The sequence below is a fragment of the Ensifer sp. YR511 genome (assembly GCF_900103045.1).
Classification (GTDB): Bacteria; Pseudomonadota; Alphaproteobacteria; order Rhizobiales; family Rhizobiaceae; genus Ensifer; species Ensifer adhaerens.
In genome coordinates this window covers 282,221-332,508 of the sequence record NZ_FNGR01000005.1, presented here as the reverse complement: position 1 = coordinate 332,508, position 50,288 = coordinate 282,221, and the positions used below count along the sequence as shown (strand labels likewise).

At 61.9% G+C, this 50,288-nt stretch carries 54 protein-coding genes and 2 tRNA genes (1 of these 56 cut by a window edge); 33 read left to right on the top strand and 23 right to left on the bottom strand.

The features are described from left to right. On the bottom strand, positions 1–344 hold a 344-nt coding region (locus BLU15_RS13050; RefSeq protein ID WP_176960286.1), incomplete at its 3' end, for an alcohol dehydrogenase catalytic domain-containing protein. Between the two features lie 69 nt (positions 345–413). After that, entirely contained in the window at positions 414–809 is a 396-nt protein-coding gene (locus tag BLU15_RS13045) for a helix-turn-helix domain-containing protein (RefSeq protein ID WP_034804375.1), read from the bottom strand. Positions 810–1,053: 244 nt separating this feature from the next. Between BLU15_RS13045 and BLU15_RS13040 the strand changes: the two genes are divergently transcribed. Next, positions 1,054–1,992, top strand: a complete 939-nt coding sequence (locus BLU15_RS13040) for a DMT family transporter (protein ID WP_244546741.1) — start codon at positions 1,054–1,056, stop codon at positions 1,990–1,992. Between the two features lie 6 nt (positions 1,993–1,998). Here the strand turns inward: BLU15_RS13040 and lipB are convergent, their stop codons facing one another. Next, complete coding sequence (lipB, locus tag BLU15_RS13035) at positions 1,999–2,718, bottom strand: lipoyl(octanoyl) transferase LipB (protein ID WP_090295775.1); 720 nt, start codon at positions 2,716–2,718, stop codon at positions 1,999–2,001. A gap of 193 nt (positions 2,719–2,911) precedes the next feature. On the opposite strand from lipB, the gene BLU15_RS13030 reads away from it, so the two are divergent. From BLU15_RS13030 to BLU15_RS13020, 3 genes are all read left to right on the top strand, one after another. Continuing rightward, positions 2,912–2,996: transfer RNA gene (locus BLU15_RS13030), tRNA-Leu, on the top strand. 385 nt (positions 2,997–3,381) lie between these two features. Continuing rightward, a tRNA-Leu gene (locus BLU15_RS13025) sits at positions 3,382–3,466 on the top strand. A gap of 265 nt (positions 3,467–3,731) precedes the next feature. Further along, the gene (locus tag BLU15_RS13020; RefSeq protein ID WP_090295812.1) at positions 3,732–4,916 is read left to right on the top strand and encodes a methyl acetate hydrolase AcmB; all 1,185 of its coding nucleotides are present in this window, start codon (positions 3,732–3,734) and stop codon (positions 4,914–4,916) included. A gap of 47 nt (positions 4,917–4,963) precedes the next feature. On the opposite strand, the gene BLU15_RS13015 is transcribed toward BLU15_RS13020, so the two are convergent. Together BLU15_RS13015 and BLU15_RS13010 are read right to left on the bottom strand one after the other, a co-directional pair. Beyond that, the gene (locus tag BLU15_RS13015) at positions 4,964–5,233 is read right to left on the bottom strand and encodes a hypothetical protein (RefSeq protein WP_060607338.1); all 270 of its coding nucleotides are present in this window, start codon (positions 5,231–5,233) and stop codon (positions 4,964–4,966) included. Positions 5,234–5,285: 52 nt separating this feature from the next. After that, positions 5,286–5,795: a peptide deformylase gene (locus BLU15_RS13010; RefSeq protein ID WP_090295772.1), complete on the bottom strand. Its 510-nt coding sequence runs from the start codon at positions 5,793–5,795 to the stop codon at positions 5,286–5,288. 322 nt (positions 5,796–6,117) lie between these two features. Here BLU15_RS13010 and mgtE point away from each other — a divergent pair, with 322 nt between their 5' ends. Then, on the top strand, positions 6,118–7,539 hold the full coding sequence (gene mgtE, locus BLU15_RS13005; protein ID WP_043624851.1) for a magnesium transporter: 1,422 nt from the start codon (positions 6,118–6,120) through the stop codon (positions 7,537–7,539). A 71-nt stretch (positions 7,540–7,610) separates the two neighbouring features. Further along, the gene (locus BLU15_RS13000) at positions 7,611–7,997 is read left to right on the top strand and encodes a MerR family transcriptional regulator (protein WP_089044566.1); all 387 of its coding nucleotides are present in this window, start codon (positions 7,611–7,613) and stop codon (positions 7,995–7,997) included. Between the two features lie 80 nt (positions 7,998–8,077). Here the strand turns inward: BLU15_RS13000 and BLU15_RS12995 are convergent, their stop codons facing one another. The 3 genes from BLU15_RS12995 to BLU15_RS12985 all read right to left on the bottom strand — a co-directional run bounded on the left by BLU15_RS12995 (position 8,078) and on the right by BLU15_RS12985 (position 10,385). Beyond that, positions 8,078–8,551 (bottom strand): methyltransferase family protein, encoded by a 474-nt coding sequence (locus BLU15_RS12995; protein WP_034796004.1) that lies wholly within the window; start codon positions 8,549–8,551, stop codon positions 8,078–8,080. Positions 8,552–8,554: 3 nt separating this feature from the next. Next, positions 8,555–9,562 carry a heparan-alpha-glucosaminide N-acetyltransferase gene (locus tag BLU15_RS12990; RefSeq protein WP_060517381.1) on the bottom strand — a complete coding sequence of 336 codons (1,008 nt, stop codon included), beginning with the start codon at positions 9,560–9,562 and terminating at the stop codon, positions 8,555–8,557. Positions 9,563–9,692: 130 nt separating this feature from the next. Continuing rightward, entirely contained in the window at positions 9,693–10,385 is a 693-nt protein-coding gene (locus BLU15_RS12985; RefSeq protein WP_034795992.1) for a DUF599 domain-containing protein, read from the bottom strand. A 746-nt stretch (positions 10,386–11,131) separates the two neighbouring features. Between BLU15_RS12985 and BLU15_RS12980 the strand changes: the two genes are divergently transcribed. Further along, positions 11,132–12,532 (top strand): L-serine ammonia-lyase, encoded by a 1,401-nt coding sequence (locus BLU15_RS12980; RefSeq protein ID WP_090295770.1) that lies wholly within the window; start codon positions 11,132–11,134, stop codon positions 12,530–12,532. Between the two features lie 120 nt (positions 12,533–12,652). Then, positions 12,653–13,090, top strand: a complete 438-nt coding sequence (locus BLU15_RS12975; protein ID WP_034795986.1) for a DUF1489 family protein — start codon at positions 12,653–12,655, stop codon at positions 13,088–13,090. Positions 13,091–13,271: 181 nt separating this feature from the next. Here BLU15_RS12975 and BLU15_RS12970 read toward each other — a convergent pair whose 3' ends face one another. The 6 genes from BLU15_RS12970 to BLU15_RS12945 all read right to left on the bottom strand — a co-directional run bounded on the left by BLU15_RS12970 (position 13,272) and on the right by BLU15_RS12945 (position 19,016). Continuing rightward, complete coding sequence (locus BLU15_RS12970; protein ID WP_034795983.1) at positions 13,272–13,541, bottom strand: hypothetical protein; 270 nt, start codon at positions 13,539–13,541, stop codon at positions 13,272–13,274. Positions 13,542–13,617: 76 nt separating this feature from the next. Beyond that, the gene (locus tag BLU15_RS12965) at positions 13,618–15,150 is read right to left on the bottom strand and encodes an SPOR domain-containing protein (RefSeq protein WP_090295768.1); all 1,533 of its coding nucleotides are present in this window, start codon (positions 15,148–15,150) and stop codon (positions 13,618–13,620) included. A 181-nt stretch (positions 15,151–15,331) separates the two neighbouring features. Then, the gene (locus tag BLU15_RS12960) at positions 15,332–16,066 is read right to left on the bottom strand and encodes a hypothetical protein (protein ID WP_090295766.1); all 735 of its coding nucleotides are present in this window, start codon (positions 16,064–16,066) and stop codon (positions 15,332–15,334) included. A 285-nt stretch (positions 16,067–16,351) separates the two neighbouring features. After that, positions 16,352–16,960, bottom strand: a complete 609-nt coding sequence (locus tag BLU15_RS12955; protein WP_034795974.1) for a transglutaminase-like cysteine peptidase — start codon at positions 16,958–16,960, stop codon at positions 16,352–16,354. Between the two features lie 696 nt (positions 16,961–17,656). Then, on the bottom strand, positions 17,657–18,265 hold the full coding sequence (locus tag BLU15_RS12950) for a PilZ domain-containing protein (protein ID WP_060607360.1): 609 nt from the start codon (positions 18,263–18,265) through the stop codon (positions 17,657–17,659). Between the two features lie 109 nt (positions 18,266–18,374). Next, the gene (locus tag BLU15_RS12945; RefSeq protein ID WP_244546740.1) at positions 18,375–19,016 is read right to left on the bottom strand and encodes a PAS domain-containing protein; all 642 of its coding nucleotides are present in this window, start codon (positions 19,014–19,016) and stop codon (positions 18,375–18,377) included. A gap of 355 nt (positions 19,017–19,371) precedes the next feature. On the opposite strand from BLU15_RS12945, the gene BLU15_RS12940 reads away from it, so the two are divergent. Together BLU15_RS12940 and BLU15_RS12935 are read left to right on the top strand one after the other, a co-directional pair. Then, complete coding sequence (locus tag BLU15_RS12940; protein ID WP_089044571.1) at positions 19,372–20,103, top strand: rhomboid family intramembrane serine protease; 732 nt, start codon at positions 19,372–19,374, stop codon at positions 20,101–20,103. A gap of 261 nt (positions 20,104–20,364) precedes the next feature. Beyond that, complete coding sequence (locus BLU15_RS12935) at positions 20,365–20,793, top strand: CBS domain-containing protein (RefSeq protein ID WP_034795965.1); 429 nt, start codon at positions 20,365–20,367, stop codon at positions 20,791–20,793. 134 nt (positions 20,794–20,927) lie between these two features. Here the strand turns inward: BLU15_RS12935 and BLU15_RS12930 are convergent, their stop codons facing one another. From BLU15_RS12930 to folE, 3 genes are all read right to left on the bottom strand, one after another. Next, on the bottom strand, positions 20,928–21,887 hold the full coding sequence (locus BLU15_RS12930; protein ID WP_034795962.1) for a patatin-like phospholipase family protein: 960 nt from the start codon (positions 21,885–21,887) through the stop codon (positions 20,928–20,930). 398 nt (positions 21,888–22,285) lie between these two features. Next, the gene (hisI, locus tag BLU15_RS12925; protein WP_034795960.1) at positions 22,286–22,738 is read right to left on the bottom strand and encodes a phosphoribosyl-AMP cyclohydrolase; all 453 of its coding nucleotides are present in this window, start codon (positions 22,736–22,738) and stop codon (positions 22,286–22,288) included. A gap of 24 nt (positions 22,739–22,762) precedes the next feature. After that, positions 22,763–23,380, bottom strand: a complete 618-nt coding sequence (gene folE / locus BLU15_RS12920) for a GTP cyclohydrolase I FolE (RefSeq protein WP_034795957.1) — start codon at positions 23,378–23,380, stop codon at positions 22,763–22,765. Positions 23,381–23,720: 340 nt separating this feature from the next. Here folE and BLU15_RS12915 point away from each other — a divergent pair, with 340 nt between their 5' ends. The 6 genes from BLU15_RS12915 to BLU15_RS12890 all read left to right on the top strand — a co-directional run bounded on the left by BLU15_RS12915 (position 23,721) and on the right by BLU15_RS12890 (position 28,645). Next, positions 23,721–24,167 (top strand): iron-sulfur cluster assembly scaffold protein, encoded by a 447-nt coding sequence (locus BLU15_RS12915; RefSeq protein WP_034795955.1) that lies wholly within the window; start codon positions 23,721–23,723, stop codon positions 24,165–24,167. A gap of 1 nt (position 24,168) precedes the next feature. After that, a complete protein-coding gene (gene yidD / locus BLU15_RS12910) occupies positions 24,169–24,543 on the top strand; it encodes a membrane protein insertion efficiency factor YidD (protein WP_089044573.1) in 375 nt (124 codons plus the stop codon). Further along, positions 24,540–24,968, top strand: coding sequence for a DUF2267 domain-containing protein (locus BLU15_RS12905; protein ID WP_060516848.1), 429 nt, complete (start codon positions 24,540–24,542; stop codon positions 24,966–24,968). Before yidD ends, BLU15_RS12905 begins: the two co-directional genes overlap by 4 nt. Before the next feature lie 11 nt (positions 24,969–24,979). Beyond that, complete coding sequence (locus BLU15_RS12900; protein ID WP_090295809.1) at positions 24,980–25,519, top strand: DUF1697 domain-containing protein; 540 nt, start codon at positions 24,980–24,982, stop codon at positions 25,517–25,519. Between the two features lie 224 nt (positions 25,520–25,743). After that, a complete protein-coding gene (thrS, locus tag BLU15_RS12895; RefSeq protein WP_060582497.1) occupies positions 25,744–27,726 on the top strand; it encodes a threonine--tRNA ligase in 1,983 nt (660 codons plus the stop codon). 79 nt (positions 27,727–27,805) lie between these two features. Continuing rightward, positions 27,806–28,645, top strand: a complete 840-nt coding sequence (locus tag BLU15_RS12890; protein ID WP_060516850.1) for a lysophospholipid acyltransferase family protein — start codon at positions 27,806–27,808, stop codon at positions 28,643–28,645. A 33-nt stretch (positions 28,646–28,678) separates the two neighbouring features. On the opposite strand, the gene BLU15_RS12885 is transcribed toward BLU15_RS12890, so the two are convergent. After that, positions 28,679–29,692 (bottom strand): hypothetical protein, encoded by a 1,014-nt coding sequence (locus BLU15_RS12885; protein WP_060516851.1) that lies wholly within the window; start codon positions 29,690–29,692, stop codon positions 28,679–28,681. A 100-nt stretch (positions 29,693–29,792) separates the two neighbouring features. Here BLU15_RS12885 and BLU15_RS12880 point away from each other — a divergent pair, with 100 nt between their 5' ends. Continuing rightward, positions 29,793–30,377: a nitroreductase family protein gene (locus BLU15_RS12880; RefSeq protein WP_034795936.1), complete on the top strand. Its 585-nt coding sequence runs from the start codon at positions 29,793–29,795 to the stop codon at positions 30,375–30,377. Beyond that, complete coding sequence (locus BLU15_RS12875) at positions 30,377–30,979, top strand: flavin reductase family protein (RefSeq protein WP_034795932.1); 603 nt, start codon at positions 30,377–30,379, stop codon at positions 30,977–30,979. Before BLU15_RS12880 ends, BLU15_RS12875 begins: the two co-directional genes overlap by 1 nt. Before the next feature lie 22 nt (positions 30,980–31,001). Here the strand turns inward: BLU15_RS12875 and BLU15_RS12870 are convergent, their stop codons facing one another. Continuing rightward, positions 31,002–31,700, bottom strand: coding sequence for a hypothetical protein (locus BLU15_RS12870; RefSeq protein WP_090295761.1), 699 nt, complete (start codon positions 31,698–31,700; stop codon positions 31,002–31,004). A 74-nt stretch (positions 31,701–31,774) separates the two neighbouring features. Between BLU15_RS12870 and BLU15_RS12865 the strand changes: the two genes are divergently transcribed. Then, a complete protein-coding gene (locus tag BLU15_RS12865) occupies positions 31,775–32,911 on the top strand; it encodes a DUF2336 domain-containing protein (protein ID WP_090295758.1) in 1,137 nt (378 codons plus the stop codon). 30 nt (positions 32,912–32,941) lie between these two features. After that, positions 32,942–33,961 carry an SDR family oxidoreductase gene (locus tag BLU15_RS12860; protein WP_090295755.1) on the top strand — a complete coding sequence of 340 codons (1,020 nt, stop codon included), beginning with the start codon at positions 32,942–32,944 and terminating at the stop codon, positions 33,959–33,961. 15 nt (positions 33,962–33,976) lie between these two features. On the opposite strand, the gene BLU15_RS12855 is transcribed toward BLU15_RS12860, so the two are convergent. Continuing rightward, complete coding sequence (locus BLU15_RS12855) at positions 33,977–34,390, bottom strand: hypothetical protein (RefSeq protein ID WP_034795922.1); 414 nt, start codon at positions 34,388–34,390, stop codon at positions 33,977–33,979. Between the two features lie 220 nt (positions 34,391–34,610). Between BLU15_RS12855 and BLU15_RS12850 the strand changes: the two genes are divergently transcribed. Beyond that, positions 34,611–35,078: a GNAT family N-acetyltransferase gene (locus BLU15_RS12850; RefSeq protein ID WP_090295753.1), complete on the top strand. Its 468-nt coding sequence runs from the start codon at positions 34,611–34,613 to the stop codon at positions 35,076–35,078. Between the two features lie 99 nt (positions 35,079–35,177). Here the strand turns inward: BLU15_RS12850 and parE are convergent, their stop codons facing one another. Beyond that, positions 35,178–37,238, bottom strand: coding sequence for a DNA topoisomerase IV subunit B (gene parE, locus BLU15_RS12845; protein WP_034795915.1), 2,061 nt, complete (start codon positions 37,236–37,238; stop codon positions 35,178–35,180). 212 nt (positions 37,239–37,450) lie between these two features. Between parE and BLU15_RS12840 the strand changes: the two genes are divergently transcribed. From BLU15_RS12840 to BLU15_RS12815, 6 genes are all read left to right on the top strand, one after another. Beyond that, the gene (locus BLU15_RS12840; protein ID WP_090295750.1) at positions 37,451–38,371 is read left to right on the top strand and encodes an alpha/beta hydrolase; all 921 of its coding nucleotides are present in this window, start codon (positions 37,451–37,453) and stop codon (positions 38,369–38,371) included. 127 nt (positions 38,372–38,498) lie between these two features. Next, complete coding sequence (locus tag BLU15_RS12835; protein WP_090295807.1) at positions 38,499–39,941, top strand: UbiA family prenyltransferase; 1,443 nt, start codon at positions 38,499–38,501, stop codon at positions 39,939–39,941. After that, complete coding sequence (locus BLU15_RS12830) at positions 39,938–41,260, top strand: FAD-binding oxidoreductase (RefSeq protein ID WP_090295747.1); 1,323 nt, start codon at positions 39,938–39,940, stop codon at positions 41,258–41,260. Before BLU15_RS12835 ends, BLU15_RS12830 begins: the two co-directional genes overlap by 4 nt. A gap of 93 nt (positions 41,261–41,353) precedes the next feature. Then, positions 41,354–41,794 carry an EamA family transporter gene (locus BLU15_RS12825; protein WP_090295744.1) on the top strand — a complete coding sequence of 147 codons (441 nt, stop codon included), beginning with the start codon at positions 41,354–41,356 and terminating at the stop codon, positions 41,792–41,794. Continuing rightward, positions 41,791–42,801: an NAD-dependent epimerase/dehydratase family protein gene (locus BLU15_RS12820; RefSeq protein ID WP_090295740.1), complete on the top strand. Its 1,011-nt coding sequence runs from the start codon at positions 41,791–41,793 to the stop codon at positions 42,799–42,801. The genes BLU15_RS12825 and BLU15_RS12820 overlap by 4 nt, the downstream gene beginning before the upstream one ends. Positions 42,802–42,812: 11 nt before the next feature. Next, positions 42,813–44,264, top strand: coding sequence for an aspartate aminotransferase family protein (locus BLU15_RS12815; RefSeq protein WP_176960285.1), 1,452 nt, complete (start codon positions 42,813–42,815; stop codon positions 44,262–44,264). 36 nt (positions 44,265–44,300) lie between these two features. Here the strand turns inward: BLU15_RS12815 and BLU15_RS12810 are convergent, their stop codons facing one another. Both BLU15_RS12810 and BLU15_RS12805 read right to left on the bottom strand, forming a co-directional pair. After that, the gene (locus tag BLU15_RS12810; protein WP_060516885.1) at positions 44,301–44,900 is read right to left on the bottom strand and encodes a YceI family protein; all 600 of its coding nucleotides are present in this window, start codon (positions 44,898–44,900) and stop codon (positions 44,301–44,303) included. Further along, positions 44,897–45,517 carry a cytochrome b gene (locus tag BLU15_RS12805; RefSeq protein WP_060517388.1) on the bottom strand — a complete coding sequence of 207 codons (621 nt, stop codon included), beginning with the start codon at positions 45,515–45,517 and terminating at the stop codon, positions 44,897–44,899. The genes BLU15_RS12810 and BLU15_RS12805 overlap by 4 nt, the downstream gene beginning before the upstream one ends. A gap of 193 nt (positions 45,518–45,710) precedes the next feature. Between BLU15_RS12805 and BLU15_RS12800 the strand changes: the two genes are divergently transcribed. From BLU15_RS12800 to BLU15_RS12775, 6 genes are all read left to right on the top strand, one after another. Then, positions 45,711–46,190 (top strand): hypothetical protein, encoded by a 480-nt coding sequence (locus BLU15_RS12800; protein WP_060539243.1) that lies wholly within the window; start codon positions 45,711–45,713, stop codon positions 46,188–46,190. Positions 46,191–46,373: 183 nt separating this feature from the next. Further along, entirely contained in the window at positions 46,374–46,859 is a 486-nt protein-coding gene (locus tag BLU15_RS12795; RefSeq protein WP_060582485.1) for a GNAT family N-acetyltransferase, read from the top strand. 61 nt (positions 46,860–46,920) lie between these two features. Next, on the top strand, positions 46,921–47,814 hold the full coding sequence (locus BLU15_RS12790) for a class I SAM-dependent methyltransferase (protein WP_090295804.1): 894 nt from the start codon (positions 46,921–46,923) through the stop codon (positions 47,812–47,814). Positions 47,815–47,950: 136 nt separating this feature from the next. Next, entirely contained in the window at positions 47,951–48,721 is a 771-nt protein-coding gene (gene tpiA, locus BLU15_RS12785; protein WP_043617974.1) for a triose-phosphate isomerase, read from the top strand. Positions 48,722–48,852: 131 nt separating this feature from the next. Further along, positions 48,853–49,344 carry a preprotein translocase subunit SecG gene (secG, locus tag BLU15_RS12780; protein WP_034795875.1) on the top strand — a complete coding sequence of 164 codons (492 nt, stop codon included), beginning with the start codon at positions 48,853–48,855 and terminating at the stop codon, positions 49,342–49,344. A gap of 138 nt (positions 49,345–49,482) precedes the next feature. Continuing rightward, on the top strand, positions 49,483–50,288 hold the 5' end (the start) of the coding sequence (locus BLU15_RS12775) for a CTP synthase (protein ID WP_082566349.1). 832 nt of this gene lie beyond the right edge of the window; only the first 806 of its 1,638 coding nucleotides appear in the window; the start codon lies at positions 49,483–49,485; its stop codon lies off the right edge, out of view.

Sequence of the window (50,288 nt, the reverse complement as noted above, 5' to 3'; positions counted from 1 at the left end):
TGGCCTTGTGTCGAGCGGATCGCGGTGCACAGATTGGTCTTGCGCGACAGACACGACGGGCAGGAGCGGCACTCGGGCGTGTAGAGCGGGATGACGTGGTCGCCCTTCTTCACCGAGGTCACGCCCGGGCCGACGTCGACGACGATGCCGGCGCCTTCATGGCCGAGGATCGCAGGGAACAGGCCTTCCGGATCGGCGCCGGACAGGGTGAAATCGTCGGTGTGGCAGATGCCTGTGGCCTTGACCTCGATCAGCACTTCGCCGGCCCGCGGGCCTTCGAGCTGAACCGTCATGACCTCGAGCGGCTTGCCTGCCTGAACGGCAACGGCGGCGCGTACATCCATCTATTTTCTCCTTGGACTGAAATGACGTCGGGCCGCCAGAACGGCGGCCCTAAGTGGAATCGCAATAGGTTATCGAATGTTCTGTTGAACGCGATTGAGTTCCATCTCAAGAGCGGCAATCGCCTTGCCGGTCTGTTCGTGCAGCTTCTTGACGAGGGCGAGCTGCTCGCGCAGGCCGTCCTTCTCGTCGATTGCGTCGGCATCCGGCGCGCGGCCGAGCCCGGCGATCAGCCAGGCCGGGGTGACGCCGAGTACGCCTGCAAGCATGAACAGCCGGTTTGTGCGGGGTTCGGCCCGATCCCGTTCCCAGGCCGCGATGGTCTCCGTGCGCACGCCGAGTTGATCGGCCAGTTCCTTGGCGCTGAGATTTGCGGCGTCGCGCGCCCTCCAGATGCGTCCTCCCAGCGTATCACCGTCGCTGGTGTCGCGCAGGCGGGCAATCATCGTTTCGGTGGACAAGCGCATGGACATCTCCTTTGCCACGGTCACGTTCAAAGGTCCCGAACCATGGGGGCCGACGGCCGACCTTTAGATCCGGGGCGGAAGATTGTCCTGAGCTTATAGGCATTTGGGCGGCGAGGGACACCCCGAAGCGCCAAAAACACCGTCAATTGCGGCTAGGGCGCGGATAGTTCCTTGCCCGTCGCATCTTCGGCCGTTGAAAACAACGCGTAGGCTCTAATGTGCGGCGGCCACAGGAGCTTGCCCCATGACAGACGCCCGAACTGCGACCACCGACCACACCGACACGGTGATGCAGGGCGTCGCCATCATGCTCTTTGCCATGGTCATCCTGCCGGGCATGGACGTGATTGCGAAATACATGGCCGTCTATGAGGGCATGTCGCCGGGGCAGGTGACCTTTTACCGCTTCTTCTTCCAACTGGTGGCGACGCTACCGATGCTGCTTGGCGCCGGTGGCCTGCGGGCGCTGAGGCCAAAGCGGCCCTGGGCCAATCTGCTGCGCGGTGTACTGCTGGCGACCGCGGCCTTGTTCTTCTTCATATCGGTGAAGTACATGCCGCTTGCCGACACCTTCGCCATCTATTTCGTCGAGCCCTTCATCCTGACCTGTCTTTCGGCGGTGTTCCTCAAGGAAAGAGTGGGCTGGCGGCGCTGGCTCGCCATTGTCGTCGGTTTCGGTGGAGCGATGATCGTCATCCAGCCGAGCTTTGCCGCTTTCGGCCTAACCGCGCTGTTGCCGGTTGCCTGCGCCTTCGTCTTTGCCTGCTACCTGCTCCTCAACCGTGCTGTCGGTACCGGCGACTCGCCGCTAACGATGCAGACAATTGCCGGCATCGGCGGCACATTGACGATGGCGCTGGTGATCCTGATCGGCAACGGCATGGGCAGCGCCGATTTCGTGCCGTCGCTGCCGAAGTCGCCGCTTGGCTGGATGCTCGTGATCGTGCTTGGCGCGCTGTCCGGCTACGGCCATCTGCTGGTGGTCAAGGCGTTCCGGGCGGCACCCGTCTCGCTGCTCGCACCGTTTCATTATTTCGAGATCGTCACGGCGACGGCGCTCGGTTATCTCATCTTCGGAGACTTTCCGTCGCTCTCCAAATGGCTTGGTATCGCCATCATCGTTGGCTCGGGCCTCTTCATCATCTGGCGTGAGGGGCAGGCTGGACGTCGAACGGCAAGTTGAACGGGCTTACGGCGCGTCGTTCCGCGTCGGACCGAACACGGTCTCGAAGGCCTCGCGCAAGCGGATGTCCACGTCCGGCATCATTACGGGCAGGCCGAGATCGACGAGGCTGGTGACGCCATAACCGCGAATGCCGCAGGGCACGATGCCGCCGAAATGGTCGAGATCCGGGTCGACGTTGAGCGCAAAGCCATGGAAACTCACCCATTTGCGCAGGCGGATGCCGATCGCGGCGATCTTGTCTTCCGACATGGAGCCGTCGGGCAGGGCAGGCTTTTCCGGGCGCCGCACCCAGACACCGACCCGGTCTTCACGCCGCTCGCCCCGAACGTTCATCGAATCGAGCGTGGAGATGACGACGCTTTCGAGTGCCGCGACGAAAGCGCGTACGTCCTGCTTCCTGCGCTTGAGGTCGAGCATGACGTAAACGACGCGCTGGCCCGGGCCGTGATAGGTGTATTCGCCGCCGCGGCCGGTGGCAAAGACCGGAAAACGGTCGGGCATGACGAGATCGGCGGCGTCGGCACTGGTGCCGGCCGTATAGAGCGGCGGATGCTCAACGAGCCAGACCAGTTCATCTGCGGTGCCGGCGGCAATCGCCGCGGCTTCCTGCTCCATCAGCTCGACGGCCTGCGGATAATCGACCAGTTCGGAGGCAATCCGCCAGCGAACCGGGGGTGATTCCGGAGGGGAAAACATGTCCTGGCTCAGATTTTCACGCTGCATTCGCTCGGCATTCCTGTTTTTTGGAGCCTGTACATGGGATGGCGCGAGGCAAGAGTCCAGCGTTTCCGGGGCTCCTTGGGCGGGCTGTTGAAATAGTTTCATTTCCCGTCAAAATTCTGTCGTGATCCCCTTGTGCCCCCCAGGGGCTTTTGCTACATGCAGCCCCGTCGACGCAAGTCGGCCCTACCACGATGCGGTCGTGGCGGAATTGGTAGACGCGCAGCGTTGAGGTCGCTGTGGGGCAACCCGTGGAAGTTCGAGTCTTCTCGACCGCACCAAAAAAACCCGGCTTCGGCCGGGTTTTTTGTTTTTAATCCTGGTGTTAGCCAATTAGGCCTTCTGCCCGGGCGCAACCGGCGCATCCCTTTGTCTTCCAGTCCATATCATGCGTTCGAATAGGGGTGGCGGCCGTCGCTGATCTTGCGCGCGAATGCCGAACGAATTGCCGACGATCCCGTCGTGGCGAGAGCGAGCCTCGAAAGGCGTCGGGGGAGGTTCGTTCGCTGGTCTGAAATGCGCGCGCTGAACGCCGTCTTTTCGTGCCGCTCTGTGAATGCCCTCCCGTCCGTCGCCATCGTTTAATTTGTCCACAGCCATCCCTTGTGCACTCAAGGGGCTTTTGCTACATGCAGCCGCGCCGACGCAAGTCGGCCCTACCATGATGCGGTCGTGGCGGAATTGGTAGACGCGCAGCGTTGAGGTCGCTGTGGGGCAACCCGTGGAAGTTCGAGTCTTCTCGACCGCACCAAATACCCGGCTTCGGCCGGGTTTTTTGTTTCAAATCCATGTTTAGCTTCCCCGTTCTGGCGCACCCTGATCGGCGGCATCGTGATGCCTTCTGGCAATCCGAGTCTCGCTCGTTTCGCGCTGGGTTGGCCGACGGCACTCTTTTTCCACAGCCGTTAGAAAATGGCTTGGGCCGCCCTTTGATGTTAAGATTTGCGCGGCGGTTCAACGTGAAGGGTGGCACGACCGCCACGCGTGTCGAAGCCTTGGCTGTGCGGGAGGTTCCTTTGTCCGGCGATCTCAAGACTGCTGCCGATGCAATCCTCAATGCCGCGGTCGCTTCCGCCGATGGCGTGCCAGGCGTTGTCGCAATCGCCACGGATCGCCATGGCAATTTTTACGCGGGCGCCACCGGAAAGCGCTCTTTGGCTGGCGCGACGGATATGACCATCGACAGCGTCTTTGCGATCTTCTCGATGACGAAGGCGATCACGGCGACGGCCTGCCTGCAATTGGTCGAGGAGGGCAAGCTCGATCTCGACGCTCCCGCCAGGCAATACGCGCCCGAAATCGGCACGCTGCAGGTGATCGAGGGGTTTGACCTCGCGGGGAATCCGAAACTCCGCCCGCCCAAACGGGACATCACCACGCGCATGCTGCTCCTGCACACGGCCGGTTTTGGCTACGATTTTTTCAACGAGACCTATGCCCGGTTGGCGCGGCAACATGGACAGCCGAGCGTGATCACCGCGTCCCATGCATCCATCCGGACGCCTTTGCTCTTCGACCCCGGCGACGACTGGGAATATGGGAGCAGCCTGGACTGGGCCGGGCAGGTCGTGGAGGGCATCACCGGCAAGCGGCTTGGCGCTGTGATGGCGGAACGCATCCTCCAGCCGCTTGGCATGGAGGACACCGGTTTTGCAATGACCGCATCCATGACATCCCGCGTGGTTACCTTGCACCAAAGGGACGACGCCGGACGTTTGTCGCCGTTGCCTGATTTCAGGCTCCCGCAGGACCCGGAGGTCCAGATGGGCGGGCACGGTCTCTATTCGACGGCCGTCGACTACGCCAAATTTATCCGCATGTGGCTCAACGATGGGATGTCGCCCGGCGGTCGGCTGCTAAAGACGGAAACGGTCGAAATGGCGGCAAGGAACGGCCTCGGAGAAAGGAAGATCAAGAGGCTCCCGGGGGTAATAAGAAGCCTGTCGCACGACGCCGAATTTTTCCCCGGCATACCGAAGTCCTGGGGGATAAGCTTCATGATCAACGATGAAGCAGCACCGACGGGGCGGCCAGCCGGTGCGTTAGCCTGGGCGGGGCTTGCGAACCTCTACTACTGGATAGATCGCCAAAACGGTCTCGGTGGCCTGTGGGCGACACAGATACTGCCCTTTGCCGATCCCGTTTCGTTCGGGAGCTATCTCGATTTCGAAACGGCGGTGTACGCGGCTCGAAATACATAGCGGCGACGGGCGACAGAGGTCGCTGCGCCCGTACGCCCTGATCCGTGTCAGTTGTTGCCGGCAGGTCCGCTCTGGTCCATGCGGCGGCGGACGAGCTTGTAGGTGCGGTCGGGCTGAACTTCGTAGGTCTCGTAGACCATCTGGCCTTCATACATGAAGCGGTTCTGGATCATGGCGCCCGGTGCGGCCTGTGTCTTCCTGTTGGCCGCGTTCTCGCCATAGGTCAGGCTCTGGGGCAGGGGCTCGAGATCTTGCTGGGCGCTGTTGCAGCCGGCGAGCGCGAGGAGGCCGATGAGGGCGAGATAGGTCGGTTTCATGGTTCGGTCCTTGGTGACTATGACGTGATGTTGCGAGCAGGGAATCGGTGCGCTAGCCGCGCGCCTGCTCCCTGGTCAGCTTTTCGAACTTCTTGATGGCGCGGTCGCGCTTCAGGCGCGAGAGCCGTTGTGTCCAGAAGATGCCGTCGAGCTGGTCGATTTCGTGCTGCAGGCAGGTGGCCATGAAGCCGTCGGCTTCCTCGTCGATCGTCTCGCCGCCAAACGTCTGGTAGCGGACGCGAACGGCGCGGGGGCGCTCGACCTCTTCAAGGATGCCCGGCATCGAGACGCTGCCTTCCGTATGGGTCGCCTTCTCGTCGCTACACCAGATGACCTCCGGATTGACGAAGGTCCTGGCGCCGCTTTCGCGATCGAGCTCGATCACCGTCAAGCGCTCCAGGATGCCGATATGCGGCGCGGTGATACCGACGCCGGGGGCGTCCCGCATCGTGTCGAGAAGGTCCGCGGCCAGCGCCTCTAATGCCGCGTCGAAGCGGGTGATCGTCTCCGCCTTCCGCGTCAGCAGCGGGTTGGGAAAGCGGACAATGGGGCGAATGGCCATCAGATCTTCCTTGGCGGCGCCAAATGGGTGTTGCGCCTCCGATATCTCGACTGAAGTGCTAGCCGATCGCGCAGTCGATGTCGACTGTGTCGAGAAGCAGCCGGTTTTTCATGTATTTGCAACAGCTTGAATAAATCTGTTGTTGCGGCGCGCCCGGTGGTATCTGTGCTGTGGACCTCGGCAGGGCTTTGCGCTAGCAGGCTGTAAGGCCAGAATTCCCGCCCATGGCGGCGGATGAGGGTGAGGCAAACGTCAGTGGACGCATTCTTTCCGGCTCGCGAGGCGGACGGCCGGGAAGCAGCAAATCGTTTCGAGGGCGCGCATGAGCAATACTGGCGACGAAGACCGCGGCTCAGAAGACGTCAAGGCCTTTGACGGCTCGGACATTTATGCCGACGACGGTTCTATCCGCTCTGATTTTCTCATGCATGTCGGCGCGGCAATCGCCGACCGCGATACGATCTATCTGCGCCAGCACGTTGCCGGCCTGCACTCGTCGGAAATGGGTGACCTGCTCGAGGCGATCCAGCCCGATCAGCGCCTGGCGCTGGTTTCGCTGCTCGGCAAGGAATTCGACCTTTCGGCACTGACGGAGGTCGACGAAGCGATCCGTCTCGATATCGTCGAGCACATGCCGAACGAACAGATCGCCGAGGCCATCGGCGAGATGGATTCGGACGATGCGGTCTACATTCTGGAAGACCTGGACCAGGAAGACCAGGACGAGATCCTGGCGAAGCTGCCGTTTACCGAACGGGTTCGCCTGCGCCGCTCGCTGGATTACCCCGAAAGCACGGCCGGCCGGCGCATGCAGACCGAGTTCGTGGCGGTGCCGCCATTCTGGACCGTCGGCCAGACGATCGACTATATGCGCGAAGACGAGGACCTGCCGGAGAGTTTCACGCAGATCTTCGTGATCGACCCGACCTTCAAGCTGCTCGGCGCCATGGACCTCGACCGCATCCTCCGAACCAAGCGTTCGGTCAAGGTCGATGCGATCATGCACGATACGAGCCATGCCATTCCGGCCGAGATGGACCAGGAAGAGGCGGCCCAGCTATTCGAGCAATACGACCTTCTTTCTGCGGCCGTCGTCGATGACAATGGCAGGCTTGTGGGCGTGCTCACCATCGATGACGTCGTCGACGTCATTCAGGAAGAAGCCGAGGAAGACTTGCTGCGCCTGAGCGGCGTCGGCGACGAAGAACTCTCGGACTCCGTCGGGGAGGCATCGCGCTCGCGCGTGCCCTGGCTGTTCATCAATTCGATGACCGCCTGCATCTCCGCTTCGGTCATCGGCCTCTTCGACGCGACGATCCAGCAGATCGTGGCTCTCGCCATCCTGATGCCGATCGTTGCGGGCATGGGCGGCAATGCCGGTTCGCAGACGATGACCGTTACCGTGCGCGCGCTCGCAACACGGGGTCTCGACATTCACAACGCGCCGCGCATCATCCGACGTGAAGCCGGCGTTGGACTGCTCAACGGCATGATCTTCGGCACGCTGATCGGGCTTCTTGCCGGTCTCTGGTTTCAGGACCCGAACATCGGCGGCATCATCGCAACTGCGATGCTGATCAACATGATGGCTGCGGCCCTTGGCGGCATCCTCGTGCCGCTCTGCCTCGATCGCTTCGGCGCCGACCCGGCGGTCTCTTCCGCCGTCTTCGTGACGGCCATTACCGATATCACCGGCTTCTTCAGCTTTCTCGGCATCGCCACTTGGTGGTTCCATGTCACGTAACGTGGCGCGTTGTTTGACTTTTACGTCAAGGTCAACGATAGTGCATGCCCAGGAACACATGGAATGGCAGCGTGGATAAATACTATAGCATCACCGAATTGACGCGGGAATTCGGCATTTCCACGCGAACGCTGCGTTTCTATGAGGACGAGGGCCTCATCCATCCGGAGCGCCGTGGTCGCACGCGCCTGTTCCGGCCGGCCGACCGGCGGCTCATTCAGGAGATTCTGCGAGGGCGCCGCATCGGCTTCACCATCGCCGAGATCCGTGAAATCATTCAGGTCTACAAGGACCCTCCCGGCGAGCTCGGCCAGCTTCAGCTGCTGATGTCGCGCGTCGAGGAAAAGCGCGAAGAGCTGCGCCAGAAGCGCAAGGACATCGACGATACGCTGACGGAACTCGACAATGTCGAGGAAGCGTGCCTGACGCGTTTGGCCGAAATCGGCGTCGGCACCTGAAGGGTCGCTGGTTTATGTCTGGAATTTTCGAAGGGTAGCGTTCGCGCTGCCCTTTTTGCTGCGTGTATCCCTGCCGGCGCTCAGATCCAACGGCTGGTATGCCGGCAGTAGCGCTCGAATTCGAAACCGAAGCGCGACAGCAGGTGCCGCTCTTCATTGCGGATGGCAAAGAGTGTGGTCAGCATCACGGCTGCAATCGCCATGATGAAGAACCACGGATTGAGCGTCGCCAGCCCAAAGCCGATCATCATCAAGGTGTAGCCGAGATAGATCGGATTGCGCGTGAAGCGGAACGGACCGTAGGTGACCAGGCATGTGGCTGATCGGTAGGGCATGACCGCCGTATGCCGATCGAGCAGCGTTTTGACGGCCCAGAGGGCCAGCCAGATCGCAACGATAATCAGGGCGCCGCCGCTGATCCAGGGAAACCAGCCGTGGCCATGTGCCACCGGAATGGGAAAATGTCGCGCCAGTAGAAGCGCCGCAAGAGTGGCGACCCCGTAGAGAAGGGCCGGCCATGGGAAGTTCAGCGGCTTGGCACGATAGGCATTCATGTCCTAGTCCCCTGATTGCACGTTCATTGTGCATTGCTGCGCGATTCGCGCAATGCGTTCATCGCTGCTGACGTTGATCTCTCCCCTGTTCAGGCTGTCGAACAGGTTCTGTTCCACCAGACGGTCGAGGGTACAGCCGCAGAAGCTGTCGCACGGCACGGCAGGATTTCCCTGGTTGCAGGCCGCAACGCAATTGCTGCGGTAGGCTTCCTTGGGATCCGGCAGTGTCGGCGGAGAGATCAGCGAGAAGAGATAGACCAGTCCGATGAGCACGGGCTGGTGAATGAGGTATATGGCCAGACTGTGACGGCTGCCGAAGACGAGGGGCGTCATCCACAGCCGCCCCTTGCCATCTGTGGAGGGCCGGCTTGCAAGCGCGGATACCAGCCGCGCGTGGAAGAGCTTGGCGGCACCAAGGCCGAGCAGAAACGGCCCGAGCCACGGCAACAGCGGCACGTAGTCGTTGGACCGTGGCAGCGTCTCGGACAGACCGACCCACCAAAGCCAGGGCGCATCGAAGATCGGCGAGCGCAGATAGAAGGGTGCCGCGATGGCCGCGGCGGCTGCGGCGAAGGAAACGACGGCAGGAAGCCTGAGGAATATCAGGCCGATCAGGCTTGCCGCGGCGATCGCATGCAGGATGCCGAAGAAGATGAAGGTGTCCGGGAAGGCAAAATAGGTGGCAATCGTGATCAACGCTGCGGCGCCGGCGATCTTGGCGAAACGGCGCAGGAACGCGTTGATGCGGATCGTCGGCCATTGTCCGAGCACGAGGCTGTAGCCGGCAAGAAACAGGAAGCTGCTGGCAATCAGCCGCGCAAAAATCTTCCAGCCGCCGGTGCCGGCCGTGCCTGCTGCGACATAGCCGAAGAACTCGAGGTCCCAGACGAAGTGATAGGTCGCCATGGCAAGCAGCGCCACGCCGCGCGCGACATCGATGAAGGCGAGGCGCCTGCCTGTCGGTTTCGCTGGGGTCTCTGCTGCCGGTGCGGTCACATGGATATCGGACATGGGCATTCGCCATCCTGTTGGCGTGAAGAAGAGTGGCAGGCCTGGCTTGCGCCAGGCACGCGTCCTTGATTGCTGACGGAACGCCGCGGCTGCGATCCGCAGCCGTCCGGCGCGCCGGTTGCGCGGATTGTCAGGGTGTTGCGTCCTTGAGGAGCGCGGAACGCGCCTCCGAGAAGAACTGTCTGCGGGTCAAGACGAAGATGACGAAGACGGTGAGCGCCACGAACACATAGGGGCTGATGAACCAGCCGAGATAGCCGATCGAAAGAAAGATCGCCCGGAGACCGGCGTTGAAGTGCTTGGCGGCAAGCACGTTCATGCGGATCGCCCGTTCGGCCGCCTTCTCCGCCGCATGTCGATCCCGCTGCATGTCGGCGGTCATCGGGATGCCACCCATCAGGATCGAGCAATAGTTGAACAGCCGGTAGGACCAGCCGAACTTGAAGAAGGAGTAGCCGAAGAGGCAGGTGAGGCCGCCGACCTTCAGCTCGAACGCCGTGCGCCCGCCATGGAAGACATAGGGCATGTCGGCAAAGATCATCTGCGCCTGTTCGGTAGCGCCGAGCAGTGCGAAGCAGCCGCCGAGCGCGAAGATGGTCGTTGAAGCGAAGAAAGCGGTGCCGGCCTGGAGCCCCGCGATGATCTGCGTATCGATCATCTTCAGGTCGCGGTTGAGCGAATTGCGGATCCAGCGGCCGCGATGCTCGTTCATGAGGCGCGTAAGACTCACGCGTTTGAAGCCGCGCGTGCCATCGGTCGCCCAGCTGAAACCCGCCCAAAGCAGGATAAACACGACAAGCGCTATGTAATCTTCGAAGGTCATACACGTGTTTTTGGCATGGCTTTTGGAAATTGCAAGGTGGCCGGGGCGGTGTCGGAATCCGCGACGCGTCAACTACTGTGATGAAATTGCGGCGGAATTTCTTCCCGGCCGTACCGACCATTTGTGCGGTTTTCACCAGGATCCTGTGTTCGGTCGCACGGGCTTGACACCTTTCCGCCACATTCCCCCATTGCGCATTTACGCTTTCTTCAATATGCATGGCCCCAGACGCGGGCGCCCACTGTGCTGCCCGCGGCCGTTGAGAGTGTTTTCGGAGACATCATGGACAATACAATTCAGAAGTCTTGCTGGGGCGTAACTGCACGCGCCGTGGCTGGTTTCGCTGGCGTTCTTGTTCTTGCTTATCTTTTCGGCGGCCTTTGATATCTAGTATCTAGAAAAGTCCACTGATTGACGGCGCGGCTTCCCAAAAGCCGCGCCGTTTTTGATTCCAGGCAACCAGTGGCGCTACCCGGAGCCCTTGCGGGAGGTCAATGTCGCACGGACGGGATCGAATGTCGGTTGACCGCCTGACGGCCTGCTATGGGATCGCTTAGGCTTCGTTCCTATATCTGCTTGCGGATCTCCTTAAATCGGCACCGATCAAGGCGTAAAATCCACCAGCAAATAAGAGGGTATCACGCCGGTTCGCATAGACTTCGAAGCGTGGTATCGAGGCAATCGTGAATGCGGTGCCGGGCGATCATGCCCGTGCGTCGCGGGTCAGTCTCCGGGGCAGGCAGCTTATGTTTCTTTCCGTCTTCGACGTGTTCAAGATTGGTATCGGGCCTTCGAGCTCGCATACGATGGGGCCGATGTCGGCCGCCAATCGCTTTCTCGATCTCATCCTTTCCGACGACTGGCCACGTCCGTCCCATGCCTCCGTTGCGGCGATCAAGGTGAGCCTGCACGGTTCGCTCGCCCACACCGGCATCGGCCACGGAACGGGCAGGGCGGTGATCCTCGGACTCGTTGGCGAACGCCCGGATCTCGTCGATCCGGATCGCATGGATGCCCTCATCGATGAGGTCGAACGCACGGGCCGCATTACACCGCCGGGCCATCCGTCCTACGAATTCCAGCCGAAGACCGATCTGGTTTTCGACAAGAAGGTGCCGTTGCCCGGCCATGCCAACGGCATGTCGTTTTCTGCCTTCGACCGCGACGGCCGCCTGCTGTTGAAGCGGATCTACTATTCGATCGGCGGCGGCTTCGTCGTGACCGACACGGAACTTGAGGCCATGCGCGCCTCGAAGAACAAGGCGACGGGCGTCAAGGTGCCGTTCCCGTTCTCCTCGGCCCAGGAAATGCTGGACATGTCTGCGCGCTCAGGCTTGACGATTGCGCAGATGAAGCGGGCGAACGAAGAGGCGGCGATGTCGCCGGACGAGCTGAACGCCGGGCTCGACCGCATCTGGGGCGCCATGAGCAATTGCATCGACCGGGGCTTGAGCCAGGACGGCATCATGCCCGGCGGCTTGAAGGTTCGCCGCCGCGCCCGCTCGATCCACGACAAGCTGCAGGAGGAGTGGCGTTCCAACAAGGCCAATCCTCTGCTCGCCAACGATTGGCTGAGCGTCTACGCAATGGCGGTCAACGAGGAAAATGCCGCCGGCGGCCGCGTCGTCACTTCGCCCACCAACGGTGCCGCAGGCGTGGTGCCGGCGACGATCCGCTATTACATGCATTTCCATGACGACGCCGACCAGGAAGGCATTCGCGACTATCTGCTGACGGCTGCCGCGATCGGCGGCATCATCAAGCACAACGCCTCGATTTCCGGCGCTGAGGTCGGCTGTCAGGGCGAGGTCGGCTCGGCGTCCGCGATGGCGGCGGCGGGCCTTGCTGCCGTTATGGGCGGTACCCCCGAGCAGATCGAAAATGCGGCCGAGATTGCACTCGAACATCACCTCGGTATGACCTGCGATCCTGTGGCCGGCCTCGTGCAGGTGCCCTGCATCGAGCGCAATGCGCTTGGAGCGGTCAAGGCGGTGACGGCCGCTTCTCTGGCGCTCAAAGGTGACGGCAAGCATTTCGTGCCGCTCGACGCCTGCATCGAGACGATGCGGCAGACGGGCGTCGACATGAACGAGAAGTACAAGGAAACATCGACCGGCGGTCTTGCGGTCAACGTTGTCGAATGTTGAGGCTTGCAAGCCTCTCGAAGCCCAGACGCCGGTGTATCGACCGGACGTATTGCGGTGATTGTGGATGAACGACGTCTGGCCGCTTGACCGCAACGGCCGGACGGGTGTTCAAAAAAAGCCATGTCTCTACATCTCATAAAGCTCTGCGTCGGAGCGGAATCGATCGAGGACCTGCGCGAATGGGTTTCGCGCAAGGCGATGGCGGCCATGGCCGCCGGCCTCGAGCCGCACTCGTTCCACACGACGCGCATGGTGCCCAAGCGCGTGGAGGAACTGCTGGAAGGCGGCTCGCTCTACTGGGTGATCAAGGGCAGCGTGCAGGCGCGCCAGCCGCTCATCGGCATCGAGACCTTTACCGACGGCGAAGGTATCGGCCGTTGTAATCTGCTGCTGGGTCCGGAAGTGATCGAAACCGAACTGCAGCCGCGTCGCGCGTTTCAGGGATGGCGTTACCTGACCGACAAGGACGCCCCGCGCGACCTGGCGTCGCTATCGGGCGGCGGCTCCGAGATGCCGCTCGAACTGCGGCGCGAACTGGCCGAACTCGGGCTTCTCTAGAAGTCATATGCCGCGGGCATTTTGCTGAGCTCTTGGCAATCGAGCGGCAACCAACGCGTCCTTGAAGGTGTCGCCTGCTTTCGCACTCTTCTGCGCGCGCGAAACGGCCCTACCGAGGCCGCACCATCATCCAGCCAGAAAGCAAAAAGGCGGCCGTGGCCGCCTTTCGAACTGTGAATGTTCAGGTGATCCGCATCTTCAGCGGATGGCGCCGGTTTGGCGCCGTCACGTGAAGGTGGATGCCGGCGCGCGGCTGGGTCGAGCGCCAGGCTCGAGCTCCGTGCGTCAAAAGCATGCCGACGAGATCGCGTGTCTTGGCCTTCGATCGATTGAGGCCGAGATCGGCGATGCGCATGGCCGCCTCGTGCAGGGGGTGCAGATTGATGCGCGACGGTTTAGCCCGTCGCCCCGGCAGCGGGGTGACACCCGGAACGTTCTCGTTCATTGCCATGTTTAACCTCGTTACGCTGTACAAATCCGAGGAAGGCGGCCGGAAAACAAACACATCCGGCCGCCAAATTTCGTCGCTACTGCTGGCTGGCCCAGCAGGAGATGCCTTTCTTCTTCAAGGCCTTGCAGGCGTTGACTGCCGAATTCTGGTCATCGAAGCCGCCGAAGCGGGCGCGGTAGACCTGGCCGAAGGCGACGGTGAACGGCTGCGCGTTGCGCAGTGCCTTGCCACCCTTGTCCTTGGCGTTGCCGAGCAGCGTCATGGCCTGATCCTTGTCCGGAGTGGCACCGATCTGGATCACCCAGCCCTGCGGCTGCGCCGGCATCGGCTCGGCCTTTGCGACTTCAGCAGGCTCTGCCTTGGCAACAGGTTCTGCCTTCTTCGGCACGGAATTGGTGATCTGGGTGTCGACCATCGCTGCGGTCGCAGGCTGGCGAAGCTTCAGGCTCTGCGCGTCGAGCGTGTTAGGAACGATTTTCGGAGAAAGGATAGGGTTGTCCGATGCACGCTTGTTGCCGGCATAGGCCATCTGCACGCTGCTGGCGCTTTCGCCGTTGTAGCGGAAATCCGGAACGGGACCGGTGTTGGGCAAGTCATGGCCAGTGGCGACGGCTGCGACGACCGGCGTCTCGGCAACGGGCGCTGCGGCTGCAACCTGGGTCTCTTCGGCCGGAACGGGGGTCGGCTTCGTCTCGGCAATCAGGTTGCCGTTGCCGCGACGCGATGCGTCCGGCATGTACTTCGCAACCAGGCGGCGCATCTGTGCATCGCGGCTGGCGCCCGAGGTGCCGCCCATGACGACGGCGACGATGCTGCGGCCGTCGAGTTGGGCCGAGGTCACGAGGTTGAAGCCGGAAGCACGCGTGTAGCCGGTCTTGATGCCGTCGACGCCGCGCACATTGCCGAGTAGGCGGTTGTGGTTGCCGATGGTCTGCTTGCCGAAGCGGAAGCTGCGCGTGGAGAAGTAGTCGTAATATTGCGGGAAATGCTGACGAAGCGCGAGGCCGAGGCGGGCCTGGTCGCGTGCGGTCGTGCGCTGTTCCGGATTGGGCAGGCCGTTGGCGTTGCGGTACGTCGTGCGCGTCATGCCGAGCGCGCGCGCCTTGTTCGTCATCATGCGGGCGAAGCGTTGCTCGGAACCGCCGAGATACTCGCCAAGTGCCGTGGAGGCATCGTTGGCCGACCGTGTAACGAGCGAAAGGATCGCCTGTTCGACGGTGATCGACTGGCCGGCGCGCACGCCGAGCTTCGACGGAGGTTCCGCGGACGCATTTTTCGAGAAGGGAATCTGCGTGGACTTGCTGATCCGACCGGCTTCGAGCGCCTCGAAGGTGAGGTAGAGCGTCATCATCTTGGTGAGAGACGCCGGATAGCGCAGTTCGTCGGCATCCTCGCCATAGAGGATCTTGCCGGTCTTGGCATCGACGACGATGCCCGAATATTTGGGATTGGCGTAGGTCGACGCCGCAAAGCCGGGCAACACAAAGGCGACCGAGGCAATGGTGCCTGCCAGGACGACCCGCTTTACCATCTTTGAAAGAGCGCCGAACGGGCGCTTCGCGAGATCAAAAAAACCGGTTTGGGACACTACGCTGCTCTTTATTCTCATGTCATGGGGTTGTCCGGACGCCGCCTCCGGGAACGACCGTTCTCGAGACAGTATCGGCATAGCGTTACCAATCGGTTTATGATGAATGATTGGTTTCCGGAATCGGACGCATTCGTACAAAGACAATTCCGGTGTAGCGCAATGATGCGGTGCCTGCCTGCACCACATCAGTTGGACGAAATCAGGGCACGATTCGGCTTTTGATGAAAGCTGTAATCGCGTTGTCGATTTCCTTCCATTGCGGCAACAGTTTATTGGCGAAGCGGTAGAGCACGACGAGGTCCTTGCCGGCATGAATGTCGCGCTGGCAGTCGGCGCTGGTCGATATGGTTTGCGCATCGGATTTCAGACAGCGCATCACGTAGGGCGCCTGGCCTGTCCGCTCCGCAGTATAAAAGACTTCGCCTGCGTAGCTGGAGGCAGCTTTGGTCGCATGTAAAAGCAGTCCGTTCGGCCCGGGGGATGGAGTGCCGTCGAAGACCTGCTTGTAGATCGGCTCCACCCGACCCGACATGTCGCGGGACATCGTGCTTTGCGAAATCTGCAGGAAGATCAGATTTTCAGGCGCGTCGACGTCGTTGAAGAGGTCGCGATTTTCGTCGCTGTAACCTTCAAGGCCGGGCCATGTCAGGTAGACATCGACACGCCCGACGATCGAGGTGGCACGTTGGGCCTCGAAGCGGATCATGTTCGCCGGCAGCCGCAGATGATCCTGTCCGATGAAGATATCGTAGGGCTCCCTGCTGGCGGTGTGACCGGCCAGCGCCAGGTTTTCGCCGAACCATCTTCCCGCGAACGCGATTGCCGCCGTCAGGGCTGCGAGCACAACAACGACCGCCGTCACCCGGTAGATGAAGCGGGCCGACAGCAGCGGCCGGAGTTCCGGTTCGTCTATCCCGTTTGGAGCGTTGCTCATGGTGGCCGTCCCGTCGCGTTGGCCGCGCCCAAGTCGAGTGTCGAGCCCTTGGTTGGCGGCGGACCGAAGTGTGGCGGACGCCGCTTGCCCGACGCTGGTCGAAGACGGTTAACTTTCGATGAATGCCCTATGCCTGCGTGCGTCCGGGGAGACAAGGCCGCATAAAAAACGGCCGGTTCCGAGGGACACGGAACCGGCCGAGGCTCGGTCTGGACGGGGAAAATGGACTGACCGAGGCCCGTTGGGAGACGTCCGCCGGGTGGCGGCTCGCCTGTGTTTCAGATCTTACTGTGTGCGAACGCTACCGACGGCAACGGTGCGGCCGTCCTGAAGCTTGACCCAGCGGCCGGAATGCTCGGTCGATTGGCGCTTGAGGTAGGTGTATTCGGTATCCGACCACAGCAGCACCTTGTTGCGCATGTTGTCGAGGATGAAGTCGCCGCGGTCGGTGCGAACGGTGAGGACGGCATGGCCGTCGCCATTCGGCTGCAGCACGACGGTGATCAGCAGGTCGGATGCGGAGAAGCCGTTTTCGATCAGCTTGCGGCGCTTCAGGAGGACGTAGTCTTCACAATCGCCGACGGTTTCCGGATAGGACCACTTCTCTTCGACGCCATGGATTTCCATGTCGGTCATCGGAGTGATCGCCTGGTTGACGTCGTAGTTGATCTCGAGAATTTTCTGCCAGCCTTCGCGGGTCAGCACCATCGGGCCGCCATCCTTGCCGTTGGAGGTGCACTCCGACGCATAGATCTTGCAGAACTCGTAGTGGCCGATCGGCGGGTTGGTGGAGCCGGTCACGACCATGTTGGCCGGAAGCGCCTGAGCCGTGCCGAAAAGGCCGCCGGTGAAAAGGACCGCAACCGCGATCAGCTTGGTGATTGTCTTGAGCATGATTGTCTCCCCGTTATGGTTCGACAATGGCACAGACGTTTTTATCGCTCGCGAACTTGCGAGCTAAAAACAAGTACAAATGAAAGTCGTATAAGAATAAAACAAGAATAGAATTTTATTTGTATTTGAATCGAATTTGAATCAAATTTTATCGATTTTAGCTCCGCCCGCTGGTGGAGACGTAATTTGTTAAGCATTTAACCCGCTGTATTTGCTTGGTTATGCGGGAAAAGAGCGACTGGGCGGTGCAAAAACTGCGGCGCGGCCACGGCAGGAGATGCGTCTTTGCAGCGTCTCTACTTGACACTTCAGGAGAGTTTTGACTTGAAATATGCGTTTTCGCTTGAATTCCACCGGAAAAATATTTGCGGACGACGAGAGCATTTTGATCGCGGCGCCGGACTTGTCTCGAAATGATCCAGGCGCGGATGCGGCGCGCTTCTGCTCGCGAAAACCGCTCCGGTTGCCACCGATCATCGTGTGTCTTCGGGCTCGGGGACGTAGGGCCTAAGCGAGCACGCCTTTAGCGCGTTCTCTCGGGCGTAGCCGAGCGGAGCGATGTGGGAGCGGGGGTTCTTTGCCGCACAAAAGAAGCACGAAGACGGTTTTATGTCTGAAGGACAGTTCGGGAGATGGTCGGGCTAGGAGCGTTGCTCAATGCAAGGCGGGTAGCCGAAGGACGGCGCAGGCGCGCCGTTAGAGGAATTCGGTCAGTGCCTCACGGGACTGGATGCCCAAGAACTCGATGGCGCAGCCTTCCTGGAAGTGACGGACGATCCGGCCCTTCATATTTCCCAGGAGGATGGCGGTTCCGATCGGTGGGCGGTTCTCGATGTCGACGGCAGCACCGGACAGCGAAAGGTCGATGATGCGGCACGGGAACTTCTCGCCCGTGTCGAGCGTCAATTCGGTTACCGTTTTGCGCGGCGCAAGGCGATCGTGGCGGCGGTCTTCGGGCAGGCCGAGCTCATGCTTGTTGGCGATCCAGGTGAGTTGGGCCGCGAGCTTCTCGCGCTTGCGCTCGGTCGCGTTGAGCTGGATGACGAAAGCGCCATCGGCGATGCGAGACACCGTGCCTTCGAGGCGACCGACGTGATCGACATAGGCGATGATGCGTTCGCCCGCGCGCGGCTGGGCCGGCGAGGAAAGCAGGACGTCGCCGGGCGACATGTCGATGGCGGTGCACTCGAACTCGTCATGATTGGCAAGCATCAGCCGCCCCGCCAGATTCACGGAAACGCGCTGGAACGCACCTTCGTGGTGCGGTTTCGGAGCGGTATTCTGTGCGTGCTGAAACGAGAACATGATGACTCTGTGGCGACATAGCTTGGCTGGCGGAGCTTAGCCTTTTCAAGTTAATAGAAGGTTCGTCCTCCGGTTGGTCCCTGACATCATCTCGGGACAGTCGGCGCGATCAATCGCGGCGCCCGCCCTCGAGGATGCGGAGATGCCCGAACTGGCGGAATTCGCGCGAAAATGCGCCGGCGGCAGGCGATTTCGCAAAGGCATCGCTCTGTCGCTCGGTTTCCTCGTCGCGAAACACAGCAGTCCGATCAGGGTCGAGAACCTTCATGCCCGTCGCATCGAGACATTCGATTGAGGTTGCATGCAACCAATACGGGCGGGAAAGAGGTGAGAGGGCGCCAAGGACCCGGTCACTTTCTCCTTTGCTGGAGGCAAGCGGCAAAAGCAGGGTTTCGATATCGACTTCCCGCGCGTCGGCGGTACGGCCCTTGGCCGAAAGCACGAGCGGCACACGGTGCGTCATGACCTGGCCGGTGATGCGCTGCGTTTTCGCCGCCTGGCTGCCGAGCCAGAGCATGCCGAATTGCCGCCCGCGCAGCTCCTGCCCAAAGAGGGCGCACACCTGGGTTCCCGCCAGGCGAAACGAGATGCCGGCATTGCGGTCGCGCTCGAGAATGAACAGGTTCGGCAGCAGCGTTTTGATGTCGGAAGGTTCAAGCTCGTCGCGGCGCGGAAGCTCGCGTTTCCCGCGAATGGTGTTCCAGTATCGGAAAAGCTCCGTCGTCGTATTGCTGCGCATCGCTTCTTTCATTCCATTCCTGCGGCCCGTTGTGTCCCGGTTCGAGACATCTTCGGCCATGCATTTCGGTTCTGAGGATTAAGGAGCGAAAATCGTGCCAGCCGGAAATTAAGGTTAACAAACGGTTTCCGTTGCAGTGCGCCGCCGCAACTGGCAGGGGAGGACATCACTTTACGAAGCGTTGTCTTCGGCACTTGAACTGGAGCTCGGATCTGAGCTTGGCGACCGTTCAGTTTTTGCTGGACGGTCTTTTTTTGTTTGCTTATGGCTGGTCGCCCCAACTCCAGTCCTAATTCCGGTGATGCCATGCCATCGCCGCGATCGCACAGGAATGTGTGGGCCGCATTGAGAGGAGAACACAGCAACCATGGAACGAGATCAGACGGCGACGCCACCGGAAGCAGAGCGCGACAGCGCCGCGAGCCCGGCGCGCGAGCCGGCCTTCAATCTGCCGGCGGGGCTGACCATCATCCTGCTGTTTCTGATCGCAATCCATGTTCTGCGAACCTACGTGCTGCCGCCGGCGATCGATCAGGAGATCATCTTCAACTTCGCCTTTCTCCCGGCCCGCTACGATCACCCATTGGCCGAGCAGGGGCTTGCCTGGCTGTGGAGCCCCGTCACCTATTCCTTCCTGCATGGAAGCTGGGAGCATCTGATCTTCAACATCTTCTGGATGGTGGCCTTCGGTGCGCCGGTCGTGCGACGGATCGGCATGGGGCGTCTCGCCGTGTTCTGGTGCCTGTCGGCGGCGGCCGCAGTCGCGCTGCATACGGCGTTTCACTGGGGGGAAATGATCGTCGTCGTCGGCGCTTCCGGCGTGGTGTCCGGATTCATGGGGGCTGCCGCGCGCTTCGTCTTCTCGCCGAGCGGACGCATCAGCCGGCAGTTTGCCCATCTCAATCGTCGGCTCGACGTCGGTGAGGCTCTGGCCAACCGCTCGGTCGTGGTCTTTGCCGGTATCTGGTTCCTGACCAATTTCCTGATCGGCCTTGGCATGTTTACCCCCGGCGGAGCGGGCAGCGTCGCCTGGGAAGCGCATATCGGCGGCTTCCTCTTCGGCTTTCTGCTCTTCAGCCTTTTCGATCCGCGTGACTGACGGAGCGAAAGATCGGCGGACGGCGCTTGTGAGCGCTTGATTTCCCCAGGGCGCTGGCGCACCATTTGTTACGGTCGCCCGTGATCGAAAGACTGGGCGACCCGTGTAGGCCGGGTATCGAATGCCATCCGCGTCTGAGGAGCACGCGAGACGGCTTTCGCAAGCGGCCAGGGTACAGGTTCCATCGCCCGACCGTACCGCACGTGAGATGGCTGGACCTATCCCTGCCGACCCGGTGTTGTCGCAACGGGAGATGTGCGCATGTCAGTAAAAGCCATACTCGATGAAAAGGGCCGGAATGTCGTAACGGTCGGCCCTCAAATGACAGTCCAACAGGCTGCCATCCTCTTGCGTGACAATCATATCGGTGCGGTCGTCATCCTCGACGCGGACGATCAGATCGCAGGCATCCTCACTGAGCGCGACATCGTCGCAGCGATTGCCAAGCAGGGTTCGACCTGTCTCGAAAGGCCGGTGGCAGCGGTCATGTGGCAGAATGTCTATTGCTGCACCGAGGACATGTCGGTTCAGACCCTGATGGAAATGATGAGCAAGCTCCGGGCCCGTCACCTGCCGGTCGAAAGGAACGGCCAGCTTGCCGGCATCGTCTCGATCGGTGACGTGATCAAGCATCACATCCGCGCCATCGAGCACGAGACCGAACAGATCAAGGCCTATATCGCCGGCTGAGAGAAAAGGGCGGCATTGCGCCGCCCTCTTAATCCCCCTGGGAGCCGCGAAGCACCCGTGTGTTCAGGGTACACCTTGGGCGACCGGTAACGTGCGCCGCTGCGTATCGCGGCTTTCATGCCGCGCACGCTCCGTCAGCGAACGAGCACTTCCTGCATGCGGCGAATTTCAACCAGCCTCGCCTTTGCCTCGTGGTAGCCGCGATCGATGGCCTCGCCCGCGCGGTGGAATTCCGAAAGACCTATGTCGTTGAGTTTCGGGTGCAGCGCCAGGTCCGGCGGGTCGCCGGCAAGCCGGGCGCGGGAAATCCGGTCCTGGATGATGTTGAAAGCCTGGACCATGACGCTGGTCATGCCGAGGCGCGACTGGTGCGGCGCTTCCTTGGCGGGCGCATCCAAGGATTCAGCACCGGCGCTGTGTTTGACGACGGCCGAGCGGCCATAGAGATCGTAGTTGAGGTTCACCGCGACGACGAGTTGCTGCTCATGGGCGCGACACACCGAAACCGGAACCGGATTGACGAGCGCGCCATCGATCAGCAAGCGTCCATTCGCCTTGATCGGCTCGAAGATGCCGGGCAGGGCGTAGGAAGCCCGGATCGCGGTGATCAGCGATCCCTTTTCAAGCCACACCTCGTGGCCGCTGTGAACTTCCGTTGCAACGGCAATGAACGGCCTGTCGAGGCCTTCGATGCTGAGGCCTTCCAGATGCTCCTGCATGCGCTTGGTGAGCCGCAGGCCGCCGAAAAGGCCGCCGCCGCCGATGGCGAAATCGAGCAGGCCGGCGATCCGGCGTACGGTGAGGGAGCGGGCGAAGGCTTCGAGTTCGTCGAGCTTGCCGGCAAGATAGCAGCCACCGACGAGCGCGCCGATCGAGGTGCCGGCGATCATGCCGACTTCGATGCCTTCTTCGTCGAGCGCGCGCAGCACGCCGATATGGGCCCAGCCGCGCGCGGCACCGCCGCCAAGCGCGATTGCGATCTTCGGTTTTTGCGGAGGTGGCGCCGGTTCAGGTGGCGTTGTCGAAATCGATGTTCCGTCCGGTCCGGACAGATCCGTAATCTGATTGTTACGCGTAAACGTCCAATTCAACATCCGGCACCTCCAACACCGCCGAATACTCCGCAGCGCGACACGTCGATGAGAATGCGCGAAGGTCGCTGTGGCAATTCATCGCTGACTAAACTTCCAGGGGTCGGGATTGATCCTGGAGAGAGGCAATTTCATGCGCGCGTCCTGGGGAGGCTCCGCCAAGCCGGCGCCGGTGCTGGCCTTGTCCGCTTCATTGCTGAAAGACTGGCACCTTTGTCTAAGGTATATCACCGATCCCACCGACGATTGCGGCACGACCGATAAACATTGGATACAGTTTGCAATACAGTTTGGAACGAGATCGTTCCGATTGCGCCGCATCCCTGCTTAAGGATTAGGCGCCCGGTTGGTTTCCAAAATATAAATATAGCATGCACCCGCGCCAAAAAGATGCGCGATGCTTAATTTTTATCATAGATCTCGGCGGGGTCGAAATGCCTGTGGTCGTCGGTGATTTTGACCGAGGCCTTGCCGTCTTCGGTGCCGACGGTGCGGTAGAAACAGGAGCGGCGGCCGGTATGGCAGGTCGCGTCGTGGCCGGCGACGGAAACCTTCAGCCAGATCGCATCCTGGTCGCAATCGGTGCGGATTTCCTTGACCGCCTGCAGGTTCCCGGAGCTTTCGCCCTTCTTCCAGAGGCTCTTGCGCGAGCGGCTGTAGTAGTGGGCCACGCCGGTCTCGATCGTCAGGGCCAGGGCCTCCGCGTTCATGTGGGCGACCATCAGCAACTCGCCGTCCCTGACGTCGGTGACGACGGCGGTGATCAGCCCCTTTTCATCAAAACGGGGAGTGAAGGCCGGACCGGTTTCCAGTTCGGCCTTGTCTGAGGAGGGAGCGTCGAAGGTGAGCGTCATGGAAAGGCTCCGTCTGTCGGAGCCTTACTTGAAGCCCCTGATCATCGTCATGAACCGCGCCTGCTCGGCCGGTTCCGTCTGGAAGGTACCCGTAAATGTGGTCGTCAGCGTTGTCGAGCCTTGCTTCTGCACGCCGCGCATCGCCATGCACATATGCTCGGCTTCGATCATCACGGCAACGCCGCGCGGGGCGAGCGATTCGTCGATCGCCCTGGCGATCTGCGCCGTCATCGATTCCTGCGTCTGCAGGCGGCGGCCGTAAATATCGACCACGCGGGCGATCTTCGACAGGCCGAGCACGCGCCCGTTCGGCAGGTAGGCGACATGCGCCTTGCCGATGATAGGCACCATGTGGTGCTCGCAATGCGAATAGAACGGGATGTCCTTGACGAGCACCATATCGTCGTAGCCGGCAACCTCCTCGAAGGTGCGGCCAAGCACGTCTTCGGCAGCCAGATCATAACCGCTGAAAAGCTCGCGGTAGGACTTGGCCACGCGCGCGGGCGTATCCAAAAGTCCCTCGCGCTGCGGGTCTTCGCCAGCCCAGCGCAAAAGAACGCGCACCGCTTCCTCGGCCTCCTTCTGGGTGGGGCGGCCGCTCGCATCGTCGAGCACAGGAAAATTCTTCACTATGGCATCCATAATGGCCTCTTTTAGCAATACGGGATTGCTTGACGTTTTATCTTTCGGACAACTCGCCACTGGCCATTCGCCTAACCCTGCAGGCTTGGGTTCCGTTGGCGGGCTCCGGGGCTTTCCGGTCCTGGCTTAGCAGTGCACTGGACCTTCCGGCACGGTTTCCCAAACAACAGGCGACATTGTTCCTCTTGCGGAACTGTCGCCCCAACACGACATAGCATATAGTATGGTGCCACAGAGATGAAAGAGGCGGAGCGTGTCGCGTCGTGCTTTTTTCCCGTCTACCGGAGAAAATCATGCGTCGATCACTCAAAACCGCGAAAAATCAGTCGGATCGCGTCAAATGATGGATGACATCTACAACAGCCGAATTCTCGAATTCGCCGGCAACATTCCCCGTATCGGGACGCTCGGCGATGCCGATGCGGACGCGACGGCGCATTCCAAGCTGTGCGGCTCCAAGGTGCATATCTGGTTGAAGATGGATGGCGACGTCGTCACCGATTTTGCCCATGACGTCAAAGCCTGCGCGCTCGGCCAGGCGTCGTCCTCGATCATGGCGCGCCATGTCGTCGGCGCCGGGGCTGAGGAGATCCGCCAGGCGCGCGAAGACATGCTGGCTATGTTGAAGGCGGACGGTGAGGGGCCTTCGGGCCGTTTCGAGGACATGCGCTTCCTGCGTCCGGTGAAGGACTACAAGGCGCGCCACGCATCGACCATGCTAACCTTCGATGCGGTCGTCGATGCCATCGAGCAGATCGAGGCCAGGCGACTGCTCGCGGCCGTCTGAGATGTGCGGCGAACCGAATTGCCGGCACGCTGCACATGAAAAGGCAGCGCCAGCGGTCCGTGGCCGAAACTGGTCGGGCCCCTTTCGCAAGACCCCCGGGCGGCTCTTAGGCATGGCGCTGATCCGCGCCTATCAGCTCACGCTTTCGAGCTTTATCGGCAATTCGTGCCGACACCTGCCGACCTGTTCGGAATATGGCTACGAGGCGATTGCCCGCCATGGCTTCTGGGCCGGAGGCTGGATGACGCTGTTTCGCGTGGCGCGCTGCGGGCCGGGCGGAACGCATGGTTTCGATCCTGTGCCGGAGCGGCTTGAACCGCGCCTCGTATGGTACGCGCCGTGGCGCTTTTGGCGGCCGCGGCCGAAGATTGGATGACCGCCATGCCCATGCCGATGGAGTATCGTCAGGCTTCCTTAGACTTCGAGCGCTTCCTTCTCGATGCCCGCGACTTGGCCGGGCTGCAGACGACGAACCAGGCCTATACGATGGTCCAGGCGGTACTGCAGACGTTTCGGCGCCGGCTCGATATCGAGGATGCCATTCTGTTTGCCGACATCCTGCCGCCTGTCATCCGGGCGATCTTCGTTGCCGAGTGGGACCTTGAAGAGCCGCGGCTCCCGTTTTCGGGTCGCATCGCCATGACCCGCGAGGTACAGGCGCTGCGCCCGGATCACAATATTTCCCCGGACAGCGCCATTGCAGACGTCGCTGGCGCCTTGCGTCGCAACATCGACGAGGCGAAACTCGACCGGGTGCTCGCCCGGCTGCCGGCGGGCGCTGCGGATTTCTGGCGCGCCTGACAAGGGGAATGATGAACAGCTACGTCGCCTTGCTTTACAGCATCGTTCTCGGGCCCGGCCGCCGGGTCGTCATGGCTGACCTCAAGAAGATGGCCGAAGGGCTCGGCTATCAAGCGCCGCGGACGTTGGTCGCAACGGGCAATCTGGTGTTTCAGACCGGACAAACGTCCACTCGGGACCTCGAAATGCCGCTTGAGAAGGCCTTTGCCGAGACGTTTGGCCGGCACGTCGACATTCTTGTCCGGTCGGGCGCCGATTGGCAGACGCTTGCCGCAGCCAATCCCTTCCATGAGGAGGGCGAGGCGGACGCGGCGCAGGTTCATGTCCGGGTGATGCGCGAACCTTTGACGGAAGCGGCGCTCGAAGGGCTTCGGCGCTACTGCACCGCCGGCGAGCGACTGGCGATCGTCGATGGCGATCTCTGGGTGCATTTCCCGGGCAAGGCGAGCGAATCGAAGCTGCTCGGCGCCATGACCACCAAGCGGCTGGGCATCGGGACGTTCCGCAACTGGAACACCGTGAAGGGGCTTTGCGAGATGCTGCGCAGCTAGCCTCCGCCGCAGCCTTTGCCTTTACTCACTTTCGAAAACCCTTTATCAGGCTACGGCGTGTTTCCGCGGGTCGTCCTCCGGCTCGGGGAAAAACACGCAGCAATCCAAAGCACTACAGCGATCTCTGCGCGTCTGACGGATGCGACGCTGTATTGTCAATTCACCGGCCCTGCCGGTCAACCATACCACCCGCATTCGTTGGCGGGACTGGATAGGAGATCAATATGTCGAATCCTGTTTCCCTTACATTTCCTGATGGCTCGGTGCGCGAATATCCCTTCGGCACGACCGGCCGCGACGTGGCAGAATCGATTTCGAAGTCGCTCGCCAAGAAGGCGGTTGCGATCGCGCTCGACGACGAGCTGCGCGATCTGTCCGATCCGGTGACCAATGGTCGCCTCGAAATCGTCGTTCGTGACGACAAGCGCTCGCTCGAACTGATCCGCCACGATGCCGCGCACGTGATGGCGGAGGCCGTTCAGGAACTGTGGCCGGGAACGCAGGTGACCATCGGCCCGGTCATCGACAACGGCTTCTATTACGACTTTGCCCGCAACGAGCCCTTCACGCCCGACGACCTGCCGCTCATTGAAAAGCGGATGAAGGAGATCATCGCCCGCAACAAGCCTTTCACCAAGGAAGTCTGGTCGCGCGATAAGGCCCGCCAGGTTTTTGCCGACAAGGGCGAGGCCTACAAGGTCGAACTCGTCGACGCGATCCCCGAAGGGCAGGATCTCAAGATCTACTATCAGGGCGACTGGTTCGATCTTTGCCGCGGCCCGCACATGGCCTCGACCGGCCAGATCGGCACCGCCTTCAAGCTGATGAAGGTGGCCGGCGCCTATTGGCGCGGCGACAGCAACAACGCGATGCTGACCCGCATTTACGGCACCGCCTGGCACACCCAGGAAGAGCTCGACCAGTACCTGCACGTGCTCGCTGAAGCCGAAAAGCGCGACCACCGTCGCCTCGGCCGCGAAATGGACCTGTTCCATTTCCAGGAAGAAGGCCCGGGCGTCGTCTTCTGGCATGGCAAGGGCTGGCGCATGTTCCAGACGCTGGTTGCCTATATGCGTCGCCGGCTCGCCAACACCTATCAGGAAGTCAACGCGCCGCAGGTGCTCGACAAGTCGCTCTGGGAAACCTCGGGTCACTGGGGCTGGTACCGGGACAACATGTTCAAGGTGACCGTTGCCGGTGACGAGACCGACGACGAGCGCATCTTTGCGCTGAAGCCGATGAACTGCCCGGGCCATATCCAGATCTTTAAGCATGGCCTGAAGTCCTATCGCGAACTGCCGGTGCGCCTCGCCGAGTTCGGCAACGTTCATCGCTACGAGCCGTCGGGCGCCCTGCACGGGCTGATGCGCGTGCGCGGCTTCACCCAGGACGACGCGCATGTCTTCTGCACTGACGAGCAGATGGCGGAAGAATGCCTGCGCATCAACGACCTCATCCTCTCGGTCTACGAGGACTTCGGCTTCAAGGAAGTCGTGGTCAAGCTCTCCACCCGTCCGGACAAGCGCGTCGGTTCCGACGAGCTCTGGGATCGCGCCGAAAGCGTGATGACGGACGTCTTGAAGACGATCGAGGCGCAGTCGGAAGGCCGAATCAAGACCGGCATTCTGCCGGGCGAGGGCGCCTTCTACGGTCCGAAGTTCGAGTACACCCTGAAGGACGCGATCGGTCGCGAATGGCAGTGCGGCACGACCCAGGTCGACTTCAACCTGCCGGAGCGTTTCGGTGCCTTCTACATCGACAAGGAATCCGAAAAGCGCCAGCCGGTGATGATCCACCGCGCGATCTGCGGCTCGATGGAACGCTTCCTCGGCATCCTGATCGAGAACTTCGCCGGCCACATGCCGCTCTGGGTTTCGCCGCTGCAGGTCGTCGTCGCGACGATCACTTCGGAAGCCGACGACTACGGTCGCGAGGTTGCCGAACTCCTGCGTGATGCAGGGCTGACTGTAGAGACCGACTTCCGCAACGAGAAGATCAACTACAAGGTCCGCGAACATTCGGTCACGAAGGTTCCGGTCATAGTGGTCTGCGGCAAGCGCGAAGCCGAAGAGCGCTCGGTCAACATCCGCCGTCTGGGCTCGCAGGCCCAGACCGCCATGTCGCTCGACGAGGCGATTGCATCGCTTGCGCTCGAAGCCATGGCGCCGGATCTCAAGCGCAAGGCAGAAAAGAAAGCTCGGGGTTGAGACCCCGAGCACTTGCTTTGTCAGCAAACTGTCATATTAGCGGAATATCCGGATAAGATCGTATCCATCGGAGATTTCCGTGCAGTTCAAAGAGCTGTCCTACGCCAATGAGAACGACCGGCGCCTGAAGCGCTGGTTCATTCGCTCCATGGAAGGCCTGTCGGGCCGCAACCGCTATGCCAAGCTTTATACGCGCTGGCGGTCCGACATCGTCGGCAAGAGCGAGCGCGTCTTCGGGGAGATGTTGCAGCTCATCGATGTGACGCTGCAGACAAAAGGCGAGTGGCCGCCGCGGAACCTGCCCGATACGCCGATCGTCATCATCGCCAATCATCCTTTCGGCATCGGCGACGGCATCGCCGTGCTGGCGCTTGCCGAACAGCTCGGCCGTCCCTTCCGCGTCCTCATCAACAACGAACTGCTGAAGGTGCCGGAAATGGCGCCTTACTCGCTGCCGGTATCGTTCGAAGAGACGAAGGAGGCGCTAGCGGTCAACATGGCGACGCGCCATGAGGCGCTGCGACTGCTCAAGGAAGGCGTGACCATCGTCATCTTCCCGGCCGGCGGCGTGGCGACCGCGCCGAAGGGTTTCGGCCGGGCCGAGGACCTGCCGTGGAAGATCTTTCCGGCAAAGCTCATTCAGGCGGCGCGGGCGAGCGTGATCCCGATCTACTTCGAAGGACAGAACGGGCCGTTCTTCCATCTGGCGAGCAAGATTTCACTGACGCTGAGACTGTCGCTCTTGATCCGCGAATTCCGGCGTCTGTCGGGAACGACGATCGCGGCGCGCATCGGCGGCGTTCTCACGCCCGAGGATCTCGGTGCCTGTGGTGATCGCAAGGACCTTTTGGCGCGCATCTATGAAGCGGTCTTTTCCATGGCGCCGCCGCGTCGGCGGTTCATGCGACGGGCAGGCTGACGTCAGGTCAACTGCGTTCCGTCACGTCGAAGCTCAGTCCTGTGCTTCCGACACGACGCTCGCATTGGTGTTCGCATTGTTGCCGCCGCTGCTGAGCAGTACTTCCACGTCCATGTTGACGCCGGCCTTCACGGTGAAGTCGCGCTCGTAGATCTTGTCCTTGTAGCGCGCCACGGCGGAATAGCTGCCTTCGAGCAGAACCTGCGTCGGGAAGGCGCCGTTGGCTTCGCTCACCGTATCGCCGGCGGAGGTGAGGATCGTCCAGGCGGTGTTGGCGATCGCTTCGCCGCCCGGTTCCGAAACCAGCTTGAGCGTGAGCTTGGCGGCGCGGTGCTGCATGGTTGCTTCGGTCAGCTTGCCGGCTTCGACCTGGATGTCTGCCGCGGTCGAGGCGTTGGTCGTGCCGCCATAGCTGGAGGTCACGTGATAGGTCCCGGCGCCCAGCCGGACCACCGTGTTCGGCTTGACGTCCTCGACGATGAGCGCCCGTTCGCCGTCGCTCTTGGTGTCGGCGGAATAGACGTCGAAGCTGAGTTCGGCCGGTGGGATGCGCACGTCGCTGCCGGAGACGGCATTGAGCTTCATGCCGCCGGCATCGAGCACCAGCACCTGCTTGTCGAGCGCGCCTTGCTCCGGCACGCGGACCTTGCGCGTGGCCGAGGCGCGTCCAAAGGAGACATTGACGAAATACTCGCCCGGTACCAGATTGAACGCTGTCGAGCCGCCTTCCGACGTTGCGAGAAGCGGCAGCTTGCCGTCGCTTCCGGGGATCGGGCTGAACACACGCCAAGTGAGCCCGGCCTCGACCGGTCCGCCTTTTTCGGTCAGCAGCGCCTCGAGCTTGATATCCTTCAGGGTGCCGTCCGCCAGCGGATCCGATGTCATCGGGCTGAAGCCCGTCAGCTTCGGCATCTTGCGCGGGCCGGCGATCGAGGGGAAACTTTCAAACGCCTGGGTCGCATCCTCTGCGAACACATTTCCCGTAGCGGTGCCGGCGACAAGGATCGCAAGACCGGTCTGAAGGAAAATACGAGAGAGTGCACGCATGAGAACAGTTGACTTCCTGACTGAGTGACTCCACTTGGGACGCCGGTATGGCATTTTCGTGGCTGCCTGTGGGGCGGCAAATTAGTGGAATTCATCTGACATGAAAACCGAAATTAAGCTCGTCGACTACCTGACGTCCCGTCGCTCCATCCCCGCTTTCCAGATGGGAGGTCCCGGTCCCGGCAAGGCCGAGGTCGAGGAAATGCTGAAGCTTGCTTCGCGCGTGCCGGACCACGGCAAACTCGCGCCCTGGCGCTTCATCGTCTATCGCGGCGAGGAGAGGGTTCGCATCAGCGCCAAGCTGAAGGCAATGGCGCTTGAGCTGAAGCCGGATCTGTCGGAAGAGATGATCAAGGTGGAGGAAACCCGCCTGTCGCGTGCGCCTGTGGTCGTCGCCGTCGTCAGCACCGCCGCGCCGCATTTCAAGATCCCGGAATGGGAACAGGTCATGTCCGCTGGTGCCGTCTGCCTCAACCTGCTGATGGCCGCCAACGCCCTCGGTTACGCATCCAACTGGCTGACTGAGTGGTATGCTTTCGACGAGCGCGCCTATCCGCTGCTGGGCGTGAAGCCGGGCGAGAAAATTGCCGGCTTCATCCATATCGGTACCGCCATGGTGCCACCGACGGAGCGGCCGCGGCCGGAGCTGGCCGAGATCGTCACCTGGGTTGGCGAGGAAGCCTGATGTTTTACGATACGACCTCGAACAGTCACGGCCTGCCGCATGATCCTTTCAAGGCGATTGTTTCGCCGCGGCCGATCGGTTGGATTGGCACGCGGTCGGCCGAGGGCGCGCTGAACCTCGCGCCCTATTCCTTCTTCAATGCCATCAGCGACCGGCCGAAGCTCGTGATGTTCTCATCGAGCGGCTATAAGGATTCGGTTCGCAACATCGAGGCAACCGGCGAGTTCACGGCGAGCTTCGCCAGCCGTGACCTGGCGGCCGCCATCAACAAGACGTCGATCCCGGCGCCGCATGGCGAGAGCGAATTCGAGATCGCCGGATTGACGCCGGTCGACGGCGCGCTGGTTGGGGCGCCGTTCGTCGGTGAAGCCTATGCCGCGCTCGAATGCCGGATGACCGAGATGTTCCAGCCCAAGGATCTGGATGGTGCATTGTCCGACAACTACGTCGTCATCGGCCAGGTCGTCGGCATCCACATTCGCGAAGACGCGATCCGCGATGGCCGTTTCGACATGGCGACGGTCAAGCCGCTCGCCCGCCTCGGCTACATGGACTATTGCGACGGCGGCGACGTCTTCCAGATGACCCGCCCGACGCGCTGACGGTTACCGCGCCGGCTCGGCGTCATAGGCTGCCGGCGATGACTGCTTGCTCGGGCGAGCGGCAGACGACCGAAGCGAATCCGTCGTTCCTGCTTTGTGAAAGCGCCCAGCGTGTGGCTGCCGCATCGGCGGTGGGCGGCAGCACCTCATAGGCGCGGATGCCGGCCTCATGGGCCCTTAGCACCACATTGGCGCGACCCGCGAGCACGGGCGCGGCCACGCCCTGATGCGCGGCACTCGCCGGCTCCTTGCAGCCGACTGCCTTTGCCAGCGCCGAGCCGTTGAAGATCAATCCTTCTAGTCGCTGCGAGCACCCCGCCAGTGTGTGCGGCGACAGCAGGCCTTCGGGTGCTGCGCCGTATTCGGCGTAAATCCGGGTGCGATTGGCTGGAAGGCCAATCCTTGCTTCGGCAACCCGCAGCATCACGTCGAGCTTCTGTATGTCCGCGCGGCCGCGGCATCCGGTAAGCACGACGCCATCGATGCCGCTATCAAGCAGCCAGTGTACGTCGTCTTCATGGAGCAGCCCGACCGGTTCCACACAGGCGAGCAGCGCGAGATCGCGTCCTTCCATCCGGGCGAGGCCAAGACGCGTTTCGTGGCCGAGGCCGGCAGTCAGGATCAGCCCAGCCAATGTGTTGAGAACGCTCACGTCCAGGCTAAGCGCGTCGTCGTCCGCAAACAGCAGCGGCCTTATGGTTTGGAGGCGGTTAACAGACATGGTGAACCAATCTTAAACCTTTGCTCGCTAGGCTTAGAACATCGGTGGCATTGGCGTGGTCTAGTGGGGCGTAGGTGATCATACAAGCATTTCTTCGCTGGGTGGAAACGGCGAGAACAGGCGAACGCATTCGCGCCGCCAGCGCGCTCGGCCGCGCCTATGTCGAGGCGCAACTGAATGGCCTCGATCGTCGCGCCGCCGAGATGGCGATGACCTTCCTGCTGGACGATCCGTCGCCCAAAGTTCGCCTTGCCTTGGCCGAAGTCCTTTGCGGTTGCTCTTCCGTGCCGCGCGCCATCATTCTTGGTCTTGCCGGGGACCAGCCTGAAATTGCCTATCTCGTCGTTTCGCATTCTCCCGTCCTGACCGACGACGACCTGGTCGACCTCGCGGCTCGGGGAACGCTGGAGACCCGCGCGCTGATCGCGGCGCGCAGTTTCGTTTCGCGCGGGGTCGCCGCTGCGATCGCCGAAATCGGCGACGAAGACGAAATGCTGATCCTGCTCGAAAACCCCGGCGCTCGTCTGTCGCGCCGTTCGCTGAAGCGCATTGCCGAGCGTCTTGGCCATTCGGCTTCGGTTCGTGACCTGCTTCTTGCGCGCAACGACCTGCCGAGTGCCGCCCGCCACGCGCTTGTCGAAGAAGTCGGTGCAGCACTTGCCGCCTTCGGCCTCGTACAGGTGACGATTGGAGAAGGTCGCGTGCAGCGGGTCACCCGCGAAGCCTGCGATATCGCCGCCGTCGGCATGGTTGGAACGACGGCCGTCGAGGAGCTGCCGGACCTCGTCACGCATCTGCGCGAGACCGGCCGCCTGACGCCCGCCTTCCTGCTGCATGCGCTCGTGACCGGCCGTGCAGAGTTTTTCTCGGCCGCAATCGTCGACCTCTCCGGCGTCAGCGAAAAACGCGTGCGTTCCATCCTGTCCGGTGGGCGCGTCCACTCGATCCGTGCCCTGTTCGAAAGCGCCGGGCTCGGCCGCGACGTCAGCGAGACGTTTGCGACAGCGGTCCTCCTGTGGCGTCAGGACGGGCCGGGTTCAATCGGCGGCCACGCGACGGTCTCGGCAGAACTGCTCGTGCGCCTGCGACGTGGACGGGCAACATCGCCGACCGACGCAGCGATGATCGATCTGCTCGAGCGCCTGGCATTCGCCGAGGAACGCCAGTCGGCCCGTGACTACGCGGAACTTGCCGCACGCCAGGCCGCCTGATCGCGACCCGCTTTAGCGAGGAATGGACCCATGAACGCGAGGACCGCGACCGTTGCCGTGACCGGAATCGGCGGTTTTGTCGGACGGCACGTCGCGCTCGCCTTGCTGCGCGAAGGTTATCCTGTGCACGGCACGGTTCGCGCGCTCGGGCGCGCCGAGGAGATCGAGCGATCCATTCGCGCGGCCGGTGGTACGGATGCCGCGCGCCTGACGTTTGGAGAGGCGGATCTCCTGAAGGAGCGGGGCTGGGCTGAGGCCTTTGCCGAGGTTTCCTACGTCGTCCACACCGCCTCGCCATTTCCGGCTCGCTTGCCTGCCAATGAAGATGACCTGATCGGGCCGGCCCGTGACGGCACGCTGCGTGTGCTCAGGGCAGCCCATGCGGCCGGTGCCAAACGCGTCGTGCTCACGTCGTCGGTCGCCGCGGTCATCTACGGGGCAGGGCGCGCGCCGTTTACGGAGGACGATTGGACCGATCCGCAGTCATCGCTTGCGACACCCTACTACCGCTCCAAGACCTTCGCCGAACGCGCGGCCTGGGACTATGCGGCTGACAGCGGCCTGGAGCTTGTGGTCATCAATCCCGGAATGGTCCTCGGGCCGGTTCTTGGCCATGAGATCGGCACATCCGTCGCCGTGGTGCGCAGCCTGCTCAAGGGGAACTATCCCGCCTTGCCGAAGTTCGCCGTGCCGGTTGTCGACGTCCGCGACGTGGCGGATGCGCATGTGCAGGCCTTAAGCGTCGCCGCAGCGGCAGGCGAGCGTTTCCTGATTGCGGGAGAGGCGCTTTCCCTTGCGGATATCACGGCCATCCTCCGGCGCAGGTTCCCTGAACATGCGGGCAGGCTTCCGAGGTTCGTGCTGCCCAATTGGCTGGCAGGGCTTGCCGCCCCCTTCGATGCGGGCCTGCGCCTCATCGTGCGCGAACTCGGGCATGACCCCCGCATTTCCAACGAAAAGGCGCGCCGTGTTCTCGGGTGGCAGCCGCGCTCTGCCGAAGAGGCCGTCGTGGCCTCGGCGAACAGCCTGATTTCGGCCGGCCTCGTCTGAGGCGTGCTTGGCGCGTCAGTCGGTAAAGCGGCGCGCGACCCAGGAATAGCCATCTTCGACATAGCGCACCGGCTTCGTGACGATGGTCTTCAGCTTCTCCCGATCGGGGATGGCGCCCGACAGGAAAGCCAGCGTGCGTTTCGGCAATCCTTGCTCGGGTTCCGGCTCCGCTGCCGGAACGGGCAGCGCCTGGTTCTGCTGGGCGCCCGGTGGCGGCGCGGGGATTTCGGCGACGCTGGGCGCCGAGCTCTCGCATACCGCAACGACGACCGGATAGTTCGCATTGGAAAACTTCGGCAGTTGCGCGTTCGAAGCCGTGTCGCACTGCGCGATCGATGGCCAACTGCCGTTGACCGTCGAGATGTACTGGCATTGGCTGACGTCGTGGTCGCAGCCGAGAATGGTCATGACTATCAGCGCCGCTTGCATCGCATTCCCATCGTCTTTGCAGGTTGTGGTGGATCAACCTATGCCTGCATGATTCTCCTCGAAATAGGGCGATGCTGCCGGCAGCGCGGAACAAATTGTTTCAGCCTGTTAGGCGGATTGATGGGGAGGCATACGAGCCTGCGCCATTTGACGTATTGGTCCGGGCGTAGGCCGGCGGTAGTTTGGCGCAAAACCATGCCTGAATGAAAAGGACGACCGATTGCCTGCCGTAATCATAGCCCAGGAGACGCCGCGCCAAGCTGAAGTTCTGCGTCTCCTGGAACTCTCTGACGCCTACGCCGCCTCGCTCTACCCCGCCGAGAGCAATCACATGGTCGATCTGTCGAACCTGGAAAAGCCGGAGGTATCGTTCTTCGTCGCACGGCGTGGCGGCGATACCATCGGCTGCTGCGCCCTGGTTGATGCCGGTGACGGGACTGCGGAAATCAAGCGCATGTTCGTCGATCCCGAGGCGAGGGGGCTGAGGGTCGGTAAGTTGTTGCTGCAGGCGCTGGAGGTGCGCGCGGCGCAACTCGGACTGGTGGCAATCCGCCTCGAAACAGGCATCTATCAGCCCGAAGCGATAGGCCTTTACAAGGCGGCCGGCTACGTCGAGCGCCCGCCGTTCGGGGGGTATCAGCCGGATCCGCTGAGCCTCTTCATGGAGAAGCCCGTTCACGTTGCGTAAGCTCGAGCGGCCTTCAAACCCTGAATACAGAAACGGCGGCCTGTGAGCCGCCGTTTCTGTATGGATTATTGTGATCCTGCTTGCCGGCAGAAAGCCGGCTCAGATGTCCAGGTTGTCCGCAAAGACAGCGCGCTCCTGGATGAAGCGGAAGCGGGCATCCGCCTTCGTGCCCATCAGGTTGTCGACCGCTTCGCGCGTGCCCTCGAAATCGACATCGTCGATCTCGACCTTGAGCAGCGTGCGGAACTTCGGATCCATTGTCGTTTCCTTGAGCTGCGCCGGCAGCATCTCACCGAGACCTTTGAAGCGGCCGATCTCGACCTTGCCGCGACCGGCAAACTCGGTGCGCATCAGCTCCTCGCGGTGCGCGTCGTCGCGGGCATAGAGCGTCCTTGCGCCCTGGCTGATGCGATAGAGCGGCGGCACGGCGAGATAGAGGTGACCGCCGCGGATCAGTTCGGGCATCTCCTGGTAGAAGAAGGTGATCAGCAGCGAGGCGATATGCGCGCCGTCGACGTCGGCGTCGGTCATGACGACGATGCGCTCGTAGCGCAGATCCTCTTCCCGGTACTTGCTGCGGGTGCCGCAGCCAAGCGCCTGGATGAGGTCGGCAATCTGCTGGTTGGCGCCGAGCTTTTCTCGACCAGCGCTCGCCACGTTGAGGATCTTGCCGCGCAAGGGCAGGATCGCCTGGTTGGCGCGGTTGCGCGCCTGCTTCGCCGAGCCGCCCGCCGAGTCCCCTTCGACGATGAAGAGTTCGGCGCCTTCAGCGGTGTTCTGCGAGCAGTCGGCAAGCTTGCCGGGCAGGCGCAGCTTGCGCACGGCCGTCTTGCGGTTGACTTCCTTTTCCTTGCGCCGGCGCACGCGCTCCTCGGCGCGCTCGACCACCCAGTCGAGCAGCTTGTCGGCCTCGGCCGGATTGTCGGTAAGGTAGTGGTCGAAGGGGTCACGCAGCGCATTTTCGACGATGCGTTGTGCTTCGACTGTCGCTAGCTTGTCCTTGGTCTGGCCGACGAATTCCGGTTCGCGGATGAACACGGACAGCATGCCGGCGGCCGAGATCATCACGTCATCCGTGGTGATGAGCGCTGCACGCTTGTTCTGCTTCAGCTCGGCATAGTTCTTCAGTCCCTTGGTCAGCGCGATGCGGAAGCCCGCCTCGTGCGTACCGCCCTCAGGCGTCGGAATGGTGTTGCAGTAGGAATGAACCTGCTGGTCGCCGCCATACCAGGTGACCGCCCATTCGAGCGAACCGTGACCGTTGGCCTTCTCCGATTTGCCGGCAAAGATCTCGCGGGTAACGGTGAATTCCTTGCCGAGCGTCGCCGCCAGATAGTCCTTCAGGCCGCCAGGGAAGTGAAAGACGGCCTTGTCCGGGATCTCCGAACCTTCCTGCAGCAATGACGGATCGCAGGACCAGCGGATCTCGACGCCACCGAAGAGATAGGCTTTCGAGCGCGCCATGCGGAAAAGCCGGCCGGGCTCGAAATGCGCGTGCGGTCCGAAAATATCCGGGTCCGGATGGAAGCGGACGCGCGTGCCGCGGCGATTGTGCACGTCGCCGAGTTCCTCGAGCCCGCCCTGCGGAATGCCTCGGGAGAAGCGCTGGCGATAGAGCTTGCGATTGCGGGCGACCTCGACTTCGAGCGCGTCGGAGAGTGCGTTGACGACGGAAACGCCGACGCCGTGCAAACCGCCCGAGGTCTCGTAGGCCTTGCCATCGAACTTGCCGCCGGCATGGAGCACCGTCATGACGACTTCGAGCGTCGACTTGCCGGGGAATTTCGGATGGTTTTCGACCGGGATGCCGCGGCCGTTGTCGGTGACTGTCAGGAACCCGTCCGCGTCGAGATGGACCTCGATGAAGTTCGCATGGCCGGCGACCGCTTCGTCCATCGAGTTGTCGATGACTTCGGCAAAGAGATGGTGCAGCGCCTTCTCGTCGGTGCCGCCGATATACATGCCCGGACGACGACGGACCGGCTCAAGGCCCTCGAGCACCTCGATCGCCGACGCATCGTAATCGCTGCCATCGCTGCCTTTCGGGGCAGGGCGCGGCTCTTCGCGCGCGATGGGGGCTGCAGCCACGGCCGGCTTGGCGCTCGGCTGTACGGCCTTCGGTTGCTCGGGCATTGAGAAGAGGTCGCTGTTGTCGTCCATGGGGCCGTTCGGATCGTTCCTGTCGTTCGGGAATGCCAGAGGCCATAGCAAGCCCCAGGCTCTGCCGCCATCCCCCGGCGGTCGAATCACCTGAATTCTGCCAGACTCTCACAGGATACGCGAACAAAAGGAGAATTTCTGGCGCCGGCCGCCGATGATTTTTCGCACGAACGGCCGTGTTTCGGGCCAAGTGTTGCTTTGCGGTGCGGCCAATGGCAAGGCTTGCGGCGAAAGAGGGAGCCCGTCATTTGGCCGTGTCCACAGTTGTTTTTCCGTTTCGTGCCTGCCTGTTCGCCCTAGCCTTGGCAATTGCCGCCTCGCCGGCAGAGGCGCAGACGCTCAAGCCCTACAAGGACGATCTGTTCTCCTATGCCAAGGTGCTCGACCAGGAGGATGGTGGTGACGACCTGACGGTCGACTACCAGGAACTGCGGGATATCAACGAACGCGACGAAATCCCGGAACGCCGGGTGAAGCGCGCCTATGTGTCGCTTGGCGTGAAGAACGAGCAGGTCAATGAAACGCTCGATATCGGTGGCCGCGCGCTCGACGTGACCCGTGTCGGCCCCGATCGCGGCGCCAGCTTCTCGGTCATCTTCATCCATGGCCGCGGCGGCGACCGTCGGCTCGGTGCCAACGACTTTTCCTTCGGTGGAAACTTCAACCGGCTGAAGAACCTCGCCGTCGCCAATGGCGGCGTCTATTACGCCCCGAGCGTCCGCTCCTTCGATACGGCAGGTGCCGCCGATATCGCCGGCCTGGTTCGATACGCGTCCGAACGTTCCGGAGGCCGTCCGGTCGTGCTCGCCTGCGCCTCGATGGGAAGCTTCATCTGCTGGGGTGTCTCGCGCGACGCCTCCGCCGTCGCAGCACTCTCCGGCATGATGGTCATGGGCGGCGTCAGTGATCCCGATTTTTCGAAGAGCGCTGCCTTCAAAGCGAAACTGCCGATCTTTTTCAGCCATGGCAGCCGCGACAGCGTTTACCCGGCCGAAAGCCAGAAGGCGCTTTACACCGCGCTCAAGTCGAAAGGCTATCCGACGCGCTTCGTGCTGTTTGAGACCGGATCGCATGGAACGCCTGTTCGCATGACCGATTGGAGCGATGCCCTGAACTGGATCGGCAGCCGCTAAGGCCACTCCTTCCTACTCGGCATTTGTTAACCAGCACGGCAATTTCCAGGCAGCGCTTCTTCCCGCGTTTCCACTCTGGAAAGTTGAAGGCGCCATGATGCCGGCAACTATGGCTGGGATGGACTTCATGGACGCGCGCACCGAGACACGGCACATACCGCTGTGTGTGGATCTGGACGGCACTTTGCTGGCCGCCGACACGCTGTGGGAAGGTGCTGCGATCATTCTGTTGCGCAATCCGCTCATGCTGTTTCCGATGCTGGTCTGGCTGGCAAAAGGTAAGGCACGGCTGAAGCACGAAGTGGCCCTTAGATCCGGCCGCCGTGCGGAAGACTGGCCTTATCGGCAGGCCGTCATCGACCGGCTCATGGAGGAAAAGAAGAGCGGGCGCGAACTCGTGCTCGTGACCGGCGCAGCACCGTCCGTTGCAAACGACATTGCCGCCCATGTCGGCATGTTCTCCTCGGTCATGCATTCGACCGACGCGCTCAACCTGACGAGCAGCAACAAGCGCCGGGCGCTGGTAGAGCGGTACGGCGACGGCGCCTTCGACTACATGGGCAACAGCCGTGACGATATCGCCGTCTTTGAGGTGGCACGCCGCGCGATCGTGGTCTCGCCCGATGCGGCCGCGGAAAAATGGCGTCGCAACCATGATGCCGAACGGCTCGATACCGGCAAGGTCAGCGCGCTTGCGCCGCTGAAGTCGATCCGCGTGCATCAATGGGCGAAAAACGTGCTCATCGGCGTGCCGATGATCCTCAACCACGAGGTGCTGCATTTCGATGCGATCGTCAGCGTCATCATCGCCTTCTTTGCCTTCAGCTTCCTCGCATCCGCCGTCTACGTCATCAACGATCTCTCGGACCTTGCCAACGATCGCCGCCATGCGAAGAAACGTTACCGGCCGCTCGCGAGCGGCCAGATGTCCGTGCCGACAGCGCTGGTGCTTGCAGGCTGCCTCATCATCGCGTCCGTGGCGCTGACCCTTCTGTTGCCCTGGAAGTTTGCCGGGGTGCTCGCCTTCTACGCCTGCGCGACGACGGCCTATACCTTCGTGCTGAAGCGCAAGCTGCTCGTCGACGTGTTCACGCTCGCCGGCCTCTACACCACACGCATCGTCGCTGGTGCGGCCGCGACCGGCACGGAACTGTCCTTCTGGCTGGTGTCCTTTGCGATCTTCTTCTTCCTGAGCCTCGCGCTGGTGAAGCGTTACGTCGAGCTGCACGAATTCGAGGACAAGGACGGTGGCAACGTGCCGGGGCGTGGCTATCTCGCTGTCGACTTCGAGATGGTCGGCCAGGCCGGCGTTGCCTCCGCCTTCACCTCGGCCCTGGTTCTGGCGCTCTACGTGCACAGCAAGGAACTGCAGGAGATGTACACCACGCCCTGGGCGTTGTGGCCACTCTGCCCGCTGGTGCTCTATATGTTGCTGCGCATCTGGATGCTTGCACGCCGCGGCATGCTGCATGAGGATCCGGTCGTCTTCATCATGCGCGACTGGCGCAGCCAACTGACCATGCTGATCGGCGCGCTGCTGATCCTATTTGGAGCCATCGGGCCGCAATGACCCTGCAAGACCATGAAAGCTGGGGCCGCATCGACAATCGCGTGCGGCCTGGAATTTCGCCTGACGACTATGAAGACCGGCTCGGCAGCCTTGAGTCCGAAGGCTATCTGCCTTTCGGCAACGGACGCAGCTACGGCGACAGCTGCCACAACGATCGCGGTATGCTGATCGAAAGCAACCTTCACGGCCGGATACTCGCCTTCGATCCCGGCACCGGGATGATGACCTGCGAAGCGGGGGTGACGCTGCGCCAGGTGCTGGAACGGGCGATCGAGCATCGCTTCTTCCTGCCGGTGACGCCTGGCACGGCCTTTGTCACCGTCGGCGGCGCGGTCGCCAACGACGTGCACGGCAAGAACCATCACGCGCGCGGCACCTTCGGCAATCACGTGACGCGTTTCACGCTGCTGCGCTCGACCGGCGAACGGCTGACCTGCTCGCCGGTCGAAAACCCGGAACTCTACGCCGCGACCATCGGCGGCATGGGGCTGACCGGACTGATCCTCACCGTCGATATCCAGTTGATGAAGGTGCCGTCGCCGCATGTGCAGCAGCACTCGATCCGTTTCGAGAACTTGGACCAATACTTTGCCCTCGTCGACGGCGTCGATGCCGAGCATGAATACTCCGTCGCCTGGATCGACCAGCTCGCAAAGGGATCTCGAATGGGCAGGGGGGTGCTGCTCGCCGGTGATCATGCCGATGGTTCCTGCGAACTGCCCGACATCCCCAAGGGATTGAAGCTGTCCGTGCCGTTTTCGCCGCCGTTCAACCTGCTCAACCGGGCAACGCTCAAAGGCTTCAACGAGTATTACTTCCGCAAGGTGAAGCCGGGCGAGACGGTGACGACCGTTCCCTGGACGTCTTATTTCTATCCGCTGGATGCGATCGGCGCCTGGAACCGGCTCTATGGCCCGCGCGGGCTCTACCAGCATCAGAGCGTCTATCCCGCTGAAAACGCACCGGAGATCACGGCCAAGCTCATGGAAACCGCCCGCCAGGCCGGCCATGCGTCGTTTCTGACGATCCTGAAGCGTTTCGCCGACATCGGCTCCCGGGGCATCCTGTCCTTCCCGCGTCCCGGTTTTACTTTGACGCTGGACTTCGCCAATCAAGGTGAACGGACAGTAAAGCTGCTCGATGCGCTCGATCGCATCGTAATCGAGGCCGGCGGTGCGATCAATCCGTACAAGGATGCCCGCATGAGCCCACAAGTCTTTGAAAAATCTTTTCCTTTCTGGAGAAAGATCGAAACGTTGCGCGACCCTGCGATGGTTTCGAACTTCTGGAAACGCACGGCTCTGGCTTTGCCAGAATGAGAATGCAGACAATTTTATTCAATTAAATGCGCAAACTTCACGGAATATCCGTCTCTTGCCCGTAAGTAGATTTTCGGGACTGGGAGTAAAACTATGAAATATATTCCATTCATTCTCTTTACCGTGCTCACCAACGCCGCCGCTCAGCTGATGCTGAAGCAGGGCATGATGACGCTTGGACCGATTTCGATGACTGCCGAAACCGCGATCGTCCGGCTGTTTCAGATCGTCTTCAACCCATGGGTCTTTGCCGGTCTTGCGACCTTCGTCATCTCGATGGCGTCGCATCTTTATGTGCTGTCGAAGGTCGAGCTTTCCTTTGCCTATCCGTTCCTGAGCCTCGCTTACGTTCTCGTTGCGGTCTTCGCCTATTTCGTCTTTCGCGAAGACCTCAATGCCTGGCGTATCGCCGGCATCGCGCTGATCTGCGCCGGAACCATTCTTATCGCCCAGTCGGGCATCTCATACAGCGCCGACGAGAAATCGGCTGATGCCGCCGGGGTGAGCACCGCAGAATTCGGGAGCAAGTCATGAAACACATCATCTTTGGTGGCGACGGCTTCGTTGGCCGTCATTTGGCGGAACGCCTCGTCAAGGAAGGCGAGGACGTCGTTGTCGCCGATATCGTCAAGTCCGACCTGCCGCACTACGGCCGCGTCCGCTTCGTCCATTGCGACGTCACCGATCTGGAAGCCGTCCAAAAGGTCGGCATCGGCGCCGACGACATGATCTACAACATGGCGGCGAAGATGCTGTCACCGTTGCAGGTCCGCGCCAAGCGCTGGGAGTTCTTCTGGCCCGTCAATTATTACGGTGCCGAAAACATCATGAAGGCGATGGATGCCGCTGGCGCATCACGCCTGGTGCAGTTCACCACCGACATGATCTATGGCCACACCGTCCAGTCGCCGCAAACCGAGACCCATCCAGCAAAGCCGCTCGGCGAATATGGCAAGTCGAAATGGGCAACCGAGCAGCTGGCCATGCAGTGGCGCAAGCAGGGCATGAACATTTCGATCTTCCGCCCGCGCCTGATCATCGGTCCCGGCCGTCTCGGCATCCTCGAGAAATTGTTCAAGCTGATCGACCTGAACCTGCCGGTGCCGATGATCGGCTCGGGCAAGGTGCCCTACCAGTTCATCTCGGTCTTCGATTGCGCCGAAGCTGCGCGCCTTGCCTGGAAGGGCGGCGTGCCGAACGAAGCCTACAACCTCGGCTCCGACAATCCGCCGTCCGTGCGCGACCTGCTCGGCAACCTGATCAAGCATGCCGGCTCGAAGTCGTTCCTGCTGCCGACGCCGGCCTTTGCGGTCAAGCAGACGCTGGCTTTCTTCGACCTGATCAACAAGCCGATCATGGACCCGGAACAGTACCTGATCGCCGACGAAATGTGCGTGCGCGAAACCGGCAAGCTGAAGCGCGAGCTCGGCTGGCGCGCGGAGTTCAACGATGGCGACATGTTGATCGCCGCCTATGACGAATATCGGGCCAAGAAGATGGGCGCCGCAGTTCCTGCAGCTGTCGCCGTGCCGGCCGAATGAGGGGAAAGATCATGCTGGACAGACCGAATCGTATCGCCGTTGCCGCGCCGTCGCTCGACGGCGGCGTTGCCAGGCCCGATCTCATCACCGTCGAACAGGCCAAGGCCATGTCGATCGGCGACATCACCTCCGCGTTCAAGGAACACCTGAACCCGGGCCAGCTCCACTTCATGAAGCTGCTCGGCTTCCACAAGGTGAAGATCGAGAGCGCCGAGGGCATGTTCTACACCGACCAGAACGGCCGCCAGATCCTCGATTTCTTCGGCGGATTCGGCTCGCTCGCCTTCGGCCACAACCATCCGCGCATTCTGGAAGCCCGACAGAAATTCCAGGACGAAAAGCGCCACGAGATCGCGATCGCCTTCATGTCGCAATATGCAGCGGCGCTGGCGAAGAACATCGTGGCCTGCTCGCCGGGTGATCTCGACATGGTGTTCCTCGGCTCTTCCGGTTCGGAGGCCATGGAGGCTGCCGTCAAGCTTGCCGAACGTGCCGCCGGCCCGAAGCGGCCGAAGGTCGTCTATGCGGAGAATTCCTTCCACGGCAAGACCAAGGGCGTGCTCGCCATCACCGATGGCCAGCTTTACCGCGCCGACTTCAAGATCACGGACAACACAGTGCGCGTGCCCTTTGCCGATATCGACGCGGTGGAGAATGCCTTCAAGTCCGACCCGGAAATCGGCGTCATCGTGCTCGAAACCATCCAGGGCGGCGGCGGCATCATCCAGGCACCGGCGGAGTACTGGCAGAAGCTGCGTGCGCTCTGCGACAAATACGGCGTGCTCTGGGTCGCCGACGAAGTGCAGTGCGGCTATGGCCGCTCCGGCCGCTTCTATGCCTTCGAGAATTACGGCGTCGTGCCTGACGTGACGGCGCTCGCCAAGTCGCTGGGCGCCGGCAAGGCCGCCGTCGGCGCGATGATTGCCCGCCGTGAGGTCTACATGAAGGCTTACGGCACGCCGAAGACCGCCATGATCCATGCGATGGCCACGTTCGGCGGCATGGGCGAGGCCTGCGTCACGGCGATTGAAGGCATCAATGTGCTTTACGACGAGCACCTGATCGACCGCGCCGCCGACAGCGGCGACTATCTGCTCGAGCGTCTGCAGGCGCTGAAAGAGAAGTATCCGAAGATCATCAAGGACGTCCGCGGCAAGGGCTTGATGGTCGGCCTGGAATTCCAGGACTTCAGCCAGACGCTGCCGATGGTGATGCGTCCTGTTGTCTCGATGCTCGACGACAAGCTCAAAGGCTCGCTCTCCGGCTTCATCGGCGCGCTGCTCTTGCGTGACTACGACGTGCTGGTGGCCTTCACCGAATACAATCGCAACGTCATCCGGCTCGAACCGCCGCTGATCTGCGAGCGCGCCCATGTCGACCAGTTCATCGCCGCCCTCGACGACCTGCTCGGCCGCGGCATCGTGCGGATCGTCAAGGATTTCGTCGGCAGCCAGATCGGTTGATCGAGAAGCCTATCGACTTGCAAAGGGCAGGGGCGTTCAGCGCCTCTGCCCTTTGATGTTCATGTCGAACTCGACGACGTTGGAATAGATCGGCGTGCCGACATCCATGCCGTAGGGTGATCGGTGGATATTGCCGCGGATGTTGAAGGCGATCGAGCCGCGGTTCCAGTCAAGCAGCGTTACCGAGAAGCGCTCCTTTCGCGACGTGCCGCGCGCCGTCAGCGTTCCCTCGACCGCGGCCGTGTCCGGTCCGGTCTGTTTCACGGTCGTCGAATGGAATGTGACGGTGCTGAAGTTTGCGGTATCGAAGACGGCGCTCGACTTCAGGAAGTCCTCGATCCGCTTTTCGCCGGTTTTCACGCTCTCCGGGTAAAGCGTGAATTCGACCGTCGAATGGCCGACATCATTTCGGTCGATGCGGAAGTTGCCGGAAAACTTGGCGAAATCGCCGACAATTCCGCCGCCGCCCGCTTGCGCAACGGTGAAATGGATACGTGAAGCCGGCGTGATCCCGTAGTTGCCGGCAGCATCGGCAAGGTCCGGCGCGGCTGCCGTGGCGGGCGACGGGATGCTCCCGAGCGCCAGCAGCAACGTGAAGGCAATGGCCTTTGTTGGTGATTGCGAGTGCAGTGTCATGGTTTCTTCCTTCCGGCGATAACCGGATCCGAACCAGCCGCTTGGGAGGAAGCGCGTTGGCGTGATCCGGTCTGAAGCATGCGGACGAGGACGTCGTCGCGGCGTGCGAAGTGATGGTAGAGGGCGGCCAGGACGTGAAGCGCGACGAAGCAGAGCAGGAGGTAGGCGAGCGTCATATGGACGAGCGTCCAGAGGTCTTCGGCCGCTTCCGATTTCGCCATCGGCAGGTGGGGGATGACGATCCAGTTGAAATAGAAGCTCGGTATGTTCAGCGTCGATGTCGAGGCCACCGCCCAGCCGGCAAGCGGAACGGCGAGCGCGAGGAGGATGAGCACCACATGGGTGGCGCTGGCTGCACGGCGCTCAAGCGCGTTGAGGCCGGCGGGCGGACGCGGACGAACCTCGACCAGGTGCCAGAGCGCGCGGATTGTCGCCAGACCGAGTGCGGTGAAACCGAGCGACTTGTGCCATTGGTAAAGCGAAAACTGCAGCGCCGGATCGACGGGCGTTCGCCGCATGATGAAGCCGAGGCCGAGTAGGGTGAGGATCAATGCCGCAATCGCCCAGTGAAGGACGATGGTGATCCACCCAAAACCGGCTTTGTCGTTGCGCAGCATGTTCGACCCCATGGTCGCTCGCCCGGCCGCTATTGGCTCGGCGACTGCGGTAAGACTCATGAGTTCGTGCTTTTATTCGCCTAGAATACCATAAAATTGCACTGAGATCTTGTTGATCTCGACAAGCTATGGTCCATTTGCTGGTGGAGGGGACACGGAGGGGTTGTTCCTGGGAGCATGTGGACTGGCGTACATGACAAAGAAGAAAACGACACCAATGAACCCGCACGAGCGGGAAGCCTACGAACACGGCCGCGCGGGCATCCGGCTTGGAACCGAAGGCAACTATGGCGAAGCGGTCGACGCCTGGCGTCTGGCATCCAACATAGCCGATGTCCACCTCGCTTTCACGGACATGTACTATTGGGTCAAGAGCGGCTACGGCGCCGCCCTTTGCGATGCCGGGCACCATCGGGAGAGCATTGCCGTCTCCCTGCTTGCCCGTGAGTGGACGCTCGCGCGGCGCCAGCCACTCTCGTCGCTTTCGATCGCGCGCGCTTATCTGGCGCTCGGCGAAGGCGAGGCGGCAGCACCCTATCTCCGCGAGGTTCACGCCCTGATCGGCGACGCGATCTTCGAGCAGTTCGACGAGGATGCCGAAGCCGACGTTCACGCGGCGATCGCCGGCTTGGAGAACGGGGGCAATCAACCGACGGCCGGCCGCCCGAAGTGAAGGCAGGCGTATAGCCTAGTAACAGCGGTGCCGGAATCTGGCGAGATACCGGCAGTTCTGACTTTGGCGTTTTCTCGCCATGATTTCATTTTATCGCCGATTGCCCCTTTAACGGGTGATTCGAGGTCCGCCGTTCTGGTTCGGGCCCTTTTTTAACATTTTGATTTTTCTAAGGAGTTTCCCATGAGTGAAACCGTATTGCCGTCCGATGCCGAAATCACCCTTCGGCGCATATCAGCCTTGACCGTCTGCGACGTCTGCGAACTCAGCGAGACGCTGAGCGACGAACAGCGCAACATGGTGGCGGACAACGGCACCTCGATCGCCGAGGCGCATTTTTCCGAGAATGCCTGGTTCCGTGCAGTCTACGCCGATGAGACGCTCATTGGCTTCATCATGTTACACGAAGGATCCGACTGGGATGACGGCATCGATTGCCCGGGTGTCTATCTCTGGCGCTTCATGATCGCCCGGCCTTTCCAGGGCAAAGGGTATGGCAAGCAGGCGATTGCCCTTGTCGTGCGCGATCTGAAGGCGCGGGGCCTGCATGAGCTCTACACGAGTTACGGGCAGGGCCCTGGCAGCCCTGAGGGCTTTTACCAAGGCCTCGGCTTCAAGCCGACGGGCGAGTACTATGATGACGAGCTTGAGGCTGTGCTGAAATTCTAAGGGCGCCGGGATACGGGGAAAAAACCTCCCGTGTCTCTCCCAGATGTTCAAGAGTTGGAACATGAGTATTGATCTTCACGAGGCCAATCGCCTCTCGTGGAATGCCGCGACCGTCGCGCACAACAGTCACAAGGGCGACCAGGCCGCTTTCTTCCGCGCCGGCGGCTCCACGCTCTATCCGGAAGAGATCGAGTTGCTGGGCGATATCGCTGGTCTCGACGTCCTCCATCTGCAATGCAATTCCGGCCAGGATAGCCTGAGCCTGGCGCGGCGCGGCGCGAACGTGACCGGCGTCGATATCTCGGACGAGGCGATCGCCTTTGCCACAGGGCTTTCGGCGGAAAGCGGCATCGCAGCCGCCTTCGAGCGGTCCGACCTGTTCGGCTGGTTCGACGACGCCCGCAAGGCCGGCCGCCGGTTCGATCGCGTCTTTGCTTCCTATGGTACCATTTGCTGGCTATCGGACCTCGGTGTCTGGGCGCGTGGCATTGCCGATGTGCTGAAGCCCGGCGGGCGTTTCGCCTTCGTTGAATTCCATCCCTTTGCGATGGTTTTCGATCAGGGCTGGAAGCCACACTACGACTACGCGCCCAAAGACCCGGTCGCGGAAGCGGGCGTCGGTGACTATGTCGCCGACTCGGGCGCAGGCCTTGCCCATGGAGGCTATCAGGAGGGCGTGGTGGGATTCACCAATCCGCACCCGTCCTTCGAGTTCAACTGGGGTATCGCCGATGTTGTGCAGGCACTGATCGACGCCGGGCTCCGGATGGAAGTCCTGAAGGAATACCCCTATGCCAACGGCTGGGTGGCGTTTGAAGGCATGCGCGACCTTGGCGGCGGGCGCATGGCGCCGCCGGCGGCCATGCCGAGCCTGCCGCTGATGTATGCGATTGTGGCCGCCAAGGTCGGGTCGGCGGCGGAAGATCGCGAGAAGGCAGGGCGTCCTTCGTCATGATGCTGGCGACGCGCAACGCCTGACGGCGGGGCAGGGCAACCGGCCCCGCGGCCCATGAATAATCGCCGGCGGTGCTTTTATTTGCCGGCTGCATTTGCTAGGCCGCTTCCGGAGAAAAGTACCCGGAGGAAATAGCATGACGCCCGATATCCGCCCGCTCGTCGCCGGCAACTGGAAGATGAACGGAACCCGCGCTTCGCTCGATCAGATCAAGGCGATGGCCGAAGGGGTCAAGGGCGAACTTTCCGCCAAGGTCGAAACGTTGATCTGCCCGCCGGCGACGTTGCTCTACGTGGCGACGGCGCTTTGCGACGACAGCCCGCTGCTGATCGGCGCGCAGGACTGCCACCAGAAGCAGTCGGGCGCCCACACCGGCGACCTTTCCGCCGAGATGATCGCCGATTGCTTCGGCACCCACGTCATTGTCGGCCATTCCGAGCGCCGCACCGATCATGCCGAAAGCGATGCGCTGGTACGCGCAAAGACGGAAGCGGCCCATTCGGCCGAACTCGTCGCGATCGTCTGCATCGGCGAGACCGGTGATGAGCGCAAGGCCGGCAAGACGCTCGATGTTTTGAAGCGTCAGCTGGCCGAAAGCCTGCCGGATGCAGCAACCGCGGAAAACACCGTGATTGCCTATGAGCCCGTCTGGGCGATTGGCACCGGCCTGACGCCGACGGCTACGGACGTCGAGGAAGCCCACGCCTTCATGCGCAAGGAGCTGGTCGCACGCTTTGCCGACGCCGGCGCCAAGATGCGCATCCTCTATGGCGGCTCGGTCAAGCCGTCCAATGCGAAGGAATTGATGGGCGTTGCCAATGTCGACGGCGCACTGATCGGTGGTGCAAGCTTGAAAGCCGAAGACTTCCTCGCCATCTACCGGGCTTATGAAGAATTGACGGCCTGATCGCCCGGGTTACCGGGCAGGGGCTTTTAATGGCGCACGGCATGGTATAAAGAGGCGCGAAAATTGCGCCCGGCCATGCCGAGTTTGCGCAGGGTTTGATTCGTGTGCCCCAAGGGCAGGACTGGAAGCTGATGCAGACCGTACTACTCGTCATCTATCTCATGGTCGTCGTCGCCCTGATCGGCGTCGTACTCATTCAGCGTTCCGAAGGCGGTGGCCTGGGCATCGGCGGCGGCTCGGGCTTCATGTCCGCGCGCGGCACGGCCAATGCGCTGACCCGCACGACGGCGATCCTTGCCGCGCTCTTCTTCGTCCTGGCGCTCGGCATGGGCATTCTCGCGCGTTACCAGCCGCAGGCGACCGACATCCTCGACCGTATCCCGGGCACCAGCTCGAACGGCGGTGGCGTTCTCAATTCGCTCGGTGGCGGCGCCCCGGCTCCGGCTGGCGGTGCGACTGGACAGCAGCCGGCCACCGGCAACGCCGCTCCGGCCGACAATGGCGTTCCCTCGACGACCGCACCGGCAACGACGGGCGAAGCCCCGGCCGGCGGCGCAACGACCCCGGCGCCCGCCGCTGGCGCCAACAGCAATACGGGATCGCAAGTTCCCAGCGGCCAATAAGGTCGCAATTCTGAAGAACCCGCCGGCGGATGTTTCATCCGCCGGTTTTGTTTTGTGTGAAATCTGCCTCCATCCCAAGACGAAAAGTTCTGGAACATGAATTTTTCGGTGGCGGAATCATTAGTTAAAAGGTATCCGGTGACTCCCATGGCGCGATATGTATTCATCACAGGCGGCGTGGTTTCCTCCCTCGGAAAAGGCATCGCTGCAGCGGCTCTCGGAGCACTGCTGCAGGCGCGTGGCTACCGGGTGAGACTGCGCAAGCTCGACCCCTATCTCAACGTTGACCCGGGCACCATGAGCCCGACCCAGCACGGTGAGGTTTTCGTAACCGACGATGGCGCGGAGACCGATCTCGATCTCGGCCACTATGAACGCTTCACAGGGCGTTCGGCGACGAAGACCGACAACATCACCACGGGCCGAATCTATAAGAACATCATCGACAAGGAACGTCGCGGTGACTATCTCGGCGCAACCGTTCAGGTGATCCCGCACGTTACCAACGAAATCAAGAACTTCGTTACCGAAGGCAACGACGACTACGACTTCGTGCTGTGCGAAATCGGCGGCACCGTCGGCGACATCGAAGCGATGCCGTTCATGGAGGCGATCCGCCAGCTCGGCAACGACCTGCCGCGTGGCACCGCCGTCTACGTCCATCTCACTCTGATGCCCTATATCCCGGCTGCCGGCGAACTGAAGACCAAGCCGACGCAGCATTCCGTCAAGGAACTGCAGGCCCTCGGCATCCACCCTGATATCCTGCTCGTTCGTGCGGACCGCGAAATTCCGGAGGCCGAGCGTCGCAAGCTCTCGCTCTTCTGTAACGTCCGCCAGTCGGCAGTCATCCAGGCGCTCGACGTTGCCTCGATCTACGACGTTCCGATCGCCTACCACAAGGAAGGCCTCGACAACGAAGTGCTGGCAGCCTTCGGCATCGA

Bases quoted from the DNA above. Each gene is read 5' to 3' on its own strand.
- BLU15_RS13045 (WP_034804375.1), bottom strand. From the start codon at position 809: ATGCGCTTGTCCACCGAAACGATGATTGCCCGCCTGCGCGACACCAGC.
- BLU15_RS13040 (WP_244546741.1), top strand. From the start codon at position 1,054: ATGACAGACGCCCGAACTGCGACCACCGACCACACCGACACGGTGATG.
- lipB (WP_090295775.1), bottom strand. From the start codon at position 2,718: ATGCAGCGTGAAAATCTGAGCCAGGACATGTTTTCCCCTCCGGAATCA.
- BLU15_RS13015 (WP_060607338.1), bottom strand. From the start codon at position 5,233: ATGAAACCGACCTATCTCGCCCTCATCGGCCTCCTCGCGCTCGCCGGC.
- BLU15_RS13010 (WP_090295772.1), bottom strand. From the start codon at position 5,795: ATGGCCATTCGCCCCATTGTCCGCTTTCCCAACCCGCTGCTGACGCGG.
- mgtE (WP_043624851.1), top strand. From the start codon at position 6,118: ATGAGCAATACTGGCGACGAAGACCGCGGCTCAGAAGACGTCAAGGCC.
- BLU15_RS12995 (WP_034796004.1), bottom strand. From the start codon at position 8,551: ATGAATGCCTATCGTGCCAAGCCGCTGAACTTCCCATGGCCGGCCCTT.
- BLU15_RS12990 (WP_060517381.1), bottom strand. From the start codon at position 9,562: ATGTCCGATATCCATGTGACCGCACCGGCAGCAGAGACCCCAGCGAAA.
- BLU15_RS12985 (WP_034795992.1), bottom strand. From the start codon at position 10,385: ATGACCTTCGAAGATTACATAGCGCTTGTCGTGTTTATCCTGCTTTGG.
- BLU15_RS12980 (WP_090295770.1), top strand. From the start codon at position 11,132: ATGTTTCTTTCCGTCTTCGACGTGTTCAAGATTGGTATCGGGCCTTCG.
- BLU15_RS12975 (WP_034795986.1), top strand. From the start codon at position 12,653: ATGTCTCTACATCTCATAAAGCTCTGCGTCGGAGCGGAATCGATCGAG.
- BLU15_RS12970 (WP_034795983.1), bottom strand. From the start codon at position 13,541: ATGGCAATGAACGAGAACGTTCCGGGTGTCACCCCGCTGCCGGGGCGA.
- BLU15_RS12965 (WP_090295768.1), bottom strand. From the start codon at position 15,150: ATGAGAATAAAGAGCAGCGTAGTGTCCCAAACCGGTTTTTTTGATCTC.
- BLU15_RS12960 (WP_090295766.1), bottom strand. From the start codon at position 16,066: ATGAGCAACGCTCCAAACGGGATAGACGAACCGGAACTCCGGCCGCTG.
- BLU15_RS12955 (WP_034795974.1), bottom strand. From the start codon at position 16,960: ATGCTCAAGACAATCACCAAGCTGATCGCGGTTGCGGTCCTTTTCACC.
- BLU15_RS12950 (WP_060607360.1), bottom strand. From the start codon at position 18,265: ATGTTCTCGTTTCAGCACGCACAGAATACCGCTCCGAAACCGCACCAC.
- BLU15_RS12945 (WP_244546740.1), bottom strand. From the start codon at position 19,016: ATGAAAGAAGCGATGCGCAGCAATACGACGACGGAGCTTTTCCGATAC.
- BLU15_RS12940 (WP_089044571.1), top strand. From the start codon at position 19,372: ATGGAACGAGATCAGACGGCGACGCCACCGGAAGCAGAGCGCGACAGC.
- BLU15_RS12935 (WP_034795965.1), top strand. From the start codon at position 20,365: ATGTCAGTAAAAGCCATACTCGATGAAAAGGGCCGGAATGTCGTAACG.
- BLU15_RS12930 (WP_034795962.1), bottom strand. From the start codon at position 21,887: ATGTTGAATTGGACGTTTACGCGTAACAATCAGATTACGGATCTGTCC.
- hisI (WP_034795960.1), bottom strand. From the start codon at position 22,738: ATGACGCTCACCTTCGACGCTCCCTCCTCAGACAAGGCCGAACTGGAA.
- folE (WP_034795957.1), bottom strand. From the start codon at position 23,380: ATGGATGCCATAGTGAAGAATTTTCCTGTGCTCGACGATGCGAGCGGC.
- BLU15_RS12915 (WP_034795955.1), top strand. From the start codon at position 23,721: ATGATGGATGACATCTACAACAGCCGAATTCTCGAATTCGCCGGCAAC.
- yidD (WP_089044573.1), top strand. From the start codon at position 24,169: ATGTGCGGCGAACCGAATTGCCGGCACGCTGCACATGAAAAGGCAGCG.
- BLU15_RS12905 (WP_060516848.1), top strand. From the start codon at position 24,540: ATGACCGCCATGCCCATGCCGATGGAGTATCGTCAGGCTTCCTTAGAC.
- BLU15_RS12900 (WP_090295809.1), top strand. From the start codon at position 24,980: ATGAACAGCTACGTCGCCTTGCTTTACAGCATCGTTCTCGGGCCCGGC.
- thrS (WP_060582497.1), top strand. From the start codon at position 25,744: ATGTCGAATCCTGTTTCCCTTACATTTCCTGATGGCTCGGTGCGCGAA.
- BLU15_RS12885 (WP_060516851.1), bottom strand. From the start codon at position 29,692: ATGCGTGCACTCTCTCGTATTTTCCTTCAGACCGGTCTTGCGATCCTT.
- BLU15_RS12880 (WP_034795936.1), top strand. From the start codon at position 29,793: ATGAAAACCGAAATTAAGCTCGTCGACTACCTGACGTCCCGTCGCTCC.
- BLU15_RS12875 (WP_034795932.1), top strand. From the start codon at position 30,377: ATGTTTTACGATACGACCTCGAACAGTCACGGCCTGCCGCATGATCCT.
- BLU15_RS12870 (WP_090295761.1), bottom strand. From the start codon at position 31,700: ATGTCTGTTAACCGCCTCCAAACCATAAGGCCGCTGCTGTTTGCGGAC.
- BLU15_RS12860 (WP_090295755.1), top strand. From the start codon at position 32,942: ATGAACGCGAGGACCGCGACCGTTGCCGTGACCGGAATCGGCGGTTTT.
- BLU15_RS12855 (WP_034795922.1), bottom strand. From the start codon at position 34,390: ATGCAAGCGGCGCTGATAGTCATGACCATTCTCGGCTGCGACCACGAC.
- parE (WP_034795915.1), bottom strand. From the start codon at position 37,238: ATGGACGACAACAGCGACCTCTTCTCAATGCCCGAGCAACCGAAGGCC.
- BLU15_RS12840 (WP_090295750.1), top strand. From the start codon at position 37,451: ATGGCAAGGCTTGCGGCGAAAGAGGGAGCCCGTCATTTGGCCGTGTCC.
- BLU15_RS12835 (WP_090295807.1), top strand. From the start codon at position 38,499: ATGGACGCGCGCACCGAGACACGGCACATACCGCTGTGTGTGGATCTG.
- BLU15_RS12830 (WP_090295747.1), top strand. From the start codon at position 39,938: ATGACCCTGCAAGACCATGAAAGCTGGGGCCGCATCGACAATCGCGTG.
- BLU15_RS12825 (WP_090295744.1), top strand. From the start codon at position 41,354: ATGAAATATATTCCATTCATTCTCTTTACCGTGCTCACCAACGCCGCC.
- BLU15_RS12820 (WP_090295740.1), top strand. From the start codon at position 41,791: ATGAAACACATCATCTTTGGTGGCGACGGCTTCGTTGGCCGTCATTTG.
- BLU15_RS12815 (WP_176960285.1), top strand. From the start codon at position 42,813: ATGCTGGACAGACCGAATCGTATCGCCGTTGCCGCGCCGTCGCTCGAC.
- BLU15_RS12810 (WP_060516885.1), bottom strand. From the start codon at position 44,900: ATGACACTGCACTCGCAATCACCAACAAAGGCCATTGCCTTCACGTTG.
- BLU15_RS12805 (WP_060517388.1), bottom strand. From the start codon at position 45,517: ATGCTGCGCAACGACAAAGCCGGTTTTGGGTGGATCACCATCGTCCTT.
- BLU15_RS12800 (WP_060539243.1), top strand. From the start codon at position 45,711: ATGACAAAGAAGAAAACGACACCAATGAACCCGCACGAGCGGGAAGCC.
- BLU15_RS12795 (WP_060582485.1), top strand. From the start codon at position 46,374: ATGAGTGAAACCGTATTGCCGTCCGATGCCGAAATCACCCTTCGGCGC.
- BLU15_RS12790 (WP_090295804.1), top strand. From the start codon at position 46,921: ATGAGTATTGATCTTCACGAGGCCAATCGCCTCTCGTGGAATGCCGCG.
- tpiA (WP_043617974.1), top strand. From the start codon at position 47,951: ATGACGCCCGATATCCGCCCGCTCGTCGCCGGCAACTGGAAGATGAAC.
- secG (WP_034795875.1), top strand. From the start codon at position 48,853: ATGCAGACCGTACTACTCGTCATCTATCTCATGGTCGTCGTCGCCCTG.